Raw genomic sequence first — 56,366 nt, forward strand, 5'->3', positions numbered from 1 at the left:
GCTGCACACCTACAATCACCACCGCGGACACACCGCGCTGAAAGGCCAACCACCCGCCAGCCGCGTCCCCAACCTCACGGGTCAATACACCTAGCTCACTGCGGAAGCAGCACAGCCGATCACCCGGTCTCGACGGCATCGGGATCACGCAAGGGCCGCAGCCAGGCGACGCCCCGATCGCGGACGCCAAAGCCGTCGGCGCGCAGAGCGGACACTGCGGCTCCCGTCCGGAGGGACCGGTGACCGGCCCCTCACCCCCCGGCCCGTCGTGCGTCGCTCGGTATATGAACCCAGCACCCGTGCGGGGCGCTGCTCTCGGAGATCCAGGTGTGCGCCCCGGCCACCGCCCCGGCCTCCAGCTTCGACACGATGTCGTCGGCCTGCTCGTGTCCGATCCCGACGGCGGCCAGGGCCTGGAAGACCGTGAACCGCGCCGCCGTGGCCCCGTGCTGGTGCTTGCTGATGCGGGCCAGCTCCTGGCCGCACGCGTCGGCGTCGTGCTGCTCGCTGCTCACGCGCACACCTTCACCCCTACCGCGCCCGGCCGAGCACCCAGCTTGATCACCTGCTGCCGGGGCTGATGTCCGGCATCCCCGTACGGTGACCGCGTGACTGCCCGCCGCACCTTTGGCACGGGCCCTCAGACCCGCACAGCGTCCGTGCCGCCCAGGCCGACCGGTCCGACGCCCTCCCGGAATCCGTCTGCCCGACGTGGAGGAACTGCGTACCCGTTGCCGGCGAGTCCCGCAGGTCGGCTGCATCATCCATGACAAGGTCCTGCGCCGGCAGAAGCCGGTGTGGGAGCCGGACTCCGGGCCGCCTGCGGGGAAAAGACTCCGCGCTCGTCCAACGCCTCAACGCCGTAAGCCGGATCGAGTTGTCCGAACCGCTGAGCCGGTCCCGGCCGCCGTCTACGAGGACGGACCTGCCCGAGGGGTGGAACGGGTGCTCCTGAGCGCACCGCGCGCACTTCGTGCGCTCTGGTTTCGGGGCCGGGCGCGGGGCCTGTCCCCCGTGAGAGCTACGCGCAGGTGTCCACCGTGAGGTGACGATTCCCGACCACCGTTTCCATAGCGTTCAGTTCAGCCGCGGCGCCCGGGCCGTGGACCGGACAGGGAACCGGAAACGGAACCGAAGAAGGAGTCGTCATGAAACTGGTGTGGCAGATCCTGGCCGTGGTCGCGGTCGGTGCGGTCGGCGGTCAGAGCGTCACCGCGGTGCAGAGCAATCCGTGGCTCTCACTCCTGCTGGCCGGCCTGACGGTCGTGCTCTCCGTGTTCGTCTACCGGTGGGTCGTGGGGCGTACCGAGCGACGACCGGTCACGGAGCTTGCCCGGGAGGGAGCGCAGGGGGCGCTCTTGCGGGGCCTGGCCATCGGTGTCGCGATGTTCGGGTGCGTCATCGCGAACATCTACCTCCTCGGGGACTACAAGGTCCACGGCTTCGGCTCGCTGACCGGAGCGGTCGCGCTGTTCGGCTTCATGGCCGGTGCCGCCGTCACGGAGGAACTGATGTTCCGCGGCCTGCTCTTCCGGCTCGTGGAGCGAGGTCTGGGCACGTACATCGCGCTGGCGCTGTCCGGTGCGGTGTTCGGCGCGGTCCATCTGCTCAACAAGGACGCCACCCTGCTGGGTGGCGTCGCCATCGCGATCGAGGCCGGCGGCATGCTCGCCGCCGCGTATGCCGCCACCCGCTCCCTGTGGCTTCCGATCGGCCTGCACTTCGGCTGGAACTTCGCGGAGTCCGGCATCTTCGGCACCGAGGTCTCGGGCAACGGAGACACGCACGGGCTCCTGGACGCCTCGACGTCCGGCACAAAGCTGATCACGGGCGGCGAGTTCGGCCCGGAGGCCAGTGTCTACTCGGTGCTGTTCGGTGCGTTGCTGATGGTCGCGTTCCTGTGGCTGGCCCACCGGCGCGGCCACATCGTTCCCCGGCAGCGCGCCGAGCGCGTCAACGCCCTCGCTACACTCACCCGGTGATGAGCCTTCAGGGGGTCGGCCGGATGTGGCGCCGGTTCGACGTCACCGTCCGCGACCTTCCGCTCGGGGTACTGTTCCTGGTCGCTTCGTTCCTGCCGGGACTGCGCGGCCACGGGACGGAGGTCGGGGACCTTGCGACCCGCCCGTTCGACGCGCTCGCCGTCGCCGCCCTGGGGCTCGAATGCCTTCCGCTGGTGGTGCGCCGGCGGTGGCCGGCCGTCTGTCTCGCCCTGGTGACCTGCGGCTTCGCGCTCGATCAGCTACGCGGCTATCACTCGACCGCCGGCACCACCCTGCCCATCGTGCTGATCAGCGCGGGATCCCATCTGGAACGCCGTCGGCGCACCACCGCCGTCCTTCTCTCCGTGGCGTACGTGCCGCTGGCGATAGCGCTTTCCCGGCTCGGTTCGGGCGGCGAGACGCCGGAGGAGTTCGTGACGTTCTACCTGGTGCTGGCCCTGGCCTGGGGCGCCGGGGCATGGCTGCGGTCCACTCGCATCGCGGAGGCCGAACGCCGCGAGCGCGTAGCGGCGCAGACCCGTACCGCCGAACGCACCCGGATCGCCCGCGAACTGCACGACGTGGTGACGCACCACGTGACCGCAATGGTCGTCCAGGCCGAGGCCGCCCGCTACCTGACTGCCGCACCCGAGCGGCTCGAGCAGTCCCTGACCGCTGTCAGCGACACCGGCCGTCGCGCCATCACCGACCTGCGCCACCTGCTCGACCTGCTCAACCCCGATCACGGCACCGGCACCGGTATGGCGGAGCACATGGAGCCCAAGGAGCCCAGGACACCGGCCGTCGGCAGGGTCCTCACCCTCGTCGAGCAGACCCGCCGGGCCGGACAGCCGGTGGACTTCACCGAGCAGGGCACACCCCCGGCATCGACCGGCAGCGCCGACCTCGTCGCCTACCGGGTGGTGCAGGAAGCACTGACCAACGCCCTCAAGTACGCTCATGGCAGCCGGACTTCCGTCCAGATACGGCACAGCGACAGGGAGATCACCGTCGAGGTCAGCACGGACGGATCCGGTTCATGCAGCGCGGCGGCCGTCGGCAGCGGGCGGGGCCTGGCCGGCCTGCGTGAACGCGTCGACGTCCTGGGCGGCGACTTCAGCGCCGGCAGCGGCACGGACGGCGGCTTCACCGTACGGGCGCGCATCCCCGCCGGCGGTACCTCGTGAGCGCACCGATCCGGGTCCTGGTCTGCGACGACCAGATGCTGATCCGCACCGGCCTGGTCACCATCATCGACGCCCAGCCCGACATGGAGGTGGCGGGCGAATGCGGAGACGGGCAAACCGGAGTCGAACTCGCCCGCAAGGTACGGCCCGACGTCGTCCTGATGGACATCCGCATGCCGGTCCTCGACGGCCTGGAAGCCACCCGTCTGCTGGCCGGCGCCGGGGTGCCCCACCCCGTCACCGTCCTCGTGGTGACCACGTTCAACCTGGACGAATACGTCTACGAGGCACTGCGCGCCGGCGCCAGCGGCTTCCTCCTCAAGGACGCACCCCCGGACCGGCTGCTCCACGGCATCCGGACCGTGGCCACCGGCGCGGCCCTCCTGGACCCCGACGTGACACGCCGGCTCGTCGGCCGCTACGCCGCCCGCATCCGCCCCGCCGAGCACGCCCCCGGCGACATCCCGCTCACCCCCCGCGAACTGGAAGTCCTCCAGCTCATCGCGGATGGCCTCTCCAACAGCGAGATCGCCGCGGCCCTCGTCATCAGCCCAGAGACTGTCAAGACCTTCGTCTCCCGCATCCTCAGCAAACTCCAGCTCCGCGACCGCGTCCAGGCCGTCATCTACGCCTACCGCCACGGCCTGGCGACCTGACACCGCCGTACGGCGGTGGCCCGGCTCGGTGAGCCCGGTCCGGCCGCAGGCGGGCCCGAGCCGGTGCACCAGTTGCGCGGGTATGGGGAGTGGGACCGGCTGCCGCCGCGGGACACGGGCAAGCGCACCGTGGACCTGGCCCTTCCGGCCGGACGTGATCCAGCACGCCGCCCATGAGAAGCGGCTGCACCGGTGGCGTTCGTGTTCGCGGACACCACCGAGGCGAAGGCCGCCAACACGGTCGCCGTGCCGGAGGAGGCCGTGTCGCCCGCGAGGAAGCCGCCGTCGAAGCCGCCCGTCTACGGGCCGCCGTACCGCCGGATCCGGAGGACGACCCAGAGCCGGTCCGGCGCCGCGGCTGGTTGCACGCCGACGCACCTGTTCAGTTGTTATGTTTCTTGGACAGCTCCGCGTTGGGACCTCGGCGTACTCAGCGCCCGACGCTCACCCTGCCTCGGTGTCCCGCCTTCGTTCGTACTCCTTGATCTGACGGTAGAACGTTTCGAACTCGCTGTCGGCGCGAGACTCTGCTGCACCCTTCATTACGGCGCCGATGAGCCATGACGGTCGATCGCGGCCCACAGAAGAGTCAGTCCCAGTGCGCTGATCAGCACCCCGCAGAGGAAGGTCCACTCGGTCGACACCCACCACTGGAACACGAAGGTGGCGCCCATGGTTCTGCGCTCCTCGCGCACAGCGATCGTGGTCTGCAGCTTCGGGGGAGGTTCTGTGACTCGTCGGCGAGTACTTGCTCTCTGGACCGCTTCTTCAGGTCGTGAAGTTCGACGAACCCCACGACGAGGAATCGCGACGATGGCCGAGGAGACGATCGCCGCGTAATAGTTGTTCATGGCCAGTTTCACGCGACGGGCGGCCCGGTGGGCGCTCGTTCGCGGAGCCGCCAACGCGACAGCGGCCCAAGGCTGTCGATCAGTAGAGGAACGGTGGCCTGGGTAGCTCCGAAGCTCCGGTGACGGCAAGGTCAGCGCCTTCGGCTCGTCCCATCAGCCAGGCCAGGAGTGTGGTCTGCGGGCCGTGGATGATCGGCGCCCGACGGGCGCTGCCGATGTCGTAGCTGATGTCTGTGTCGGTAGGGTGCAGCCGCATCGCAGGGGCGTCGTCGCGAGTGCTGAAGGACGCCGTTACCCGGCCGAGCATGTCCTGGACGAAGCCGGTTGGCCACTGGGCGTACGCGTAGCCGGCGTTCAGGTCGACGTGATGAATCAGCACCTCGCACAACCGGGAGTCGGCAGCACGCACGGCGGCTCGTTCCTGGCCCCGAGTCCAGCGAACCACCTGGTTCCACGCCTCGGGCGGCATCTTGCGGTACTCCGTGGCGAACCGGACGGCGGCACTACGCAGGTCAGCCACGAGTTCGACGGCACTGCGGCCCGCCCCCGCCTCGATCTGTTCGTCCCGGGCGGCCAGGCTCGGATACTCCGGCGTCTCCACTCCGGTCCGGGCCCAGATCAGCAGGTTCCGGCCGCCGTCGGCATTACGGGCCAGGTGAGTCAGCACGTGCCCGCGTGACCAGGCCGGCAACAGGGAAGGCGCACGCACATCGGTGTCAGTGAACCGGGCCGCCGTGTCGAGGAGATGCTCGGTCGCGACATTGATCTGATCGAGGGTGGTCGCGGGGTCGAACCCCGTGTGGTCATCAGCCGTCATGCTGCCTCCTGGAGCCGTTCGACGAGCCGGCCGCGTTCGAAGCGGGCTCCGGCGCGGACGATGGCGACGAGCTGGGGTGCGGTGATGGTACGCCGGCGTTGCCGGACGGACTCGACGAGCTTGAACACCATCGCCAGCGCTGCGGCGGGACTGCCCGCCCCGGTGGTGACCTTGGTCCGAAGTTCGACCGAGCTGAAGGTCGACTCGATGGGCTCGTCCTGAGGTGGACTCAGGGCGGGGCGGAAGTCGTAGAACGCGAGGAGTTCGTCGACCTCGCCGGTCACCTCCGCCACCCGCCAGGCCGGCCGAGGAGCCGAGGAACTGCTCCATCGCGGGCACGAAGTCACCGCTGGACAATCCGTGCAGATAGAGCGGGGGAGGACCTCGCTCATCTTCGGGGACTTCCGGCACCACGGCGGCAGGATCTTCGACGAGAACCTCTTGCGCTCGCCTGTCTGAGTATCGACCCGCTTGTCGTTCACACGCGGCACAGTGACCTCGACGGGACCGGCGGCCGTCGTAACGGTACGGGCCGGTGGTGACCGTTGCGCACGACGTGGCGCAGGCCGTGTTCGTCCTTCTCGGCGGTGAGCACGGGCGTTCCTTCCCGACCCGCGCCGCCAACGCGGGCCTGCTGGACGACCTGACGATCACTCACTCGGGACGGCAGCGGCGCCTCGGTCTCGCCGGAACGACAGACCCGGAACGCGGCGGGTCGCAGGTGACTGTCCGTCGGATGAGCTGACACCGCGCCGGGCGGCAGCAGGCCTATGGGTAGGGCCGGCCGACCGCACAAGAGTGGCACCGTCTCCCACCTGTAGGGCCGGGGTCCCACCGCACACAAGCCGCCCCGACGGGGCGGCTTGTGCCGTATCCGCGCACCTGTGCGCCGCTGCTGTCTGCGCGGTTTCAGCGGCGCCTGCCGTAACCGGATCCGACGTTGCCGTATTCGCCGCCGTGGTCACCGCCCGGCCGGCACGTCACGGTGTTGGTGACGGTCAGGTGCCGGTGCGGTCCGGTCAGGACGGTCGTGTGGGGCAGCGGAAGATGAACAGTGGTGCCGTCGACGCCGGTGACCTCGGAGCGCGCGACGGTGCACTCGGAGGCCGCGGTACGGACGTCTTCGGCCACGGTCACCGCGTCGCCGACGGAGTATCCGGGCCGGGCGACGCCCCAGGGCTGCGGGGTGGCCGGCGTCGCGCCCGGACCGGTGAGGGTCAGTTCGGCGCTGAGGCCGTCCGGCTGGGAGCCGTCCGGGTAGTGGTGGCCGTCGACCTCCCACACCTTGTCCACGGTGACGTCGGCGGGCTCCTCCTCTTCCGCGGCCCGGTTGTAGACGGTGCAACTGACGGCGTCCTGTCGGGGCACGTCGACGGTGAAGCCCGGTCCGGAGGCCGTGGCGGTGTTCTCGACGGGGACGTCCGCGCCGGTGTCGAGGTCGGTGCAGACCGCGTTTCGGCCTCCCTGGGTGACCAGCTCGTAGCCGGAGTGCTGCGCCTCGCCGACGGTCACCGCGGCCTGCTCGTTGGTGCCGAAGCCCGGGGCGAAGGTGACCGTGCCGGTGCCGTCCGCGCCGGTGGTCTCGGAGGCGGGCAGGCCGGTGACGCCCGGGGTGGTGGTGGACGCGCCGAAGGTCCAGCCGGGCCCGGCCGGTTCGGCGCCGGTCACGTCCTCGCCGGTGGTGCCCGGCGGCACGACCTGCTTGATCACGTTGACGGTGCCGGTGCAGTGGCCGAGGGCGAGGGCGCGCAGCTCCTGGCCGGCCTGGCCGTAGTCCGCGGTCTGGAAGTAGTCGGCCGTGGTGGTGTTGCCGCCGTTGAACTCGGTGGGCCCGGAGATGGCCCGCAGGTTGAGGCCGGAGACGCCCTCGACCCCCTTGCCGACACCGAGCGCGATCACCCGGGTGTCCTTCGCCTTCACCGAGTTGGCCGAGAAGATGCCGTTCTCGACATCGATGAAGTGGGTGTTGGTGCCGTCGCCGTGCAGGCTGCCGAAACGCGTCGGGTTGCCGTCGGTGAGCACCACCGCGGCGTCGTAGTGCTCCGGCGCCCGGGCCACCGCCCACAGCGCGCGGTCCCAGTTCGTGCCGCGGCCCAGCGTCCAGTCCGCGTAACCGCTCTTGAACGCGGCGGCCCCGGCCGGCGTCGAGACCGACTGGAGCTCGGGGTGGTTCACGCCGACGCTCGTGGACGGCGACTCCTGGTCGAAGGAGAACAGGGCCAGCCGTGAGGGCGTGCCGGTCAGCGCGTCGGTGAACGCGTCGGCGGCGGCCTTGAGCGCGGGCAGCTGGCTGCCGACCGACGCGGACAGGTCGAGCACCAGGGCCACGTCCAGGCCGCAGGAGGACGGCAGCGGCGGGTTGTCGCGCGAGGTCTGCCACACCCCGCCCGAGCGGGTCGGCAGACCGTTGTCGGTGCTGTACATGAACTCCCGGGTGGACCGGTAGGTGGCCCCGCCCTGGAGCGCCGGGGTGCGGAACCGGTACGGCGAGGCCACGGAGTTCGACCCGCTGCCCGGTCCGGTGCGCAGCACCGGGTTCATGTACCAGCCGGCCGGCGCGCCGGTCTGGCCAACCGTCAGGACCCGGCCGTTGTTGTCCCCGTCCGCGCCGGTGTCCGGGACGACGAACGAGCAGTCGCCGTCGGCGTCCGAGGTGCACCGGGCCCAGTCGGCGTCGACCGGCTGTGTCGCGTCCGGCTCCGCGAAGAGCGCGAGGCGCACCCCGGCGAGCGGCGCGGGCACGTCGGTCGCCGCCCGGTCGCCGCCGGTGCGTACGGTGACGACGGTGCTGTCGGGTCCGGGTACGGGCACGGCCCGGTGGGCGACAGCGCCCGGGGCCGCCGCGCCGGCGGCGGGGACTGCGGCCAGCATGAGGGCGAACGCCCCCGCCGCGGCCAGGCGGATTCTGTGGTTCATCGGGACCTTTCCTCAATGCCGGCGGCAACCCGTCCAGACAGACCGGCCATTTTGCACAATAAGTGCATTTCACGCCGAAATACCCCGAACCGCGCCGCTTTTCAGAACAACCAGCCTGCAGATGCGGTGCGGTCGTCGAGTCTGCGGCTCGGCTGGGGCCGCGCGCCGCCGTCGCGGCGAGCCGAAGACCGTGCGCGGCCTGGAGTCCGGCTACCGCCTCTACATCGCCCGGTGGGCCTTGTCCGACCTCCCCGGCCGGCGACGCCCACCCACCCCCGCACCCGACCTGGACCGGCGGCCCCCGGCCGATCCCGGCGAGTCGGCTGCACTCCGGCCCCCGGGCCAGGACGCGGGGGAGCGGGAGGCACCCCGCATCCCGTTGCGGTACGAGCGAGCTGTCCTCGCCTGCCCGGCGGTGCGGGAGGAACTGCGCGCCACCACCGCCACCGCTGTGCGGGGCCGGGCGTACGACGTCGCCCGGCATCAGCAGGCGGCGATGCCCGAGCAGTTGCTCGCGCCCCCGGCCGTCGAATCCGAGCAAGACGATCAGGAGCCGGAGACCGGACGCCAGGAGGCGATCGGCCTGACGGCGCTGCGGGCCTTGAGAGAGTCTCGGACAGACGTGGAAGCCCTCGATCTCACTGCCGAGCGGCTGTGCCGCCTGAAGGACGCGTTCACCAAGGCGGCCGACGCCACCCGCGCCCGCAAGGACTGCTACGCCGAACAGGACGATGCCAACGCGGTGCATCCGGTGCGCCAGGACGACCAGCAGGCGCACCGCCCGCAGGTACCCCAACTTCCCTCTGCGCGCCGAGATCCTGACGCTGTCGAGGTCTTCAAGTGCGGCCGTCGTGCCTGCTGAGCTTGGTAGTTTGTGGGACATGCCAAAACAGGTGGGAATGCTGGTAGGCAATCGTTACCGGTTGGCTGAACTTGTCGGTCAGGGCGGTATGGGCCGGGTGTGGCGGGCACACGACCAACTCCTCGATCGCGAGGTCGCGGTGAAGGAGGTTCTGCTTCCGGCGGAGCTCACCGACTCCGCGCGTCAGACGCTGATCCAGCGGGCCATCAGTGAGGCGCGGGCGGCGGCCCGGCTGCGGCACGCGGGCATCGTCACCGTGCACGACGTAGTCGAGGACGGAGAAGTGCCCTGGATCGTGATGGAGTTCCTGCCCGGGACGTCTCTGGGCACGATGCTCCGCCGTGCGGGGCGCTTGGAGTGGCAGGCCGCGCTCGCGATCTGCGCACAGGTGGCCGAGGCATTGGCCCATGCGCACGCCACCGGGGTCATCCACCGGGACCTGAAACCCGACAACATCCTCGTCGTGGGGGACCGAGCGGTCATCACCGACTTTGGTATCGCCCGGATCGTAGACGCGACGACGCAACTGACGGCTACTGACGGCGTGGTGGGCACGCCGCAGTACATGTCGCCCGAACAACTCCGGGGAGAGCACCTCACGACTGCCACCGACGTGTGGGCGCTCGGAGCCGTGCTCTACGCGTCGGTCGAGGGCCGTCCGCCGTTCGACGGCCCGTCGCTGATCTCAATCATCACGGCCGTGCTCACCCAGCCGCTCCCGCCGCCGTCGCATGCCGGGCCGCTCGCCGACTTCCTCGCGGCTCTGCTGAACAAGGACGCGGAGCAACGCCCCGCCCCCCAGGCGGTCGCCGAGCAGTTGCGCGCGGTGGCGTGGCAGACGGGCACCGCTGTGCCGGTACGGCAGCCGGCCGTGGACCGGGACATGCCGCGGACCGCCGTCCTGACCGCACCGGCACAGGTGCCGGACCCCGGGACCCCACACGCGGAACCGGCATCCCGGATGCCAAGTCGCCGCTCCCTCCTCCTGGGAGGCGTCGGAATCGCCGTCACCGCGACCGGTGCCACGGTCGCCGCGCTGCTGGCCACCAACGACTCCCACGACGGCGGGCGCAAGCCGAAGGCGGGCAGCAGCGCCACCCCCGCCATCGCCGGTTCCGTGGCCCTTCCCCGGTACACCGGCGCGGTGAACGCCCTGGCCTACAGCCCGGACGGCAAGCGTCTCGCCATAGGCTGCCAGGACAACGCGGTCCGAGTGTGGGACATCACCGGCAAGTCCGCCGTCGCCACCTTCACCGGCCACACCGGCGCCGTGGACACGGTCGTCTTCAGCCCGGACGGCAAAACCCTCGCCAGCGGCGGCAAGGACTCCACCGTCCGGCTCTGGGACGTCGCCAACCGCACCGCCTTCGCCACCCTCACCCCGGAGGTCGAAGTGACCTCGGTGGCCTTCAGCCCGGACGGCAAGACCCTGGCCAGCGAGGGCCAGCTGAGCACCGTCCTGCTGTGGGACGTGTCCGGTCGCGAACTCAGGGCCCACCTGACCAGCTCCAAGGACGTCGCCCCGGGGTCCGTGGCCTTCAGCCCGGACGGAAAGACCATCGCCGCGGGCTTCGTCTCCGGTGGCCTCGTGCTGTGGGACGTCGCCTCCGAGCGCAGCACCGCCACCATCAAGGTCAACATCCTGAGCTCTCCGACGTCGGTCGTCTTCAGCCCGAGCGGCAAGACCCTGGCCGCCGGCTCCGGGAACAATGTCCGGCTCTGGGACGTCGCCACCCACGCCAACTTCGCCACCCTCGGCGGCCACACCGGCCCGGTGAACTCCGTGGCGTTTGGCCCGGACGGCGACTTTGTGGTCAGCGGGAGTGAAGACTCCACCGTTCGCTACTGGGAGGTCACTACGGAGACCATGACTGCCACTTTCCGCCCTCGCGCGGGCGCGGTGCATTCGGTGGCCTTCAGCCCCGACGGCAAGACCATCGCCAGCGGCAGCCGTGGTGCGCGGCTGTGGAAGATCGGTTAGGTGGGCGTTTGACTCTCGATTGTCTGTTTCTTTTGGTCTAGCTGTCGGGCCAGTTGGGGGTGGATTCATGGGAGAGGGTGCGGGGGCACAAGGTCCCCTTCGCCGGGCTTGCGTTGGGCCGTACACGTGCCGTCGCCGTGCTCTGCCGCTCGCTCGCCTCGGTGTCTCGGCCACGAGTTGGATCCTTGCCCGGTGTCGCCGTACCAGGCCCGCTCGCTCCTGTACGGCCTTCGCTCTTCGCCGTCCTGCGTACGTAGCGCGGCCCGACGGCGGGAGGAGCTGTCTGCGTGTCAGCCCGCCGGGGGTGGTGTGCCCGCCTCCGCGTACGGGTACACCGGCCCCCGAACGCCGAGGTCTGCGCGGTGGTGAGGCCGACGTCGCCGGCCGTGGCGGCCTTCAGCGCCTGTTCGGCCGGCCGGCGCGCGACCTGACCGGGACGGACTCGTCCGCGCGCCGTAGAGGGTGTGGCGGTTCGCGTTCCGGTCCGAGACTCAGATGATTTCCAGTACCGCTGCCGCGAAGTTGAACCCGATCCCCGCACCCACCAGCATCACCAGGTCCCCGGAGGCAAGCTTCCCGTTCTCCCGCAGGTGGGCCAGCCCTGCCGCCTGATCACCCGCACCCAGGTGGCCGACGGTACGCCCGTAGCTCCAGAGCGACTGCTCCTCGGTGTACCCCAGGATCTCGAAGTTCTCGGTGAGCCCGCCGCCACGGTGGAGAAACGGAACCACAGCGTGGCGGATGTCCTTAGGGGAGGCCCCGGCCTCGCTCAGCGCTTGGTCGTGGCAGGCGAACAGTCCCTTCTCGTATTGCCCCCACGCGGTCGGCGCCTCGGGCAGGGTGAAGAACTGCTGCGTGCGCTCCGCCACCGGTACCGGCTGGCGCATCCCGGGGGCAGGCGCGAAGTCCGTGGTGCCACGGGTGACCCGCTCCAGCGAGTTGTCCGCTCCGACGGCGAAGGAGACGATCCGGGCGAAGCCGCTCTCTGTCGACAGGACCACAGCCGTGCCGGCGTCCCCGAAGATGATGTTGTCCAGGGTGTTCCACCGGTCGATGCCCGGCGAGGCGTAGTGGTCGCCGGTGGTGACGAGCGCTGCGTGGGCGAAGCCGCTGTGCAGGTAGGCGGAGGCGAGCCGCATGGCACCGAGCCCGCCCAGCGACTGCTGCTGGACGTCCATGGCGAAAGGATGCGCGCCCACCGACTCGTTGGCGACGTAGGCCGCCGACGGCCACAGGTCCAGGCCCTGGAACCAGTGGCTGGCATGCAGCACCAGGCCGATGTCGGAAGAGTCCAGCTCGGACTGCGTGATCGCCGTTCTTGCTGCCTGAGCCGCCATTTCCGGGCCGGCCTGACCGTTCGAGACCGCGATGCGCTCGAAACCGAGCTCCTGGTGCGTGGGCGGCACCAAGCCCTCGGCGATGGCCTCGCTCACGGACACGGTCTCGGCCAGGGACACGGCTGTGGCCGCAATGTAGACAGTGGGCTCGTTCTTCATGATGATCTCCAACTACGGAGGTTGATGGGAGCGGGAGCGACTCTGCGAATACCGGTCCGACCCGTCCTGGGAGCAGCAGATGTTCAAGCCACAGACGAGGCCGATATACCGGCAGCTGGGCTCGCTCGCGGGCACGGACGACACGGGCATGCTGCTGAACGGCTCTGACATGCCTCTGACGCGTGGCTGATATCCGAAGCTCCGCAGCGGACAACACGACGAGGAGGCCATCGTCGACGCCCAACCCGGATCGTTCGCGGCACTCCCATGGGAGGACGGCCAGTGGGTGGTCCGGCATGGCGGTCCTGCCGCGCTCTGGGATGCCGCCGAGGACCATCTCGGCCGCTGGTACGCCGGTCGCGAGTGACGGGGGAGCAGAGCCGTTGGCCGGGAAGCGGAAGAACAAGAAAGTGGCCCCGGCTGATCAGATCCAGTGGATCGGCGCCTCGCACCTGGGCTTTCGGCACACCGACAAGAAGACTCCGTCCAAGCAGCAGACCGCTCGCACCGCCTCGTACACCGGCGCGCTCTCCGACATGCGCAAGTACGGCCTCACCGAGAACGGCGGGTCAACCGAGACGGGGTAGAGTCTGCGGACCCTGACCGCCAAGGGCCCGGGGCCGCCTCCTACGAGCTGCGGCGCCCGGTGACGGAGATGGGCTCCACCGCCCGCGGCGCGGGCTCCTCCGGTGCCTCCCACCCGATGGCCGTCAAAGGCTCGCTTGCGGGCACGAACCGTCTGGCGGTGTCGGTCCGCCCCTACGTTGTCGAGGCTGCTTCCGGCCTCACCCCCAACCCGGGGTTCAGCCTGCCTCCAGCTTCAACCGGTCCCTCCGAGGACCGGTGGCGGGCCTTTCATCCCGGGAGATCCATCAGCGCCTCGTGGCGCACAGCCGAGTTCGTCGATGCAGAGCGGGTCGACGCGGCCGTAGCGGGCGATGGTCTTGTTCAGCTGCTTCTCGTCCGCGGCCTCTGTTCTGGCGGGCCACGATGCCCGGCGTCGACACCTGAACGTACGGCGCGCTGGAGGACCTGGCCCGCAACCGCGTGAACCTGAACAAGGTGATCACGCATTGGCCGGACATGCTGATGGTGGCGGGCTCCCTGGTTACCGACCAGGTCTGCCCTACGACCTGCTGCGCATGTTCGGACGCGAGGGGCGCCCGACCCCGCTGGGCTGAGCGTTCGCGGAGTACGGGCGGATCGCCAACCGAGCACCGGCTGCGGGTGGCGGCACCATTCACCAGGCGTACCGCGACGGCATGGAGGACCAGCTCGGCGCGCTCGGCCTGGTCCTCAACGTCATCGTGTTGTGGCCGACGACGTACATCGACGCCGCCGTCACTCAGCTCCGCACCGAAGGCCACGACGTCCGCGAGGACATGGCCCGGCTCTCGCCGTGGAAGCACCGGGACCTGAACCTGCTCGGCCGTTGCGGCTTCATCGCCGGCGTCCCGCCCGCCGGCGTTCTATGTCTGCTGCGCGACCCGGACCCGCTCACGTTGGGCGGTCGGCCGTCCGGGCGAGCTCCACGATCGCGTCGACGGGCCTTCCGGTGTGCAGGGCGAGGGTCTGCGCGATGAGGTCGGTGAGGTCGGGCCAGGGCATGTTCCCGTGCGCGTTGTACAGGGCGACCAGGCCGTGCAGGGCGGTCCAGAGCAGCAGACCGGCCTGCCACTCCTGCTCGGGGCCGCGACGGTCCTGGTGTTCCGGTTGGTCCTGTCGGGCGTCGGCCAGCGAAGCGACGACGGATCCGAGCAGTTCCTCTCCCGCGCCGTGTGCGTTCGTGGGCACCAGCTCGGCGGGCATCCCGCCGCCGAAGAGCGTGCGGTACTGCCCGGGGTGATCGACTCCCCAGTGCACGTAGGCGGCGCACCGGGCGACCAGGTCGGCCAGGGGCCCCTCGGCGCCGTCCGCGGCCGTGCGCATGACCGCCGCGAGTTCCTCGTAGCGCAGCCGCAGCACGTGCTGGATGAGCGCCCCGAGGTCCGGGAAGTGCGCGTAGATGCTCGCGGGGGCGACGCCGACCTCGCGGGCGACCTGCCGGAGGGTGAGTGTCTCGGGCCGTTCGAGCGTGGCCAGCAGCCGGGCGGCGGCCTCCACCAGTTCGGCCTTGAGGACCTGCCCCTGTCCCCGTGGGTTCCGTCGGCGGGGGACGGCTCCTTCGCTGCTCACAGGCGTACTCCCGGCGGTCGGCAACAGTCGTTCACTGTACCGCCGGCCGCGCGCCCGCCTCCAACTCCCTCGCCTCCAACCCCCCCTGTCTTGACAGCAGTTACCAACACTTGTTCACTTACATAACCAACAGCTGTTCAGTTACTCGGGAGGAAGCATGCGCATCGCCGTACTCGGGGCGACCGGCAGGGTCGGCCGCCTCGTCGTCGAGCAAGCCCTTCAGCGCGGGCACGAGGTCGTCGCGCTGGTTCGCCGACCGGAGACCCGCCCGGTGTCCGGGCAGCCGACCGTCGAGATCCGCCGGGCCGACGTCACCGCCCCCGCCGCGTTCCCGGACCTGACGGACGTCGACGTGGTGGTCTCCGCGCTCGGCATCGGCAAGGGCGATGGCCAGGGAACGCTCGTCGCCGGCGCGAGGGTCCTCGCCGACGTCCCGGTGCGCACGCTGTGGCTCGGCGCGCTCGGTTCCGGCTCCTCCGTCGGCGCCGGCGGCGGGATCTACCAGTGGGTCATGAAGACCTTCGTCGGCGAGGAGCTGGCGGAGAAGGCCGCCGCGGACTCGATCGCCCTCGACGGAGGCGCGACCGTCTTCCACGCCCCCGACCTGTGGGCCGGCGGCGTCAGCACCGGGCGCCGCAACATCCCGCTGGAGGACTACGCGAAGCCCGTCCTGCCGCCGCACGCCTCCCGCGCCACCGTCGCGGCGCTGATGCTCGACGAGGCCGAGCGGCCGACCCGTGCAGCGGGGATCCTCGTCCCGGTGGGACGCGTCTGATGCGCGGGTACGTCGCCGTCGAGGAGGCCATCGCGATCCCGGGTCTGGCGGACCGGCGGCCGCCGTCGCCGATGCCGGACAACATCGAACCGGCCTTCCTCGCGGACATGGCCGCCCGGCTGCCCGACGTCACGCGGTTGCGGCTGCCCGACATGGACGCCAACGGAATCGCCGTACAGGTGCTCTCCCTCACCGTCCCGGGCATCGAAGCGGAAGCCGATCCGGCCCGCGCGGTGGACAACGCCCGGTACGTCAACGACCACCTCGCCGAGATCGTCGACGCCCACCCTGACCGGTTCGCAGCCTTCGCGGCGCTCCCGCTCCAGGACCCGGCCGCCGCCGTCACGGAGCTGCGCCGAACCGTCGAACGCCTCGGCTTCAAGGGAGCGCTCGTCAACGACCACATCCAGGGCCGGTACCTCGACGACCCCGCGTTCGACCGGGTCTGGGCCGCACTGAGCGAACTCGGTGTACCGCTGTACCTGCACCCCGGCATGCCGCCCGCGGACCGCTGGCGCGTCCTCGACGCCCATCCCGAGCTGGACGGCGCGTTGTGGAGCTGGCAGGCCGCCACCGGCGGGCACGCCATGCGCGTGATCATGTCCGGGGTGTTCGACCGGCATCCGGAGGCGACGATGATCCTCGGGCACGCCGGCGAGTTCCTCCCCTTCCAGCTCTCCCGCTTCGACTCGCGCTACGCGACCCTCACCCTGCCGCACCCGCTGCGGCGCAAGCCGTCCGAGTACTTCGGGACGAACGTGCTCGCCACGACCAGCGGTGTGCTGTCCCCGGCCGCGATCGAAGCGCTCGTGCACGTGCTCGGTGCGGACAGCGTGCTGTTCGCCGTCGACTACCCCTACGAGAAGACAGGTGCGGCCGTCACAGCCCTCGAACGGACCCGCCTCCCGGATACCGACAAGCAGAAGATCGCCTCCGGCAACGCCCGTCGGCTCCTACGCCTTTGACCGTCCCTCGGGACCAACTGCCGGCCGGGTCCAACTCCCGGCCGTGCTCCGGTTGTTCTGTCCCGTGAGGCCGGGGCCGACGTCGTCCTGGATGAGGCGGAGGGCCGGCCGTCCGTACCGCTGGAGGGCACCGTGGGCTGCGTCCGGAACCGCGCCCCGCCTCGTCGCGCCCTCTACGAACGAGTGGACCGACTCGAAGTCGCAGTCGCCCGGAGCGGGTTGCCCCGGGTGGCGGCTGAACCGTGGCCGGACGGTGGCGGGCCGGACGGTGGCGGGCCGGCTGGAACACCCGGCCGGGCGGCGTCACAGTATTCGCGCCGTCTCGGCTGACACCGAAGCGGCGACGAGGCCGCAGCGTGGGCCGCCCGTTCATCTATATGAGGCGAGGGTGAGAGGTGCAGGCCGCTGGGCATTACTACTGCCGGATCAACAAGGGGGTAGGCATGCCTGATCAATCAGCGCGCCACAGCCGGTTACGCCTTGCGCGGCAGCGCCCGCCCCCAGACAGACTTCGGCCTCGAAGCCGTGCCCTGCGCGGATGGCAGCGCTTCCCGTGGGCCGCCGCCTTTCGGGGTGGGACCACGTCTTGCCTCGCCAGGGCTTCCCGCTGACGATGCTGATCGGGACCGCGAGTCAGCCTGATTTCACGGGCTCCCTGGACGAACTCCTGCAGGAGCTCTTCGAAGGCCACTGGGACATGATCGGCGGCGATCTCGATGGCGCGCACACCTTCTCGTGGCCCGACGAGGAATGGGACTACGAGGAGACGCCGGAGAGGCGCGAAGCGAACGAGGCACATCGCTGGGAGACGTTCGGCGCCATGCTCACGTCTGCCGGCTACCCGGTGCCCAAGACCGTGCGGGACCTGTCCGAGCTCTACCTGACGTGGGGCCTGGCGCGCTGCGCGGAGACACCGGACGGCACCCGGTGGTCGACGCCCGCAGCGCTGCCGTTGCCCAGTGACCTGCTGTCCCTGGACGCCGTGCAGTCCGGGGACGCCCGCGTGCAGCGTGGCCAGGAGCCGGCGACGCGGAACGCCTGGAGGCGCACCAGCGCTTCCGCCTGGCCATGAACCGGGACCACTTCCATGAGACCCGGGTGAACTGAGCATTAAGGAAGACGACGCGTGACGCAGAGCGTGCCGGGCACGGTGGGAACGGAAGACACGCGCCTCATCGTGATTCGAGGCAACAGCGCCTCGGGGAAGTCGTCCGTCGCGGCCGGCCTGCGCGAGAAGTTCGGCCGCAACCTCGCGATCGTCGGCCAGGACAACCTGCGCCGCATCGTGCTGCGCGAACGTGACCGGCCCGGCGGCGCCAACATCGGCCTGATCGACCTGACTACCCGCTACGCCCTGAACAACGGCTTCCACGTCGTCGTGGAGGGCATCCTGTACGCCGACCGCTACGGCACGATGCTCCAGGACCTGGTGCGCGCCCACCGAGGCGTCACACGTTGCTACTACCTCCACGTGCCCTACAGGGAAACGGTGCTCCGGCACGCGACGAAACCCGATGCCGAGTACCTCAAGCACGTCACCGAAGACCACCTGCGCGACTGGTACCGAGAGAGGGACCTGCTGCCCGACGGCCTGGAGACCGTTATCGACGCGGCAAGCACCCTGAACGACACCATCCAGCAGATCCTGAACGAGAGCGGACTGGACCAGGTGCTCCCGGTCGACCGTTGACGCCCCTCCCGGGCGCCACGCATGCCAGAGCAGTAGCGGCCCGGGAGCCCAGGGTCTACACGCCCGCCCGACAGCGCCAGGATGCCGCCCTCACGGGCGGATTGGATCTGCGCGGCGAAGATCTCGTACCGCTCCACCGGGGCGTCGGGCAGCTCGGGGTAGTTGCCGGTCGCCACGCCGTTGCCGACCGCGAGGGCGTCCAGGTTGGTTCATGGCCACCATCAGGTCGGTCTTCGCGTTGACGAGGCCGTCGCTGAGCTCGGGCTCCGCAGCGGCGGGCGCCTGTCCGGCGCCTTCGATCCCCTCGGCTTTCTCCGGGGCGTCACTGGGCGCGATGGCGTAGGAAACGTGCGAGCTCTTGGAGTTGGTGCCCATCAGGCACCGGTCCGCGGCGGCCGGGCGGGTATGCCTCGCCGAGGAACTCGTCGAGGAGGAGCTCGGCGGCGTGCCGCAGGTCCACGGTTCCCTCGGGTACCGTGGCCGGCGCGGTCTGGCAGGCGCTGGCAGGCGCAGGCCTCGGACTCCCACCGGGCGATCCGCTCCGGGCCGACGCCCTTCCGGTCGGCGAGGAGCACGGCCTTCCGCTGGTCCGGTTCCCGCTGGAGAGACCCGCCGACGCGCACCAGGCGGTGGAGAACGGGACGGTCGGCAAGGTCCTGGTCGACGTCACGTCGTGACATCGGGCACAGCACCGGGAACGCTGTCGACCGGCCGTCGGCGCGGCGATGCCCCTGCGTAGTCGGTGCTCTGTCCGCTGCCGCATTCCCTGCCCCGCCCCGCACCGGACTCCCGTCGGTCGGCGAGGGGCTGCGGCACGTCGGTGGCGGCATCCTCATTCATGTCATGAACTTGTCAAAAGCTGGGCAGGTGACCATGCGGGTCACCTGCCCAGCAGAGCCCGGCCGGCCCGGTGACAGGGTCACCGGCCTCTCGCCGAGGGTGGCGCTGTGTGTGAGACGGGGGCGGACGCTCCCCGGTTCAGCCGAAGTTCACGTCGCTGCACCACATGTAGGTCTGGTCCATGTGCGAGGCCTGCCAGATCACGAACAGGACGTGGTGACCGGTGTAGCCGGAGGTCTGGAGGTCGAACGTGTAGTCCGTCGCCGGGGCGTACTTGCCGGTCTGCGTGATGTAGTCGAGGTTGCCCCAGCCCAGGGTCTGGGTCTCGGGGTTGTAGCCCTGCTTGCTCACGTAGGCCTTGAAGTAGTCGGCACCGTGGGACGCCTGGTCGTGCACGTGGACCGAGAAGTGGCTGCCGACGTTGGTCGCCTTCCACGCCCCGGCCTTGTTCAGGCTGTCGTTGTTCGAGAGGTTGTTGCTGCAGAGCTTCCCGTCGGGAGTCGCCTGCTGGAACTGACCGGCGAGCCCGTTCCGCAGCGCGCTCATCCAGTTCCACATGGTGTCGGCGTTGGCCTGGAATGCCTGGTAACACATGGGGTCTTCGGTCTGCATGGCCGGGTTCATGTGGTCGTTGCCCCACACCGACCAGCAGCGGTACGCGCGGGAGGCGGGGTCGACGACGGAGCCGTGCGCCTGGGCGGGGCCCGTCCAGGTCAGCGCGCCGGCGACCACGGCGACCAGCACGGCGAACACCTGGAGAGGCCGGCGGAGAGCCGACCAGAGGCGTGCGGAGGATGATCTCGACTTGAGCATGGGGGGAACTCCGTTCCAGTCGGAAAACTCGATGGGAGCGCTCCCACTGTATTGCGCCTGAGTGAAATATCAATAAAACAAGCGGAGTTAATGGGCACAGGTGCCACGGTATGTGCTAATGGCTGTCCGAAAACCACGAGGGCCCGACCGGCCCCCGGCTTGTGATCCATACCGAACTCGCCTGGTCGTCGTGGCCGCCGCACCCCTCCCTGCAACCACTCGGAGCACAAGGCGCGGCAAGGAATTTGGCGTCGAATCAACCTTCGACAACAAGCCGACGGTCGACCGAGGACGATCAGCGGCGGCGACGCCCCGGCGCTCAGGACTTAGCCGGTTCCCCGACGTATCCAGCCACCCGGCGACAACCTCCCGTACCCGCGCCCTGGCACGGCCGTCGAGTTCTGTGATGGGGCGTTGGGGTGGCAGCGGGTGGGCGTCAGCGGGCTCGTGGTGTGGATGTCCCGGGGCGGGGGTGTGGGACGGGGTGTGGCCGCTGTCATGGGGTGACCAAGCGGACGCGGGCGCGGCGACCGCGGTGACGGCGATGCCCATCACGACCACCGCAGCCCGATCGCGGACAGCTGCTCCACCCGCTCCGCGGACAGCGTCGCGGTCGTAGACCCGGCCTCCTGGCGGGCGATGCTCGACCAGGGACCGTCGCCATTGATCGTCAGACAGCGGACAAGACGCCTCACGTTGTACGCCGTCAAGTTGGACCGCCTGAGTGGTGAGGTCAGGCGCCTTCGTCGAACATGGCCTCTTCGGTTTCGACGAGCTCGTCGTGGGTCAGTTGCGGCGGGCTCCAGTTCCGGCTTCGGGCATGCTGAATGAACCGCTCGTCCCGGCCGGCGTGGTAGCGCTCGACGTAGTGGGCGGGGTCCGAATATTCGGGAACGTGTGTGGTCTGCAGCAGGATGATGACCGTCGCGCCGAACTTGAAGACGACGGACGACGGACTGCTCGTCTTCGAACAGGATCGGGGCGTCGAAGACGTCCAGATGGAACCGCTTCGAGGCGGCCAGGTCTTCGACGAAGAGGGTGTTGGCGGCGATCCCGTCGGCCCGCGCGCTCGTCACGGCTCCTTGCTCATCGGTAGCGGAGAACGGAGACTACGGCCGACCACTGAGATCCTGGGTCGGTTCCTGCAGGGCCGCCCCGACTCGCGTGACACCGGCTTTCCTCACCACCGCCCGGGTCGACTTCAGCTGAAGTTCGCCGGGCGGTAGCCCCCGTGCTCGTCGCGGTAGGTGCGGGCGAGGTGGTGCTGGAGGCGGAGGTGGCGGAACTGGTGGACCGCGCCGCGTCGGCGTAGGACGCCGCGCCGGTAGGCGTCGTCGAGGAACGCCATCGTGTCCCATGGCAGGCAGCCGGTCAGGGGCAGCCAGATCCGGGACAGCAGGACCCACTGCCCCCACGCGGTGAAGGCCAGAACGTAGGCGGCCGCACCGCCCAGACCGCTCGCGGCGGCGACGGGCAGTGCGTCGAACAGGGACCAGTTCAGCGGCCCGAGCGCGCCGTGCAGCAGGAAGACGAGCACATACCCGCCGACGACGACGGCCAGGGTAAGCATCGGCGCGAGGATGAGGGCCCGGCGTACGGCCGTCACGCGGTTGGAGGAGAGCAGCCCCTCCGGGGTGGCCGCGGTGGTGACATCGAGGGGGGCTTCGAGCGCGACCACGAACCCGAAGACCAGGCAGGAGGAGGGGCCGAAGATCAGCCCGTACAGCAGCATGTTGGTGAGCGTGAGCTGGAGCATGGCCGACGTGGCGAGCGGCGCGTGGAAGAACAGGTGATACTGCAGGCTGGTGACGAGCGCCATGCCGGCGCCCACCACCAGGCCGCCCAGGAAGACAGCCCCCAAGAGGGCGGTGGTCTCCCGGCGCGGTCGGCGGCCCATGCCGCGGTAGGTGCCCGGCAGCCGCAGCCGGACGGCGGTGGGCTCGAAGGCCTTGCTCCCCTTCCAGGTGCCGACGACCGCGTAGGTGACGCCGAAGGCGAGACCGCCGGTCACCCCGACGAGGAGGCCCTCGACCAGGACCTGCGCGGGACTGAGGGCGGTCGGTGAGGATCCCCGGAACGGCAGGGAGGCCAGGCCGACACACCAGGTGGCGAGGGCGACACACAGCGCCGAGGCCAGCACGACCGCCAGGACGCGCGTGGAGCGGCGCAGTGATTCGCCGAGCTGCCACCAGGCGAGGTCTTGGCGCTCGTGGTCGTACCGGACCAGATGGTGGGCGAGGTAGCCCAGCCACCGCTGGGCCCTGTCCGGGGTCGGCGGTGTGCTGCGGGGACCGCTGTCGTCAAGCGCTTCGGGGGCGCGGTGCCGGTAGACCGCGGGGACGAATCCGGCGAGCAGGTGCTCCTCGATGGCGTGTGCGTCCGGGAACGTCGCCGTGTCCAGGAGTTCGTCCGGCCAGTGGTCGGGGGAGTCGCTGTAGAGCGTCCGCGCCAGGGCGATCATCAGCGGGGTGCTCAGGGCCTCGGCGAGGTGCGTGCCGCCCGGCCCCTTCGTGGTCTGTGCGGTGGTGAGTACGGCGTCCCAGGTGACAGCGGGCTCTTCCTCGCCGGAAATGCCGGAGACTCCCGGCCGGCTGGGTGTGCCCGGCAGCGGCGGGTCGGTGCGGGGCAGGTACTCCTTGAGGTCGTCCAGGGTCAGGTCGCACAGTTCGATGCCGACGGCCGAGGCGAGTGGCGTGTGCGCCGCCTTCACGGCCTGGGCGAACTCGCCGCGGCGGCTGGTGAGGACGAGCGGTGTGGGCACGCGGTTGAGCACGTCGAGCGCGTCGCGCCGCAGCCCTTCGGCGATCTCGTCGAATCCGTCGAGGACCGGTAGGACGAGGTCGGCGTCGAGGAGGTCCGCGGCCAGCGTCTTGCCGCTGGGCACCCGGCGCGCGAGGTGCGGGTGGTCGCGCAGCAGCCTTTCGGCCAGCCAGTCGCGGAACTGGACGGCGGTCGGGTCCCAGGAGCCGACCCCGAAGATCACCGGCACCCGCTGAGCTCCCCGCCCGGTGCCCCGTGCCTCCAGCAGGTCCAGGACGAATCGGATCGCCAGGACCGATTTGCCGGATCCGGCCCGGCCGAGGACGACCAGCCGGCCCGTGCCCACTCGCCGGTAAAGATCTGCTACTTCGCCCAGGGAGCCGCTCGTGTCCGTCTCGTGCGGCACGTCTCGGGAAGCATGGCGCCGGCTGTTCTCGACGTGGTCGGCCAGGCCGGTCGGCACCTGCCGCCACCGCACCGGCAGCGGGTAGGGATGGTGGACCCGGCGCTGCGCCTCCTCGTGCCGCCAGCGCTGCCTGATCTCTCTGGCCAGATCGTCCGCCGCGTCGGCGAGCGGGCCATGGACGGCTCCTGGGGCGGGGGCGGTATCGGTCTCGGGCGAACGCGCGGCCGGAACGTCCGCTACCGGCACGTCCTGCGGCGGCATGTCCGCGCCCGGTGTCCCGTCGACGCCGCCGAGCGCCGCGGCGAGGCGCTGGCGGTCTTGGGGGCCGGCCCCGAGCGCGTCCGCCAGTAACGTCACCGTGCCGAGCCGGTGGTCGAACGGTTTGTCGTTCTCCATTCTGCGGATGGTGCTCACGCTCACCCCGGCGCGCTCCTCCAGCTCCTGCTGGGTCAGCCCCGCCTGCTTGCGCAGCCGGCGCAGCAGTTCGCCGACCGTGTCCGCCACACCAACTCCTTCCGCCCTACGACCAGATGGGCCGTGAGCCTACCGCGATGACCGGTCACATATGACCGGTGCCGTGACCTGGGCTTTGTGCGCGCCGAACACCAGCCTCGTTGTCGCGGGGCACCGCGTCCGGCGGACGTGGGGCCCACCCACCACATGAGCGAACGAGTGCGAGGGACGGATTGCGATGGCGGAAACGAGGGGCGTGCTGCTGCCGGCCTACGTCGTGGCCGACGAGTCGGCGTCGATGAGGCCGTACCTGAACGATTTGCAGGGCGGGGTGACTTCACTGTGTGAAGGGCTGCGGGCGGAGCCGATGATCGCGGCGAAGCTGAGGCTCGCCGTCCTCGGGTTCTCCGACGACGTACAGGTCAGGCTCGCGGTGGCCGACATGCGAACCGAGACCTCCGTACCGCGGGTGGCCATCCGCGGGATGACCAGCTACCGGGCCGTGTTCGACGACCTGCTGCAGCGCATTCCCGCCGACGTGCAGTGGCTGCGCGGCGAGGGCTACAAGGTGCACCGCCCGGTGGTGTTCTTCCTCAGCGACGGTCAGCCGTCGGACGAACACGACTGGCGGTCCCCGCAGGCCGCCCTGGTCGACCGGGATCGGACCCCCACCGCGCCGAACATCATCGCCTGCGGCATCGGCGACGCCCAGGCGCAGACCATGGTCGACGTCGCGACCCGCCCCGAGTTCGCCTTCGTCGCCAAGCCGGGTACGGACATCGGCAAGGCGGTCGCGGAGTTCTTCCATTCCCTCACCGCGAGCCTGGTCGCGACCGGCCAGGCACTGAACTCGGCGAGTCCGCAACTGGTGGTCAGCAAGCCGGACCAGTTCAGCCTGGCGATCGACGAGGTCGGCCTGTGACGACCGGACACGGGGCAAGCCCCGCGCGGCAGTCCCCGCCGCCCCCGTCGGCGGGCGCGCCGGGAGCCACACGCCCGCCTGCCGTGCCCGACCCTGCGTTCCCGCCCTCGGCAACCCTTGCCCCGCAGCCGTGGCAGCGGGTCGCGGTAGACATCCCTGGGGTGGAGTTCGAGGCCCGGCCCCCTGGCCGCTACGCCTTCGACTTCCCGGACAGCGAGTGCGACGGCTGGTCCACCGACCACCTCGCCCTTCGCTTTGCTTCGGTCCGCGGTGCGAAGCACCGTTACTACCGGCAGCCTCGCCAGGACACCGCCCGGGCAGCGGCGCACGAGAACACCGGCAGCGTGGTGTTCGCCGTCGCCGACGGAGTCTCCAGCGCCACGGAATCGCACCAGGGCGCCGTCGAGGCGTGCCGCGCGTCCGTCGAGCGGATCCTGGACCTGCTCGATCAGGGGCCCGGACCGCTGGATCTGGCCGATGTCGCCGCCTTCGCCGCGTCGCGCCTCGGCGAGTTGGCGCGATGGCGGCTCGGGACCGCCGGCCCCGGGGCCGAGGAGGTGGCACGGCTGTACGCGACCACGCTGGTGGCCGGCGCGGTCCGCCCCACCGCCGACGGTCCGCGCGTCGAACTCTTCCGGATCGGGGACTCGGGCGCCTGGCTGCTGGACCGGGCGAGCGGCCACTACCACCAGGTGTTCGTCTCGAAGACCGGGACGGACGCCGTGGTGGTCAGGAACGAGGTGGCGCCGCTGCCGCGGATCCCCGACAGCTTGGAGCAGGCCGCCTTCCACTTGTCCCACCACATGGTGCTGTTGTCGGGCACCGACGGGTTCGGTGATCCGCTCGGCGACGGTGACGGCGCCGTCGGCGCGCTCTTCGCCCGCCACCTGGCCGAGCCTCCGCCGCCGTTGTGGCTCGGACACGTCCTGGACTTCTCTCGTGAGACGTTCGATGACGACCGCACCTTGCTCGCCGTCTGGCCTCAGGCGGCCGCGGGGCCGGCGCCGAAAGCCGGACCACGATGAGCGTCGATCGCCCCATGTCCATCGATTTCACGACGCTGGCTCTCGGGGACCGTCTCGGCCAGGGCGGCCAGGGCACCGTCCACCAGGTACGGAACAAGCGCATCAACAAAGGAGTCGCGGACGGCGACTGGGCGGTCGTCTACAAGGAGTACAGCGCCGCCGTCCTGCCGGCTCTCGACACTGCGGCACTCGAATCCGCCGTGGCGCTGCTCAGCCGCCTCTCCGACAGCGAGGCGCGCTGGCTGTGCGACAAAACCGCGTGGCCGGCCGCTGTGGTCCACCGTCAGGGCCGGGCGTGCGGGTTCCTGATGCGCGCGGTCCCTGACCGTTTCCGCTTCACGCTCCGGTCGCTGACCGCAGGGAGCCCGGCGCAACCGCGGCTGGCCACCGTGGAGTATCTCCTCAACGACGACTCCTACGTCACCGGGATCGGCCTGACCGTGGGCGACCGCGACCGGCTCCTGCTGCTGGCCGATCTGGCCGCGACCCTGCACCGCCTGCACGGGTTCAACGTCACGGTCGGCGACGTCTCCCCGAAGAACCTGCTGTTCGCCCTCACCCCTCGGCCCGAGTGCTTCCTCATCGACAGCGACGCCATGCGCCTGCGAGGCGCGAGTGTGCTGCCGCAGGCCGAAACCCCCGACTGGCAGGTCCCGCCGGGTGAAAAGCGCGCCACCCCGGCAAGCGACGTCTACAAACTAGGCCTCCTCGCCGTCCGGCTCTTCGCCCGCGACCAGACCACGACAGACCCGGCAGCCCTCGCCCAGACCGGTTCGGGCCTCGGTGACCTCGCCCGCGCCTCCCTCGACCTGGACCCGGCCCGCCGCCCGAACCCAGCAGCCTGGGCGGAAGAACTGGCTGCGGCCGCCGCCACCGCGACCAACCAGCCGAAGAAGAACCAGCAGAAGCAGAAACCCAAGCCCGCCCGCCAGCACAGCGGGCCGGCAGTCACCGGCCGCGGCTCCGGCCGGCCCGGCAGCATCGGAGCGGGAAGCACCGCGCGGCCGGGGAGCTCCACCGGCACCACGGCGGCCGGCCTCAAGCGAGCCCTTGGCACCCTCGCCGCGATCGCGGCCCTCGTGGCACTCATAGCGGGCGGCCACCAACTCCATTCCCGGGCCGAAGCCGTCAGGGCTGCCCATGAACCCGCCCGGAGCAGCCCGTCGTTACCTGACCCGTTCACCACACCTCCGGACTCCGCCGACGACACCGCGGGCAACCTCGGCGACCCGTACGACGATCCAGGCGACGACACCTCCACGGACCCCGCCGATTCGGATCCGGGCACGCCGTCAGCCACTCCCACCGATCCCATCGGTACCGCCGAGGTCGGGGACTGCTTCGATGACCACGGTGGCGGCAAGCAGGCCGACCTGAGTCCCGCCGACTGCGCTGCAGGCACGTTCAAGGTCGCCCGGATCAGAACCGGGACCACCGACCTGGACAGCTGCGACGGCGTCACCGACAGCGACGAGAGCGTCTCCTCCGCTGTCTACGACCGCGTGCTCTGCCTCAGCTACCAGAGCTCAGGGGGAAGCGCGTTCCACGCCCATCAGGGCGACTGTGTCTTCGGGGCCCCCGGCGACGAGGAGTGGTCGACGCAGTCCTGCCGGACCGGCACGTTCAAGGTCCTCGCCGCCTACCGCGGCACCACCTCCCATGCCAAGTGCGAAAGCTGGCCCCACTACAACTACTGGCGCTCCATGAAGGTCGCCGGCAACTCGGCCCTCGACGTGATGCTGTGCCTCTCCATGAACTACCCGGACGACGCCGGCTACGCGATCCGGAACGAGTGCCTGGTCAAGTCGGGCAACACCTTCACCAACGTGGGTGACTGCGGGAAATCCAACGTCTACGTCACCGGACGCACCAGCACCTACAACGATGCCTCGTTCTGCGGCAGCGACGGCTCCACCACGTGGCCCTCAACCGACTACCCCGCCTTCGCCTACACCGTGTGCTGGCGCTGGCGCTGACCCCCCCGGGCCCAGGCAGGTACCAGGCCCCGCAGCACCCCATCCCGCCCTATTTGTCACACATCGTTCAGGAGTCGACATGGCGTACCGCTACTGGTGCGGCGAGTGCAGCTTCAAGTCGTCCTGGGGCACCGAGTCCCAGGGCGAGAAGGAGCAACTCGAGCACTACCGAGTCAACCACCCCGGCCTCGTTCCCGGCGGCCAGGTCGAAACCAACCGCAAAAACCCGGAAGGCGGCGGCGGGTGCCTCGCGATCATCGCCATCGCGGTCCTCCTCGTGTTCCTCGCCGCTTCGTGCCACCGCTGAAACCCTTCCCAGGAGCTCGAGTTGTCCTCTTCGCAACCGCCCCACGGGTCCGCCGACCACCCCCGCCCCACCTGGCAGGGCACCCCCCGGGCCACCCCGCCTCCGCTGGGCCGCCCCCCCACTGCTGATACCCCGCCCCCTCCGCCACCCCGTCCTTCCCAGCCGCCCACGGTGCCCCCGCCGCCCAGGCCGGCGCAGCCGCCCGCTGCGCCTCCGCTGCCGACCCGATCTCCCACGGCAGGGGCGCCGACCGGGTCCCCGCGAGCGGTTGCCGGATGGTTCCGGCAGACGCGTGCCCGGCCCCTCACGGCCGCAGGCGTCGCGCTGGCCGTGCTGGCGAGCCTGTTGTACCTGCTGTGGCCGAATGGGTCGAGCGGCTCGGGCAGATCCGGCGATGCCAAGCACGAGGCATCGGCCCCCCGAATATCACCGGCCAAGCAGGGCGCCACGGCGGCACAGACGTTAAGCGCCCTGCCCGCGGTGAACCTGTCGATGGTCTACGCCCCGGTCGAGCACCAATCCATAACCCGGGCGACCCTGACGGTCACCAGCACAGGACAGGCGTCGGGAACCCTCAGCGAACCGGTAGCCGGAAAGTCCTCTCTCGCGTGGTCCGGCGACCAGCTCTACCTGAAGGGCGACTCGGCCTTCTGGGCGCAGCAGGATCCCCAGTTCGGCCACGACCTGACCAGCACCGGCCACTGGGTCGCCCCAGAGAAGCGCTCCGGCTACTACATGCTCGACAGCTTCGCGGTGAACGCCGGCTCGCTGACGCCGGCCTCGCTCGCCACGCTGGTCCGGCAGGTCACCTCTGACCCCGAGGCGGTGCGCGAGGACGGCGCAACGTTCCAGGGTCGCAAGGCAGTCTCGTACACCTCTGGGGGCTGGACGGTCGTCCTCGCCGCCGAGTCGCCCTACCCGGTCCTCGCCATCGGCGGCGACCCCGGCCACGACGACCCCGTCAAGTCCGCCGTCTGGCACCCAGCCCAGCGCACCGGGCCCGTGATGAAACCGGCGGACCACCGTACGAACGCCGTGCCGGCCGACGACAGCGACTACAGCAGCTACCTCCTGCTGGAGCCGAAGCCGGCCACCACCGAGCAGGCCGCCGCGGTCCGCACCACCACCGCCACAGCCGTGGCGACCGCCGTCCCGCCCGCCACGTCGACCGAAGCGGTCTCCAAGACCATGGGGCCCGCCTTCACCATCACCAGCGACGACCCTTACCTGTGCACGACCAACCCGTGCTCGTACTCCATCACGGTCACCAACAGCGGCGACCAGGCGGGCGACGCCACCCTTTACCTGAACATGCCGCAAGTGCCCACCGGCCCCCACCCGCTGGGCAACCTGAAACCCAAGCAGTCCAAGACGGTCAGCGGCACCCGCCCCAACATCGCACCGCCCGGCAAGACGGTGACCTTCACCGACTACGCGTGGGTGTACTCGACCGCTGAGTACGGCCCCGACCCCAAGGTCGGCAGCCGGCTGAACGCCCGCAACCTGCGACCGGGCGACCTCTCATTCGGCACCCCTTTGCGGCCCACCGTGGCAGGGCTGCTCGACGCGATGACCAGGGACCGGCCGACCAGCGACACCGAGGCGGGCAGCAAGGCGACCGACGCGATCGAAGCGGCCAACGAACAGGGCGAACTACCCGATCTGGGGGCGATCGTCGGCTCCGGTCGGCTGGACAACCCGCAGGATCTGCGCGAGATCCTCCCCACCACCGACAAGACCAAAAACCGGCGCGTCCTCCAGCAGATCGCGTTGATGCTCCGGACCGACCCTCACGCGCACGTCACCTGGACCGCCCCGTCCACCGCCGCGGGAGCAACACCCCCAGCGGACTACCTCTACACCACCACCGAGCAAGGCCGGCAGGTCAAACGTGCCGTCAAGGCCGAAACCGTGCGGAGCCCCGCGGAACTCGGTTCGCAGGCTCGCCTCGGCGCCGCACAACTCAACGGCGAGCAACCGGACTCCGGGACCGCCGGCGGCCAGAAGGCGCGGTCGGGATACGAACGGGTGCTGCGGCTCGACCTCGAACCGTTCGTGGGCCCGCTACTGGAACTGGCCACCACGCAGGACCTGGAGCACTCCCTGTCCACGGGACAGCAGTTCCAGCCGCTGCGAGACGGCCTGTGCGAGGCGAACGGCAGCCCCCGCGTCGACCGCCTCGTCATCGTCAACGCGTCCGGCACCCACCAGTGGACGGACCTGCACGGGCTCGGCGTGCGGTGCGCCGGCACCGGCGAGGCTCCAGCTTCTCCCGGCCCCTCGGGCAGCAGCAGGCCCGACGGTAAGCCGACCTGTCCGCCGCAGCGCCTGGTGAACGGTGGCGCCGGGGCCAGCGGCGCAGGCTGGTTCCACGGCATCTCGACCGAGGCAGTCGTCGCGTCTTCTTGCCCCGACCCCACCTGGGGCGGCCGCGTCAAATTCCTCCGGGACGAACAGGGTCGCTTGCACGAGATGAACGCCGTACTCACTCGGGACATGCTCGACAAGGGAACCGAGGCTAATCAGAGGCTGCGTCCACCGGGCTTCTCCGGCGGCGATCACAACCAGGCCCGCGGCCATCTTCTCGCTAAAAGGCTGGGAGGTTCCGGAGACACCCTGGATAACTTGTTCACCATCACACAGAATCCGACCAACAGTCCGAAGATGAGGGACGACGAGGGGGAGATATACGACGCGGTCGCGGCAGGGGAGAAGGTGATCTACAACGTGTATTTGGAGTACGCGAATAGAAGTGCGAAGATTCCGAAGTACATTCAGCTGGAAGCCGTCGGAGACCGTAGGTTCCATCTGGATGTCGTGCTGAAAAACCCCGCCTACAAACAGGAGTGACACTCGGTGACCGACCTCTCCGCCCTCACCCGACTGTGTCCGCCTCCCACTTCCCCGCCGCCGACTGACTGGGAGAGCGTCGAGGGGGCCCTCGGGCGGACACTGCCAATCGACTACAAGCGCATCATCGATGCCTACGGTTCCGGCAGCTTCTGCGGCTTCCTCCGCCTCTATCAGCCCCACGCCTCCACCGAATGGGTCGACATCGCCGGGCCCATGCCCACCGTAATCCGCCGCCAACTGGAGGAGGACCGGGCGCAGCAGAAGAACCCTGTCCCATACGACCCTCAGCTTTTGATCGCGATAGGTGTCACAGACAACGGTGAATACCTCTTCTGGGTAACCGATCCCGAGGACAGCCCCGACCAGTGGACTATCGCTGTCAACGAAGCTCGCGGCCCCCGTTGGTTCACCTACGACGGGACCCTCACCCAGTTCCTCATCGCGCTGCTGGCCAAGGCCGTCAATGTTCCGATGTTCCCCGAAAGCCTCCAGGCGCTGGACCCGTTCTTCCAGCCGGACCTCTGAGCCGGGGCGAGGACGACTTCGTGATCCTGGACGGCACCCTGATCCCCACCGACGAACCGTACTACTCCCAGAAACACAAGAAGTACGGCATGAACGTACAGGTCATCGCCGCACCCGGCGACACACCCCTGTGGTTCTCCCGGGCCCTGCCCGGACGCACGCACGACCTGACCGCCGCCCGCGCTCACGGCGTGATCGAGAACTGCCTCACCCGGCAGATCCTCGTCCCGGCCGACCGCGCCTACCAGGGCGCCGGCGCCACCGTCCGCACCCCCCTACTACCGCCACCACGAACTACCCGAGCACTACCAGCAGTACAACCGGGACCACGCCCGACTCCGAGCCCCCGGCGAACGGGCCTTCGCCCTGCTGAAGACCTGGCGCCTACTCCGCCGAGCCCGCTGCTCGACCAACCGCATCGGACGCATCATCGCCGCGGTCCACACCCTCCTGATCTGCGAATACAGAGTATGAAAGAGGTTCACTGGAGTATTACTGCCCCTCGTCGGCTCGGCGCGCTGTGCTGAAGCGTCGCTGATAGGCGGCGGGGCTGAGCGACAATTCCCTCACGAAAACGGATCGCGACCCGGTGCGTGGCGGAGCGCACGATCCCGCTGCCCGCCTGTCCGGATTCGGGTGACTCATGGCCGGACCGAGGGAGCGCCGGACACCGGGTGGTTGGCAGTGTGGAAGACGGACGCACCGTCCATTCGTAACACACCGATATCGGAAGGAGCAGAGGTCATGAGCGAGATCATCGCGGGGGTGGAGATTCCTGAAACGGCAGCGGTCGCGGAGGCCACCCGCCTCATGCAGGAGATGACCAGCCCCCTCCTCTACCACCACTCCCGGCGCGTTTTCGTCTTCGGCGCCATGCATGCTCACAGGCTCGGCCTGGAGCCCGACCCGGAGCTTCTCTACCTGGCCGCCATGTTTCACGACACCGGCCTGTTGACGCCGTTTTCCGACGTGGAGCAGCGCTTCGAGGTCGATGGAGCCGACCACGCGCGCAAGTTCATGCGCGACCACGGCTTCCCGGCCGCGGCCGCGGACGTGGTGTGGACGGCGATCGCGCTGCACACGACCCCGGGAATTCCCGGGCGGATGGGCCCGGAGATCGCCATCACGAACCTGGGGGTTCTGACCGACGTGCTCGGCCTGGGACTGAACGAGCTGGATCGCAGCCAGGTGGACGAGATCACCATCATCCATCCGCGGGGTGACTTCAAGAACGAGTTTTTGCAGGCCTTTGTCGACGGACTCAAGCACCGCCCGGAGACCACGAACGGAACCGTGAACTCGGATGTGCTGGAGCACTTCATTCCCGGCTTCCAGCGCACAACCATGGTCGAGCGCATCATGGGCGCTCCCTGGCCGAGCTGATCAAGGTGCCATAAAGGCAACGTGATGAAACGTGCGAGTCGCCCTCGCGGCGGGCGTCGTCTCGGGCGAGGCGCGGCCTTCGCCGTGCTGGCCAGCGCCAATGTGATGATGGCCACGGCAAGCGCACCGTCACCGATCTTCGCGGTGTATGTCGTGGGTCTGCTCGGCGCCCTGTCGACGGTCGGATCGCTGAGCGCTGGGCACGAGTATCGGCATGGCCACCGGCGCGGGAGTGGTGGGGCTGCTGGTTCAGTTGACCTGACGCCCCGATCGTATCTCTTTCCCGTCCTGACGCTGACCTTCGTCGTTCTGGCCGCGGTCGTCCTCACGATCCCTGGGACACTCGTCCCGCGAGCGATGGGACTGGCGTCGTTGCGACCGAGAGGCCGCGGTCCTCGGGAAGTCCGGCCGTTCCTCGCGCTCACTCCGTCCCTGGTGAGCAATGTCCTGCATGTGCGGTCCGGCGCTGCGGGCGGGCTCAGCATCGCGGCGCTGTTCCTGTCCAACAGCGTGGGCGGGTTGTGGTCCGTTCGGCATACGGCACGGCTCGCCGCCTTGCTGGGGGCGGTTCTCCTGACTCTGGGTGCGTCCGGACTGGCGGTGGCCATCGCTGTTGCGTTGCCGGCCGTATACGTGGGCGGATCGGTCGTCGCGGGGCTGGGCGTCTGCCTGACGTTCAGCGGCAACCTCCGCTCCATCAGCGCGGTCACCACCGCGAACGACACGGTCCAGATCACGGACGGCCTGATCACCGCGTACCGCAGGGTCCTCAATCCCGACAAACCCGTGCGCGGCTGAGCTGTCACACCCGGAGGGCGGAGGGGCTGCCTCGTCTCCCTGATGAGAACGCACAACGGGTGACGAAGGAAGACGCCAGAGCAGGTGAGATCGATCATGCAGAACGGCATACATCCACCTGCAGCCGCTACGAGCCCTGCGCGCGAGCGCTGTGCGCTCGGGTCGCCCCTTCGCCCCTCCGCAGTAAGGACCTGTATGCAAGCCATCACTGTGCGAAACCGTGACGCCGGTCTTGCCGGGATGTCCCTGACGGACATGCCCTACCCCCACGCGGCCGAGAACGACGTCATCGTGCGGGTGCACGCCGCCGGCTTCACCCCTGGCGAGCTGGACTGGCCCGCCACGTGGACCGATCGCGCCGGCCGCGACCGGACGCCGAGCGTGCCCGGGCATGAGCTGTCCGGTGTCGTCGTGGAGCTGGGGTACGGCACCACCGGCCTGAGCGTCGGACAGCGGGTGTTCGGCCTGGCCGACTGGACCCGTGACGGCACGCTCGCCGAGTACACCGCGGTGGAGGCCCGCAACCTCGCCCCGCTGCCGGCGGACATCGACCACACCGTGGCCGCCGCGCTGCCGATCTCCGGGCTGACCGCCTGGCAGGGCCTGTTCGACCACGGCCGCCTCACCACAGGCCAGACCGTCCTGATCCATGGTGCCGCGGGCGGCGTCGGCTCGATCGCGGTACAGCTCGCCCGCGAGGCCGGCGCCCGCGTCATCGGCACCGGCCGGGCCTCCGGCCGGGACAGGGCACTTGCCCTCGGCGTCGACACCTTCATCGACCTGCAGACCGACAAGCTGGAGGGCGCCGGCGACGTCGACGTCGTGTTCGACGTGATCGGCGGCGACATCCTCGACCGCTCGGCCGCCCTGGTCCGCCCCGGTGGCACGCTGGTCACCATCGTCATGCCGCCCAAGGTCCAGCCCAAGGACGGGCGTGCAATCTTCTTCGTCGTCGAACCCGACCGCGCCCGGCTCGCCGATCTCGCCACGCGGCTGAGGGACGGCCGGCTCAAGCCGCTCGTCGGCGCTGTGCGGCCGCTCGCCGAAGCGCCCTCCGCCTTCGCCCCCGGCCAGCGCACCCCTGGCAAGACGATCATCCGCGTCACGGAAGACTGAATCAGGAGACTCATCGTGATCGGAATGCGAATCGCCGTCGGCCTCCTGACCGTCGCCACGCTGACGGCGGCCACGGCCTGCTCGACCTCCAACCAGCCCACCCACGCCAGGGGCTCGACCACGGCCGTGGCATCACCTGCGGCCATGGCATCGACACGCCCCACCGAAACTCTCAAACCGCTGCTTCAGCAGGCCCTTCCGAATGTGAAGGGCAAGACGTTCACCTCGTTGATCGTCGACTTCCCGCCCGACGCACGTGCGATGCCGCACCGGCACGGCCAGGCGTTCGGCTACGCCTACGTCCTGGAAGGCACCGTTCGCAGCCAGCTCGCCGGAAAGTCCGTGAGTACCTACCACCAGGGCGACTACTGGGTCGAGCCGCCGGGTGCCCACCACCTCCTCACCGAGAACACCAGCCCGACCGAACGGGCCAGGCTCCTGGTCGTCTTCGTCTCCAACACCGGAGAAAAACTCAAGGTCGACGACCCGGCGTCGTAGCCCGGGGCACGTAGCGGGCGGCACCGCCCCGCCCGCCACTCGGCCCCTGCCACACACATCCGACCGGCCACCCCATGCACGCCAAGTGCGCGGCGCAGGCCGCCCCGAACGAATCGAAGGAATCATGACCGACCCCCAGCGCGTCAACATCGGCAAGCAGCACCCGGCCGCCTACAAGACCCTCATCGCCGGCGGGTCCCAAAGCCCTTGGCGAAGCGAAGACGATCGTTCTGATGAGTCCAGGTAGAGGGCGTGCGCTGCAAGCGCACGATCAGTTCATGGATGCTGTCGAGTAGAACGGCGACCACGCTGAACGATGAGGTAGTCCCTCGTTCACGCAGTCGTCAGTCCGCCGCCGAGGCGGCGGACCCTGAAAGCGGACAAGAAGAGGTCAGCTGGCTTTGACCGACTCCTCGGCTCGGGCTCGGGTGGAGGCAAGGCGGTAGGAGTCGGTGCCGGTTTCGATGATGGTGCCGTTGAAGGTGAGGCGGTCGACGTCGACGCGTCCGTAGCGGTCGATGATCTTGTTCAGCTGCTTCTCGTCCGCGGTCTTGACCAACTCGTTCACCAGCTTCGTGGCCAGCGTGTAGCGGACGCGGTAGCCCTTCATCGCAGCCTCGGTGCCAAGGGCGATAAGCATGTGGGACTTGCCGGTGCCGGAGTCGCCGATCAGGCAGAGGGGCTGGCTCTTCTTGATCCACTCACAGCTGGCGGGGGTGTGGATGGTGGCCGGGTCGATGTTCGGGTTGGCGTCGAAGTCGAAGGACTCGATTTATCCGGGGTTGGAAGTCCATGAAACGGTGAAGTGGCTCTTTACGACGCTGCGGACGCCGTCGGCAAGGTGATATGGGGTGGATAGCAGCGTGGATCCGGGCGAAGATCCTCGCATGGAGCGCGTTATTGACCTTGATCAAGCCGCAGCTGAGATCGCCGAACGCCGCCTCGGCTGGGAGCGCATTTGTCTGGTCATTGAATCTGTGACGTGGAGGGATGCGGCTGCGCCATGGCCGCAAGCTCTGGAGACGGACCGAGGTTGTGTCACTGCTCCAGACTCGATGGGCCTGGTGCTGTCGGGGCGGGAGGAGGCTGCACTCGGGGTCGTGCTGTTCTGCGGGGGTTGGGCAGACGTGGACGCTCTCACCCTGGCGGGAGATCTGGTGACGGAAGCTCCTGCTGTTGAGTCGCCGAGGGCATTTGGGGTGTTGCTCGACAGTTGCGTGACGCGCGTGTTCGGTGTTTCGGAACGGTAGGCAGTTCAACGGCTCTCGAGCCCGTGCTCCCGGAGTTGCCGTTGAAGGCGGAGGATCTCGCCGTGGGCGGCGGCCAGCCGTTGTTCGAGCTCTTGGACGCGCGCTCGGTGGGCGGTGCGTTCGCGGCGGAGGGCCTCGGTGAGGGTATGGATGACCGATCCCTCGTTGGCTGAGGGCTCCTGCCGGAGAGGCCGGCTCTTAGTGCGTTGCTGCCCTCGGAGGGTCTCGATGCGTTTGCGCAGGTCGGTGTGGGCGTAGAGGAAGTCCAAGCTGACGCCCGCCGCGCGGGCGACATCCCGGAAGTTGATCTCCTTGCCTGCTTTGACCAGTCGCCGGATGCCTGTCTCTGCTCGTTGGACGGCCTGTTCGTGCTTGTCCTGGGCTGCCTGCCGCAGGGCGGCGATGTGCCGGTTCTCGGCAGGGGCAGCGACCTCCGTGGCCGCTCCAGCGAGCGAAGCCGTTTCCTGGGCTGCCGCCCAGTCGAGTCCGAGTTCGGCGAGCGCCTGGAGTTTGTCTGTGCTCAGCTTGGCGCGTCGACGCACCATCCTGCGCCAGGACGCCCTCTGGCAGCGCGCCTACGCCAATATGGTTTGCGGCCTCGCCGAGACCGAACACGGCGGGAAAATCCGAGCCGCTCGCCAACTCGGCGTGACCGACGTCCAGGTCGGACGAATCGGTCGAGAAGACGACCAACGCCGGAACCTGTTGGCCGAAGCCGTCAAGGCTGAGCAGAAAGCCGGGTACCGCAAGAGTGACCAGTGATTCATCGCCCTGACAACCCGCCCCCGGGTAGGGCATCCTGACCACATGTCTGGAGACCAGCCCTGCGGTGCCTGCGGCGGTAGCGGACTGACCGAGCACACCGAGCACACCGTCGAAATCGACAAGGACGGCAACCAGGTACCCGCCACCCGCTCGTGGACCGGGGCCTGCGGAGCCTGTCACGGCAGCGGCCAGGGCTGACAGAGGAGAGCACCATGCGACCGATCTTCCTGTGCATCGGATGCGGGGCCACCTACCTCCCGCCTGAGAACCCGATGCCCGGTCATCCCGTATCGCCTGCGCACTGTTCACGCCCCGAGTGCGGAGCCGTTGTTCGTGAGGCCGTGGAGATGTCCGGGTTGCCGGAGGAAAAGCTGGGGGAGCTGGCCCGGCGAGCCGCCGGGCTGGACGGCGAACCCCGCCGGCCCCGGATGGGACGCAGGCCCGTGCACGGGAAGCGTGCCGCCGCAGCGCCCGGAGGCGGACGCGGCAAACTCCGGTAACCACCTACCGCACGACGAAGGCCCCGCCCGGATGTGGTCCGGTTCGGCGCCAGGCGCCGGTCGTAGCGCGGCGGCCAGAAGCGAGCACGCTGCTGGGTGTAGGCGCGGCCGACACGGAGGCGGTGGACCTCGACAAGACCGCCGGCCTCCAAGCGGCGCACCGCCCGCCGTACGGCGGCACGCTGGGCGTCGCTCGGCTCTTCGCTCTTCTCGTCATGGACTACCAGCCCGCGATCCTGGCCTTCGTGCCCGAAGGCGAGGACCAAAACGCGCTGCTCGGTCGTGTGGAAGGGGCCATCGCCGACGTTCGCGCAAATGGCGGCACCATCGCCTACGTACGCGTCGGCTTCACCGATGCCGACTGGGACGCGATCCCAGCCTCAAACAAGTCCTTCGCCCCGCTGGCCCAACACCGCGTCATGCACCATGAGGACCCTGCCACCGCCATCCACGAGCGCCTGGCTCCCCAGGACGGCGACATCGGCGTGCGCAAAATCCGATACGGCGGCATGTCCACCACCGACCTCGTCCAGCAGCTACGCGAGCGCGGCATCACCACTCTGGTCGTCTCCGGCGTCAGCACAACCCGACGGCACCGCGCGGCTCCGCCTGTCTGCCGCAAGACCTACAAGGAACGCGTCGTCCCAATCTCCTCGCCGGTGCGCTCGTCGGTGAACGGCCGCTCCGGTGCGATCTTGCGCTGGTCGATGACCTTCTGCAGGGCCTCGGCGGCGTCCTCGTGCAGGACCTCCTGCTGACGTTATCGGCTGGTTCCTATGGGCCATAGCACGCGCACGGGGACGCCGGTGCGTTCGGCGTATGCCACTACGTCGGCGGTGCCTCCGTAACCTCGTGCGGGTTTGCCGTCCCATACGGCGATCAGTTCGTTGGAGAGCCCGACGAGGATCTCGGAGCCGGTCTGGTGTGCTTGGGGGGTCGACTGGGTCAGTCCGGTGTGGTGGACGTCGGCCGCGTGGGAGATGAGCCGGTCGTAGTCGGGGTGGTGCCAGTCGGGCAGGCCTTGGCGGTATTCGGTGGCCGGGATGACCACTTCGAGGCGGCCACCGTGCTGCAGGACGGTTTCGGCGAACCAGGAGTCGGGGCCGTCGGCGATGCAGGAGACGCCGACGAGTTCGGCCGGGTCGTACTGCTGGATCTGGTCGGCCAGGAGCGCCCGTACATGTTCCTCGACGTGCGGGCTCAGTCCGCGGTGGCCGGTGATTCCCACCCTCATGCCGTGATCATCCTCCCTACAGGTAGACGCCGTGGAGGCGTTCGTCGAAGTCCCGCACCACCTTGGGCGGTGAGCTGGTGGTGAGGCTACGGCGACCGCGGGCGCGTTCCACGATCCGGCCGGACCGGTAGCGCAGACCGGTGTCGAGCGCGCGGGAGGCGAGGGCGAACGCGGCCTCCACCCGCCCGCCGGCGAGATGGCCTGCGGCGATGTCGAGCACCAGCAGAGCGCGCTGCTTCGAATGCCCGGTGGTCAGGGCCTCCACGTCCTCACCAAGTACCCACTCGGGCAGTCCGAGGCGGGCGCCGCAGGTGACGCGGCAGGCGGCGACCTTGTCCGGGGTGAAGGAGAACATCCACGGCCACGGCACAGGCTCCTGCTCGGCCGCCAACGGCTCCGCCGCCGCGCGGGACGCGGTCAGTGCCTGGTCGGCCCGGCGCCGCTCCCCGGCTGCCGCGTGCCCGAGGGCTTCGACGCTGGACAGCCAGGCGTCGGCGACGGCCGGACGCTTCTCGCCGAGCACCCGCCGGGCACGGCGGGCGAGATTGAGGGCTTCCACACCGTTGCCGGCGTGTGCCTCGAACTGGGCGAGTGTGCCTGTCTGGTAGGCCGTCAGCAGGGCGTTGCAGGAGGCGCGTGCGGCTTTGACGGCCCCGCCGTACCAGGAGCGGGCCGACGCGTAATCGCCCTTGTCCCAGGCGAGCCAGCCCGCGAAGGAGGCTGCCTCGCTGCCCACGGCGGCCAGCCGCGCGCGGTCCGCGTCTGAGGCCGCGGTGCGGGTGATGGCCTGGATGAGCCGGATATGGCCGTCGACAGCGTCGGCGAGGTCACGAGAGGGGGTGGTGCCGTCGAGTCTGCGGTAGGCGCTCGTGGTCAGCCGCAGGGCGGCGGCCTGTCCGCCGGCCGTGTCGTGTGCGTCTGGTGCGGCGGCCAGGATGGGCGCTGCCATCGCGGCGACCGCGCCGCCGAGGACGGGCGTCGGTGCATGGGATCGTCGTCTCTCGCCTGGACCTGGGTTGTGCGCCCGTCTGCCAGACCCACCAGCGCCGGCGGAATCTGAAGATGGGCAGCCGCCGCGGCCGGGACGTCGGTGCTGTAGGAGGCTTGGCCGCGTTTCTCCAGACGGGACACGGCCGACTGCGACAGGCCCAGGGCCTGCTCGTGAGGCGTCCCGGATCGTCCCTGCCTGGAAGTCCACGACGTCCCCCACGCTACGAGTCCCTGCGGCTTTCGGCGCCTGCCCGTACCCGCTGAACGCGTACCCGTATGCACATGCCGCATGGGTGATGGTCCCACAGCGGACAGTGATCATTGACTGTATGTCAGCCCAACCGGCCCCGCACCAGAGCGGGTCACGGCCCGGTGGTCGTCCCCGCCACCCCCGTCGGGGACGACCACGCCGAACCAACCGCGAGCGCGAGGGGACTGCTCACGACGACGCGCAGCACGACGGGCCACCTGCCACCGCTGGTGGACGCCCCGACGATCAACCTGGACACCCTGACCAACCGGCAGCGCGCGGGCACCTCATGCGCGTGGTGCGCCGGGACCGCATCACCCCGCTACCCCGTGCGCGGCCTGCGTGCCCGCGCAGCACTCGCACGCAATGGCTCCCACCGGCGCTGACAGTCGGCGCCGAGGGCGTGCCGGTCCCGTACGCCGCGCAGGTCGGCGCGCCCGACGAGGCCGGTCTGCTGTTCGCAGCGGTCGCCGCCGGGATGTTCGCCGGCAACCTGATCGTCGGCCGCTTGGTGCGCCCAGCGGGCCGGGAACGGCTGGCCAGCCCTCTCGCGCTCGCGCTCGGATTGCCGCTGCTGGGATTCGCGCTGCACCCGCACCGGCATACGCCGCCATCCTGCTGACCGTGTCCGGTTTCGGCGTCGCCTATCAGCTCGCACTGGCCCACAGGTTTCTCGACGCGGTGCCCGAGACGCAGCGCGGTCAGGCGTTCGGCCTGCTGCTGACCGGCACGATGACGCTGCAGGGCGTGGCCGCCGCAGCCGGAGGCGCGCTGGGCGAAGTTGCCGCCCCCGCGCTGGTCGTCACACTGGCCGGCGCTGCCTCGGCCATCGCCGCTCTGATGTCCTGGCGGACGCTGTCGGCTCTGGCAGGCGCGCTCCGCACCCGCGAACCTCTCCGGCAGGTTCAGGTCAGGGAGCCGAGCCGGTTGCGATGGCAGAGCCGATCGCGGCGGCCGCGTCGGCAATGCCCGCCAGGGATGCCTTGCCGTTCAAAACGGTGACCACGTCCTGGGTCAGTGGGCGAAGGGCATATACGTGGCGCACCGCGTGGATGTCGACCGGGATCTCGTAGTAGTCCTCCGCGAACTTCTGAAATGCCTCCGGCGATGGGTCGACCAGCAGATGGAACAGCCAACCTGAGCCGTCAGGGTCCGCGTTGTCTTCAGGGAAGTCGATCTCTCCTGCCTGCCAATGATCGCTTCCCGCCTCACGCCACATGCAGGCCGTCACCCTGGGCATTCCGTCGTCTGTGAAGGCCGGCTCTTCGAGGCAACTACGGAACACCTCGGGGACCGAGTCCACTACGCCTGGCCAGGGCGCGTCGTCGACATACGGGCTCATCGCCGACTCGTGGTCGAAGCCTCGGACATACGCGCCCGCCGGAGAGAAGATGACGTCGAACTCGTCCCCCGAGCCGTTGCGCATGGAGGCGATCTCCTCCGTCTCTGACCAGGCCCGGCTGAATGAGTAGTAGCGCTCACCGTCAGGGTTCAGCACAGTTTCCAGCATGGCCATCGACCGACACCGGTCCCGCAGCGTCGGGATATCAGGAAGAGCCTCGGCAACGTCGTGAACAGTCATGCGGCCTATCCAAGCGCACGCCACTGACGGCAGATCGGGCGTTCGCTGAGCCGTCCAACGTCGATGGCAAACGATCCAACTTCGGTGTCAGAGGACAGGGTTGATCACGATGCGGTCACGGCGGAGGGATTGTCCCGTCTCAGGCGATCTGGTCCATGTCTCAGATGATCTGGACCGACTCGCTCGGCGTCTCAGATGATCTTGTAAGGCCGGCTGCCCGGCCCGCTGGTTTCACCTGCAGCCTGACTATGGTGTCGATCTCATCGACGAGGTTGCGCACAGCGGCGAGGAGCGATTCTCACCAGTCGTGATCACCCCATCAACCGAGGGATGAACCTTGATCGTCGGGGCGTGGTGCGGGCTTCCCTATCTGACGCGCAGCGACCTCGTCACGGACCTGTGCCAACAGCTGAGCTCGGAATTCGGACGAGGTCAGGCCTCCTTCCACAGCGAGCAGAACGACGGCGAGGCGTGGTTGATCGCCGAAGGCGGCGCCGTCATCAGGTGGTGGATCTCCGAATACCCTGAGCTGGCGCTGGGCGAGCCTTTTGGCGTCGAGCGCCGCCTTCTGGATGCGTTCGGCATCTCAGGCAAGCCCGAAGACCTCGACCCCGAAGACGACCTGGCCAGCAGTTGGGCGGCGACTTGGGGTGACTGCGACGTACCGACCGTCGCTGCGGAATCGAGTCTTGATCCCCGGCAGATCAGGCCGGGCACCAGTGCATCCGGAATCTTCCTCGTCGCCGACACGGTTTGAGGCGAGTTGTCACCCTTTCGCGTGACGTGTCCGGCTCTCGGCCATGACACCCCCCAGCGTGCTCCACCCTCGCAGTGACGGGGCTCGCGGCAGGCGGAGGTGTTCGTGGACGGGGCCGCAGCAGTGGCCGTTGCCTGGGAGTACGCCTCGGGCGTCGAGGTCGGGTTCGTCGACGCTGACGGCGTCGAGCGTTCTGGCCCGTTGGCGTGCTGGTGGGCGGAGCCCTTCGAACTGGCACTGCCAGTACGGCCGTTCGCCTCGTTCAAGGGGCAGGAGAACTTCACCGGCGAGAAGAGAAGACCACGCGGAAGCCGTGTGGGAGCAGGCCTTCCGCGAAGGCCCCCTCACCCGAGAACAACCCGCGCAGCGTCACCAACACCGTAGGGTTCCCACCGCCGCCCGCGAGCCTGCAACGTTCGATACCGGCCGCCACTGTGAGGCAGCCGAGCGCGTACGCGAGACGCAGGCCGACGCGAACCTGAGCAGCGAGGAGAGGGCGATTCAGAAGCAGGTGCTTGAGTGGCTGGTGCGGGACTTGCAGGAGGCCGAGGAGAGGCAGTGAACGATGTGCTGCAGCCCGACATAGTTCGGAGGTCGCTGTCGATGTCGCCCAAGACAGCGTCAGGCGGCCCTCGACCCGCCCACACCACGTGTGCACGGAAGATGAGCTGCCGAAGGACCCATAGCCAGCAGGAGCGCCGCGAAGAGAGATCGGCGCGATAGCCTCGCTGTTCCTCCATCCAGTTGTCACGCTCGTCTGACGGCAGCAGCCGGACAGTGCATTGCAGCAGGCCGTACAGTCACCCCGCCGCCTCACCTGCCTCGGAAGGCCGGACGGGCACGATGTCGGCCTCCAGTTGCTTCCTCTCCAGCAGTCCCTTTCACTCCTGCGAGTGACCGAAACCAACCCGCCTACAACGTAAGGATCGACTGCGCCGCCTGACGGGACGCCATCGTGGGAATCTCACGTCCGCCGCGCTCGAAGGCTGTCCGCACCCACCAAGTACCTTCTGGCACAGGCATGTTGGAATTCCCTTATGGCCACTTCCGCTGACGGAACCACCAGCCTGAGTCCGGACGAGCCCGCGCACCGCCTGCGTGCCGAGATCGAGCGGCTGAGAGACGAGGCGACGCGCCAGAGGACACTCGCCCACCGCCGGGCCGAGTTCTGGACGAAGGCGGACATCGCCCTCGGTTTCCCCGCGGCCCTGCTCGCGGGCGCGGCGGGCGCGGCAGGACTGGCATCGGCGGACGTGCGCGTTCCCGCCGCCCTCGCGGCTCTGGCCTCCGCCGGGTTCGCGGCGGGAGCGGGCTTCCTGCGCAGCGACTCCAGGCGCCGCGCCAACAAGCGCGCCCGGCATGCATGGGCCTCGCTCGAGGCCAGGGCGACGGTGGTACTGGCCCAGGAGCTCGTGACCCCCGAGGCCCTCGGCGACCTGCTGGAATGCCGCCAGGCTGCGCTGGCGGCCTACGACGGCGAGGAACCCCAGCCGGGGGCGCGGTGATCCGCAGGCCTTCGGCTGCCGCCTCCGTCCAAGGACTCGGAGTGGGTGACCTGGCAGGCGTAGCTGCCGGCGCGTAATCGCGGCAGGCGTTGTCCTTCTTCCCCGATCAGGTCCTCGACGCGCTCTGCCAAGCCTTGGCGGAGGCTGGTCATAAGCAGCCGGATCTGCTTCCTCGATGGGCACACCTGGTGGACGTCCGTATCGTGTAGGGCCATGAACACGACTGCCGAGTTGCCTTGCTGGCGCGGTCGTCTCGCAGAGGTGGCGGAGGGCCATCGGAATACCGGACTGGCAGCGGAAACGCTCTCCGGGACCACACGTTGCTTCGCCGACCGGGGGGACCGATCGACCTGCGTGCTGGTCGGCGACACACCACACCGCGGTGGACCGGATATGTCACCGAAAGGAGGTGAGTAGCCATGGCCGCAACGATGCGACGCATCTTCAGCAACAAGCCCGCCCGCCGCTGGTACTGGTACTGACAGCCGGCGGCATGGGTGACCCGGTGGTCCGAAGTCGGGCCGCCGGGCCCGGCCGGCGAAGCATCACAGGTCGCAGGAAGTGTCCGCTGTGCGGTGCCGCCGGCAGCTCATAAGTCGTCCCTCGCGGACACCTCGGCCGGGGCGCCCGTACACCGCAGCGCCGCCGTGCGAACCTCTTGGCCGTACGCCTCCACGACGTGCTGACCAGTGCCCATGCTGTGGCTCCCTCCTGTGGCCGGGTGCGGTGGGCGGCGAGGCGCGTACGGGCCTCGCCGCCCGCGTCGCGGATGCCGTGACGAGGCGGGCCGGGACGACGACGGTCGGTCGCACGGTGCGTGATCGAGCCGCTCATCCCTCGTCGTAGCATAGACAGAAGGGGTGGCCGGCGGGGTCGAAGAGCACTCGGACGTTCTCCTGTGGCTGGACCTCCGCAAGCGTGGCGCCCAGGGCGACCGCCTCAGCGACCGCCGAGTCCAGATCGCTGACCTGGAAGTCGAAGTGCATCATCGGACGCTGCTGCCCGTCGGCCGGAGGCCAGACCGGAGCCTGGTAGTCGTCTGCCTGCTGGAATACGAAGAAGGGGCCTTGCGGTGAGGCGGCGACGATGGCTGTGCCCGGCTCCTCGTGTCCGATGTGCCAGCCGAGCAGTTCGGCGTAGAACCTGGCCAAGCCGCTCGGGTCTGGCGCCTCGATCGCCGTTCCCCACCACATTTCATCAGTCCGAGATTTCATTCCGGCAGCCTCCCTTATGATCGCTTGTTTGTCGTGTGTGAGGTGTGATCAGGCGGCGGTGGCTCCTTCGCGCTCGACCAGGGCGCCGTTCTTGGAGAGGGCTCCGGCGCGGACCAGGGGCACCAGGTGGGCGCCGGTGATGGCCCGCCGGCGTTCCTGGGCGCGGAGTGCGCCCGGTCCTCGGTGTGGTGGCTCTCCTCGCGCCGGGCCGGTCGAGGTCCGGGCGCCGCGGGGCAACGACCGCGCGTCGATGAGAGACGGGTCAACGGCAGCGGTTCTCGTCGATGACCCGAGCTGTGCGGAGAACCCGCCAACGCAGTGCGAGTACCGAAGCCCGCCCAGGCTCAGGCCCGCGACGCGAGGTTCAGCGGATCAGCTTGTGTGGGACGCCACGGCAGCCCGTCGGCGCCGGTCTCCGATGCCGCACGGCATCGGCACGCCGCTCACCGGGACTTCCCTGGTGGGCGGCGTGCCGCATGAGGCGGAGAGGGCAGGATTCGAACCTGCGTGGACCCTTGCGGATCCGACCTCGAGGCGTGCTCGCTGGTCCCCGATCAACCACTCCGGGCACCTCTCCTTGTTCCCGACCCCGGTGGTGTCCGAGCCGTTCACATGAAAGAGAGTCGCACGGGCCCCTGACAGGGGACTGACATGACAAAGTCCGGGGCGAGGGTGCCAGCGAGCCTGCCCCAGGAGACTTCGAGATCACCTGGGCACCGGACGGGGCGCGACGTGGTCGTACGGACGGGTAGGACGACGTCGGCCCCCGGTGGTCAGCCGATCTTGCTGGTAGCCGGCGCAGTTGATGGCTCCGCCGGGCACGGGGCGTCCGTACGCCAGGGGACGAGCACGCCTCGCCCCCGTATCCGCCCCTGCCGGAGCCGGTCGATGGCGTCCAACGCGGCGGACAGGGGAAATTCCTCGGTCTCCACGCGCAGTGTCCCGGCGCGGGCCAGTGCGACGACCTCGGCGAGTTCGTCGCGGGTGCCCCAGAACGGCAGGGAGAGCCGGAAACCCGGCGGAAGGAAGCCTGGCTTGCGCACCATCAGCTGACCGCCGCCGCTGCCGACCACCGCGAGTTCCCCGCCAGGACGCAGGACCTCGGTGGCGAACGCCAGCGTAGCGTCGGTGCCGGCGAAGTCGAGCACGGCGTCCACGCCCACCCCACCGGTCTCCTTGCGCAGTTTCCCGGCGGCGCCGTCCACCATCGGGAGGCTCAGATGTGCGCCCGACCGGGTCGCGAGGGCCAGCGCCTCCTCCCGGATGTCGACGGCGAGGACCCGGCTCGGCGTGATCGCCCGCAGGATCTGCACCGCCAGATGCCCGAGCCCGCCGACACCGATGACCAGCGCGGTCGTGCCGTCGCCGAGCGCGCGCCGCACACCGCAGACCGCGTGGTACGAGGTCAGCCCGGCGTCGGACAACGGCGCAGCCTGATCGGCGGGCAGATCCCCGATCGGCACCAGATGGCGCGCGGAGGGCAGGAGCACGTACTCGGCCATGCCGCCGTCCACCCCGAGCCCGACACCGTGCCGGTCGAGGTCACCCCGCCGGTCGCAGTAGTTGTCCTGGCCCGCCGCGCAGCGGCCGCAGGAGCCGCAGCCCCAGGGGCCATGGACCACCACGCGCTCGCCCGGCGCCGGACCGTCGAAGCCGGCCCCGACAGCGACGATGCGCCCCGCGACCTCATGTCCGAGCGTGAACGGCGCCCGGTAGGGCAGCTCGCCCGGCTCGGCGTCCAGTACATGGATGTCCGAGTGGCAGAGTCCGGCGGCCTCCACCCGCACCAGCGCCTCCGCCGGGCCGGGCACCGGCCGCTCGACGTCGACGAGTTCGGGGGCGCGTCCCCACCCTGTCAGCCGTAGTGCCTTCATGCTTCACCGTCCCGGGTCTTGTCAGTTGACCAGTCGTGACGGTAACAGAGGTGAAGTCAGTTCAGTAACTGTTGTGGGAGAGGAAGTCGGACGATGAGCGAGGGTGTGCAGCAGGGCCGGTTCGCGGGCAAGGTCGCGTTCGTGACGGGTGCCGGTTCCGGCATGGGTGCGGCGGTCGCCCGGCAACTGGCCGCCGAAGGTGCGCGATCCGTGGTGCTGGCCGACCTGAACGGCGAGGCGGTCAAGGCCGTCGCCGCCGAACTGCCCGCCGGCCGAGCGGTTGCGCTCGACGTGGCCGACGCGGACGCGGTCGACGCCGCGATCGCCGAGGTACTGCGCGAGGAGGGGGGCCTCGACGTGCTCGTCCACGCCGCCGGCGTGGACGACCCGAAGGCCAAGCAACTGATCGCGGACGCACTGGTCGGGGGGCGGCTGCCGGAGGTCACCGACCACCTTGACGACGCGGACTGGCGGCGCGTCATGCGGGTCAACCTGGACGGCACGTTCCATGTGCTGCGCGCCGGCGTACGGACGATGCGACCGGCCGAAGCCGGTGCCATCGTCGTCATCGGCTCTTCGTCGGTCTTCGACAGCCCGGTCGGCTACCCGCACTACGCGGCGTCCAAGGCCGGTGTGCACGCGATGAGCCAGGCTGTGGCCAAGGAGGTCATCTCGTCCGGGATCCGGGTGAACGTGGTCGCGCCGGGGCCGACGGACACCGGCATGGCGGCGCGCACCCCGCAGGCGCTGCGCAGCGATCTGGCCGATCCGCGGGTGCGCCCCTATGCGACCCCGGAGGAGATCGCCGACATCGCGCTCTTCCTGGCCAGCGACGCCGCGGCGAACCTGGTCGGCGCGGTGCTGCTCGCCAACGGCGGCCGCTTCACGGTCTGATCGACATCGAGTCCGCCCGCGACGGCCCCGTCCGCCGGGGCCGTCGCCCCTCGCGTCGGAATCAAGTCGTGCACGGGTATTGCCCGACGGGAATCGCCACCCCTACGGTTCGTGAATTGAGTTCAGTTTGTAGACGTCTGGTGGTGCTGAGCGCCGCTGGACACGGGCGGTTGGCGCGAGGAGTCGGTCGACGTGGATCAGTTCCTGCTCGTCCTGGTGAGTGGTCTCGCCAGTGGTGCGGTGTACGGCCTGATGGGCCTCGGGCTGGTGATCATCTATCGGGCCACGGATGTGGTGAATTTCGCGCTCGCCAGCCTGACCACCATCGGGCTGTACGCGGCGCTGACGCTGTACGACAGAGGCTGGCCGGTGCTGCCGACCGCGGTGGTCGCGATCGGGGTGACCGTCGTGGTCGGCCTCACCGCCCGCGAGACGGTCATCAGGCCGCTGGCCCAGGGTGAGTTGCTCTCGGCGCTGGTGATGACGATGGGGCTCTCCATCATCGCGGAGAACCTCATCAGCACCATCTGGGACGACCAGCCGAGACTCTTCCCGAGCCTGATCGACGGGTCGGTCTCGATCGGCGACGCGGCGATCCCGACGCAGAGCCTGCTGACGATCGGCGTGGCGGCCGTCGCCATGGCCCTGGTGGCCTATCTCTTCGGACGCACCACCATCGGCTCGGCCATGCGCGCCGTCGCCGAGTCCGCCGACACGGCGCAGATCCTCGGCCTCGGCTCGCAGCGCATCGCCCGTATCGCCTGGGCGCTCGGGCTCGCACTCGCCACGCTCGCAGCCGTCTTGTACGCACCCCGGGCCGGACTGGTGCCGACGGTGCTCAGCGCACCGCTGTTCCGCGCCTTCGCCGGGATCTTCCTCGGGGGCCTGACCAGCATGTACGGCGCTGTCATCGGTGGGCTGACGATCGGGGTACTCGACAATCTCGCCGCGAGCTACGTGTCGGCCAGCTACCGGGACACGTTCGTGTTCACGTTCACCATCGCCGTGTTGCTGATCCGCCCGCAGGGGCTGTTCGGCGTGCGTGCCTTCCAGCGGGTCTGAGGGAGCGGTCCATTGTCCGTCATCAGCCGGTCCGTCATCAGTCGTTCGCGCCTCGCCAGAGCGGTGCTCGGACCGCTTGCAGCAGCCGTGCTCATCCTCGTCGTGCACGCCGGGGCCATCCCGCCCTACCAGGCCTATTCCGTGGGGGTCGCGGGCGTCTACACGGTGCTCGTGCTGTCGGTCAGTCTGCTCGCCGGCTGGTCCGGCATCTGGTCGATCGCCCATCCCGCCTTCTTCGCCGTGGGGGCCTACTTCGCCGCGTATGGCAGCACCCACGGGTGGCCGGTGGAACTCGTCGTCCTCGGTGCGGTCGGATGCGCCGCTGTCCTGGGTGCGCTCCTCGGGTGGGCGGGTGCGCGCTTCTCCATGCTGTACCTGGCGCTGCTGACCCTCGCGTTCACCATGGTGTCGCTGGAGGTGATGGGCCAGTGGACCAGCGTCACCGGCGGTGACCAGGGCATACCAGTGGAGAAGCTCGACAGCGCCCTGGGACTCGGCACGGTCGCCAGCGCGGGCGCACAGGCTCAGTACCTCGCCGTGGGCGCCGCGGGAGTCGTGCTCGCGCTGGCCGCCCTGGCCCGGCCGACCGCCTTGCGGATGCGGCTGGTCGCCGCCAAGTCCCACCCGCTTGCCGCGCGATCGATCGGCATCGCGCCCGAGGCGCAGTCGGCGCTGGCCCTCGCCGTCAGCGGCGCGTGCGCCGCGCTGGCGGGCGTCCTGCTGGCCCTGGTCGTCGGATTCGTGAGCCCGGATCCGTTCTCGCTGACCCTGGCGATCTCCCTGATCGCCGCCTGCGTCCTCGGCGGCGCGGGGACCCTGCTCGGCGCGGTGGTCGGCGGCGCGTATCTCACCTGGGCGCCGACGGCTGCCGAGAGCGTCCACGTGGCGCAGCCGATCCTGCAGGGCATCGTGCTAGTTGCGGCACTGCTGTTCCTGCCTGGTGGGGTCGTGCCCTTCCTCGGCCGCAGGCTGCGCCGACTGTACCGGCGCACCACCGCCCGGCCACCGGCGCTCGCGGAGGCGGCCGGCGAGGCGCCGCAGCCGGTGCCCGCACCCACGGCAACCGCTCCCGAACTGCTGCGCCTCGACGGCGTAGGCGTCACCTTCGGCGGCCTCAAGGCACTCGAAGGCGCGTCGATGTCCGTCCGCGCCGGTGAAACCGTCGCGATCATCGGGCCCAACGGTGCCGGCAAGACGACCCTGCTGAACGTCCTGTCCGGGCTCATCGGCGGCGGACGCGTGACGGGCACCGCCCAGTACGCCGGAAGGCCCCTGCTCAAGACCCGGCCCACCGCGCGGCGCGGCCTCGGTATCGGGCGCACGTTCCAGCACGCCGAGACGTTCCCCGAGCTGACCGTCGCCGAGAACATCCTCTGCACGCACCGTCGCGTCACCGTGCGGCACCGGGCGCGGGCCACCGAACTCCTGGAGAGCGTCGGCCTCGCCCCCTTCGCCGACCGCTACCCCGCCGAGCTGCCGTTCGGCCTGCACAAGCGCCTCGACCTCGCCCGGGCCCTCGCCGAGGAACCCGAACTCCTCATCCTGGACGAACCGTTCGGCGGCCTCGACGCCGGCGAGCGCACCCTGCTGTCCCGTGAGATCGTGCGCCAGCAGAAGCGAGGCACGGCCGTCGTGATCATCGACCATGTCCTCGACGACCTGTTCGCCGTCGCCCACCGGGTGGTCGCCTTCGACTTCGGCCGGCCTGTCGGCGAGGGCGACCCCGGCACGATCCTCGACGACCCGCGCGTGCGCTCTTCCTACCTGGGCGAGGTCGGCGACCGCGTCGAACTCCCGAGCCACCCGGGCGCCGAGCACGTGGCCGTCACCCTCGATGGTGTCGACCACGCCTACGGCGGCGTCACCGCGCTGCGCGGGATCGACCTCACCGTCGCCCGGGGCGGTGTGCTCGGCGTCGTCGGAGCCAACGGCGCGGGCAAGAGCACCCTCGGCCGCATCCTGCACGGCACGCTCACGCCCAGCCGCGGTCGGCGGGAGGCCGACGGCGACCTGCGCAGCGCCCTGGTGCCCGAAGGTCGCGCTCTGTTCAAGACGCTCTCGCTGCGGGAGAACCTGGAGGTCGCCGCGTACGCCGCCGGGGTCAAGAGCGCCGAGCTACGGACGCGGCTCGCGGAGACCATCGACTGGCTGCCACCGCGACTGCGTGAGCGCATGGGCGTGCCCGCCGCCGGGCTGTCCGGCGGCGAACAGCAGATCCTGGCCATCGCCCGTGCCCTGATGTCCCGTCCCGACCTTTTGATCGTCGACGAGCCGACGCTCGGTCTGTCGCCGGCGATGGTCGCCGAGGTGTACGACCGCCTCGGCCGGCTGGCGCGGAAGGGCATGACGGTCGTCCTGCTGGAGCAGTCGCTCGCCCGGGCCGCGTCCACCTGCCACGAGGTGGTCGTGCTGTACGACGGCCGCGTCGCGGCCCACGGTGCGGCACCCGACCCCGACTTCCTCGCCCTGGCCGAACGCGCCTACTTCGACGGCGGGGAGGACTCACCGATGGCCGTCGGCCAGGGCTGAGCTCCTCGACGCCGTACGCGAACACCTACGTGCCCGTCCAACGGCCCTGCGAAGCAATTTGAACCGGACTCAACAGATCCATCAGCACAGAATCAGACGGTAATCCATTCTGGGCTGTTATGCATTGAAAACGATTCGCTTTTGCTGGCCGGCAGTTTGGCGAGCTGCCGGCATGCCCGACCGGGCAACCGAACCTCGCCGGAGGAGAACGACCCGTGCACACTGAAGGTGTTGATCTGCTCGTCATCGGTGCCGGCATGGCCGGACTCACCGCCGGTGCCCGAGCCGTCCGCGACGGCCTGTCCGTCGCCGTCGTCGAACGCTCTGCGGACGTGGGCGGCTCCGCGCGCTTCGCGGGCTACGCCTGGACCGCGCCCGACCACGCCACCATGGACCGCCACAACCCGGACGGCGACCAGGCCCTCAAGCGTGCCCTGGTCGACCGGTTCGCGGACGGCGTCGAGTGGATTCGCTCCACCGGCGTCGAGGCCAAGGACGCCCAGCCCGTTCTCAGCTTCGGCCGCGGCCACCAGTTCGACACCAACCACTACGTCGACACCTGCCGCCGGCTGATCGTCGAGGGCGGCGGCGAACTGCTCCTGGAGACCGAGACCGAGCGGCTTGTGACCGAGGACGGTGCCGTAACCGGTGGCGACGTGCGCGGCGCCGACGGGGAGCGCCGCCGCATCCGCGCCACGACCACCCTCATCGCCACCGGCGGCTTCCAGGGCGATACCGCCCTGCGCAACACCCACGTGCACCCGCACGCCGACCGGATGCAGCTGCGCTCCAACCCGCACAGCCAGGGCGCCGGCTACCGGCTCGCCACCGCCGCCGGCGCGGCCGTCAGCGGCGACAACGCCGGGTTCTACGGACACCTGATCCCCAGCGGCATCCCCTTCGCTGACCCGGCGGACTTCGTCGACATGTCGCTCTACTACAGCGAGCATGCGCTGCTGTTCAATCTGCGCAGCGAGCGGTTCGTCGACGAGACGCTGGGCGACCACCTCACCGCCATGGCCCTCCTGGAGCAGCCGGAGAGCCGAGGTCTGCTCATCGCCGACGCCCGCGTGTTCCGGGACTGGATCGTCGGCAGTTACGTCAAGGGCGCCGTCGCGGTCGACAAGTACGCCCTCGCCAGCCGACGCGGCGGACGCGTCGGACTCGCCGAGGACCTCGACGAACTCGCCTACCTGCCCGCAGAGTGGGGCTACGACGGCGAGGCGATCCGTGACGCCGTGAAGCTGTTCAACGATCAGGCCCCGACCGGGCAGGACCTGACGCCGGGCCGCGAACTGGACCGCCTCCCGCTTGACGAAGGGCCGTACTACGTCATCGAGACCGTGCCCGCCATCACGTTTCCGTTCCACGGCATACGCATCGACGACCGCGCCCGCGTCCTCACCAAGGACGGCAAGCCGCTGCCCGGCCTCCTCGCCGCGGGATCCGACACCGGCGGCCTGTGGCACCGCGCCTACGCGGGAGGACTCGCCTCGGCGCTGGTCTACGGACTGACGGCTGCCGAGACCGCCGCCTGCGCGCAGCGCCCTCGCCTCCAGACGAAGACGATCTCCATCGACCCGGGCACGGAGTCCCGGCCGAGGTGACCGCCAGCAGCTTCCCTCCGCCCCACAAGCACGTTGGAGACCCCATGCACGTCCGTCACCCCGAGATCGACCCCCAGTTGCTGTCCGAAACCGAGGAACAGCGCGAACTACGCACCGTGCTGCGGGACTTCCTCACCGAGGCGAGCGGCCCCGAGGACGTCCGCACGCATCTGGCCACTCCGCGCGGATACGACGAGGCGCTCTGGGCGCGGCTCGCGGGCGAGATCGGCGTGCACGGGCTGGCCATACCGGAGGAGTACGGCGGCTCGGGCTTCACCTTCGCCGAACTCGCCGTGGCCCTGGAGGAGGCCGGGCGCGTCCTGTACTGCGCGCCGCTGCTGTCGACCGTCGTGCTCGCGGCGCAGGCCCTGCTCGGCAGCGGAGACCGGCAGGCGTGCGAGCGCCATCTGCCGCGGATCGCGGACGGCACGCTCACCGCGACCGTGGCCGGTTTCCAGCAGGAACCTTCCGGCATCGCCGCCGAGCCGTCCGGCAGCGGCACCGTCCTGCGCGGCGCGGCGGACTTCGTGCTCGACGGTGCGGGCGCCGACCTGATCCTCGTACGCGCTCACACCGCCGAGGGGCCACGGCTGTTCGCCGTCGAACCGGCCGACGACACCTGCGTGCGTACCCCGCACCACGTCCTTGACGAGACCCGCCGCCAGGCCCGGGTCGAGTTCCACAGCGCGCCCGCCATACCCGTGGGGGAGTCGGGTGACGTGGCGACCGCCCTTGACGCGGGCCGGGCGGCCCTCGCCGCCGAACAGGTCGGCGGCAGCGGCCACGCCCTCGACGCGACCGTCGAGTTCGTCGCGCAGCGCCACCAATTCGGCCGTTCCATCGGCTCGTTCCAGGCCGTCAAGCACCGGCTGGCCGATGTGCTGGTCGCGGTGGAGGCGGCGCGCTCGGCGTCCTCGTACGCGACCGCCTGTGTCGCGCTCGGCTCGCCGCAGTTGCCCGTCGCGGCGAGCGCCGCCGCCTCGGTCTGCTCCGAGACCTTCCGCCTGGCCACGGCCGAGTACGTGCAGCTCCACGGGGGGATCGGCTTCACCTGGGAACACCCGGCGCACCTGTACGTGCGCCGCGCGCGCAGCAGCGCGGTGCTGTTCGGCACGGCGGACCAGCACCGCGCCCGGCTCGCCCGACTCATCGGCCTCGACGCCCGCGCCGCCGCCTGAGCAGACAGAAAGACACACATGACTGATCACGGAAAACTCGCCCTCGCCGCGCCGTTCGCGCTCGGCGGGCACACCCTCCGCAACCGCCTCGTCGCCACCGCGCACGCCACCGCGGCCGTCGCCGCCGGCGCCCCCACCGATGCCGACGCGGCCTACTGGCGGCGCCTGGCCCAGGGCGGCGCCGGCATGGTCATCACCGGCGGTACCGCCGTGGCCCTGGACTCGACCGTGCCGCAGCGCTACCTGACCGAGGCCTGGCGCCCCGAGATCAAGGACGCCGTGCGCCGCCGCGCCGAGGCCATCACCGACGGCGGCGCCGTGGCCATCGCCCAGCTCGTCCACCTGGGCCGCGAAACCCTCGGTGCGGGCACCTACTACCCGCCGGTCTCCGCCGCGGCCGTCCGCTCCCCACGCGAAGCGAGCGCACCCCACCCGCTGAGCGTCGAAGAAGTACGCCGCGTCGTCGACGCGTTCCGCATCTCCGCTGCCAACAGCGTGCAGGCCGGCTTCGACGGCGTCGAGCTGCACGCCGGACACGGCTATCTGCTCGCCCAGTTCCTCTCCCGCGTCAACAACACCCGCGACGACGAGTACGGCGACCGGATCGCCCTGCTCGCCCAGGTCATCGAGGCCATCCGCGGCGAGATCGGCGGCCACCCGATCGGCGTACGGGTGTCGGTCGAGCCCGGGGACAACTCCGGGCTCGGCCTCGACGACCTGATCGAGTTGCTGCCGCGCCTTGCGGCCGCGTCCCCGTTCACGTACGTCAATGTCACCACCGGCGTCCGCAACACCTACGTCCCCGGCATGGCCACCACGCGCCCGCCGCTCCTCGGGTCCGTGGCCCGGCTGCGGGCGGCCGTCGGACTGCCGCTGCTGATCAGCCAGGGCTTCCGGTCGACGGCCGACATCGAGCGGGCGCTGAGCTCGGGCGCCGATCTGGTCGGCATGGCCAGGCCGTTCATGGCCGACCCCGACTTCGCCCGCAAGACCGTCGCGGGGGACGAGCGCGCCATACGCCCCTGCACAGGCTGCAACGAGGGCTGCCGCACCTTCGAGCCCACCGGGTCGTGCTCGGTCAACCCCGAGCTCGGCCCGCCGGGATCCCCTACCCGCCCGGCCATCCCCCTGCAACTCGCCCGGCCCGGCTCGCGCGGCGGCCCTGTCGCCGTGCTCGGCGCGGGCCCGGCCGGCATGGAGTGCGCGATGACGCTGGGCCGTGCCGGCACCGAGGTCGTCGTCTTCGACCCCGCCCCGGAGGTCGGTGGCCAGGCGCGGCTGGCCGCCCTCGGCGCGCACCGCGCAGGCTGGCAGAAGATCATCGACCACCAGCGTGACCAGCTCGCCGACCTCGGCGTCCGCGTCGTGCTCGGGACGGCACCGACCGCCGCCGAACTCGCCGCGTATCCCCGGATCGTGCTCGCCACCGGCGCCCGCGAGGCCGTCGTGTCCGTACCCGGCGAGCTGCACACCCTCACCAGCACCGACTTCCTTCACCAGTACACCGACGCGGTGCCGCACACTCCCCGGGTCGCCGTCCTCGACGACGGCTTCGGCTGGTGGCAGGGCATCAGCGCGGTGGAGAGCGCGCTGGCGGCCGGCGCGAGCGAGGTCACCCTCATCACGCCCGGCAACGGGTTCGCGACCGGCCTGTCCCCGGAGAACCGTACCCAGCTGATGAACCGGCTCCCCGGAGCGCCGCTGCGGATCGTCCCGCTGACCACCGTCACGGCCACGACCTCCGACGGACTGCGGCTGCGCCACGTCCTGGACGGCCGCGAGTCGACGCTGGCCGCCGACGTTCTGGTGACCGTCGGCGAACGCCTCCCGCACCGCCCCGAACTCACTCCCGCCCAGGGCCAGAGCATTCACGCGGTCGGCGACTGCGTCGTACCGCGCCGCATGGCCCACGCCATCGCCGAAGGGAGGGCGGCGGCGGAGACCGTCGGGGTCACTCCCCTGTGACCGGGCGCATCCACACCAACGGGTCCCTCACCAGCACGTTCCCGGAGGTGCTCGCGCCGCTCGGCTCAGTGAGGACCCGGGCGGCATCGTCACGCTCATCGAGGCCGGCCCCGGCCGGCGAAAGGGCCGGCGACGCCGGAAAGGTTCATGGGGGCCCGCCCCAACCCGTGGGGGGCGCAGCA

At 70.0% G+C, this 56,366-nt stretch carries 51 protein-coding genes and 6 pseudogenes; 38 read left to right on the forward strand and 19 right to left on the reverse strand.

Annotated elements, in window-relative coordinates; translation table 11 throughout:
• Positions 1-251: 251 nt before the first annotated feature.
• Entirely contained in the window at positions 252-515 is a 264-nt protein-coding gene (locus AB0927_RS36435) for a hypothetical protein (protein WP_366672123.1), read from the reverse strand.
• Positions 516-1,148: 633 nt separating this feature from the next.
• Here AB0927_RS36435 and AB0927_RS36440 point away from each other — a divergent pair.
• The 3 genes from AB0927_RS36440 to AB0927_RS36450 are packed head-to-tail and all read left to right on the forward strand — an operon-like array spanning position 1,149 to position 3,825.
• Positions 1,149-1,982 (forward strand): CPBP family intramembrane glutamic endopeptidase, encoded by an 834-nt coding sequence (locus AB0927_RS36440; protein WP_366672124.1) that lies wholly within the window; start codon positions 1,149-1,151, stop codon positions 1,980-1,982.
• Positions 1,982-3,169, forward strand: a complete 1,188-nt coding sequence (locus AB0927_RS36445; RefSeq protein ID WP_366672125.1) for a histidine kinase — start codon at positions 1,982-1,984, stop codon at positions 3,167-3,169. The genes AB0927_RS36440 and AB0927_RS36445 overlap by 1 nt, the downstream gene beginning before the upstream one ends.
• Positions 3,166-3,825 (forward strand): response regulator transcription factor, encoded by a 660-nt coding sequence (locus AB0927_RS36450; protein ID WP_366672126.1) that lies wholly within the window; start codon positions 3,166-3,168, stop codon positions 3,823-3,825. Before AB0927_RS36445 ends, AB0927_RS36450 begins: the two co-directional genes overlap by 4 nt.
• 542 nt (positions 3,826-4,367) lie before the next feature.
• On the opposite strand, the gene AB0927_RS36455 is transcribed toward AB0927_RS36450, so the two are convergent.
• The 3 genes and pseudogenes from AB0927_RS36455 to AB0927_RS36465 form a co-directional block, all read right to left on the reverse strand.
• On the reverse strand, positions 4,368-4,676 hold the full coding sequence (locus tag AB0927_RS36455) for a hypothetical protein (protein ID WP_366672127.1): 309 nt from the start codon (positions 4,674-4,676) through the stop codon (positions 4,368-4,370).
• Positions 4,677-4,755: 79 nt separating this feature from the next.
• Positions 4,756-5,493, reverse strand: a complete 738-nt coding sequence (locus AB0927_RS36460; protein ID WP_366672128.1) for a maleylpyruvate isomerase family mycothiol-dependent enzyme — start codon at positions 5,491-5,493, stop codon at positions 4,756-4,758.
• A pseudogene (locus tag AB0927_RS36465) lies at positions 5,490-6,076 on the reverse strand (transposase); the annotation flags it as partial. The pseudogene AB0927_RS36465 and the gene AB0927_RS36460, both read right to left, overlap by 4 nt.
• Here AB0927_RS36465 and AB0927_RS36470 point away from each other — a divergent pair.
• Positions 6,032-6,238 (forward strand): hypothetical protein, encoded by a 207-nt coding sequence (locus AB0927_RS36470; RefSeq protein ID WP_366672174.1) that lies wholly within the window; start codon positions 6,032-6,034, stop codon positions 6,236-6,238. The pseudogene AB0927_RS36465 and the gene AB0927_RS36470 overlap by 45 nt on opposite strands.
• A 164-nt stretch (positions 6,239-6,402) precedes the next feature.
• Here the strand turns inward: AB0927_RS36470 and AB0927_RS36475 are convergent, their stop codons facing one another.
• Positions 6,403-8,409, reverse strand: coding sequence for a vWA domain-containing protein (locus AB0927_RS36475; protein ID WP_366672129.1), 2,007 nt, complete (start codon positions 8,407-8,409; stop codon positions 6,403-6,405).
• A gap of 190 nt (positions 8,410-8,599) precedes the next feature.
• On the opposite strand from AB0927_RS36475, the gene AB0927_RS36480 reads away from it, so the two are divergent.
• Positions 8,600-9,271, forward strand: coding sequence for a hypothetical protein (locus tag AB0927_RS36480; RefSeq protein WP_366672130.1), 672 nt, complete (start codon positions 8,600-8,602; stop codon positions 9,269-9,271).
• A complete protein-coding gene (locus tag AB0927_RS36485) occupies positions 9,261-11,252 on the forward strand; it encodes a serine/threonine-protein kinase (RefSeq protein ID WP_366672131.1) in 1,992 nt (663 codons plus the stop codon). Before AB0927_RS36480 ends, AB0927_RS36485 begins: the two co-directional genes overlap by 11 nt.
• Before the next feature lie 491 nt (positions 11,253-11,743).
• Here AB0927_RS36485 and AB0927_RS36490 read toward each other — a convergent pair whose 3' ends face one another.
• On the reverse strand, positions 11,744-12,760 hold the full coding sequence (locus tag AB0927_RS36490; RefSeq protein ID WP_366672132.1) for a ketoacyl-ACP synthase III family protein: 1,017 nt from the start codon (positions 12,758-12,760) through the stop codon (positions 11,744-11,746).
• Positions 12,761-13,158: 398 nt separating this feature from the next.
• Here AB0927_RS36490 and AB0927_RS36495 point away from each other — a divergent pair, with 398 nt between their 5' ends.
• Positions 13,159-13,335: a hypothetical protein gene (locus AB0927_RS36495; RefSeq protein WP_366672133.1), complete on the forward strand. Its 177-nt coding sequence runs from the start codon at positions 13,159-13,161 to the stop codon at positions 13,333-13,335.
• Positions 13,336-13,640: 305 nt separating this feature from the next.
• On the opposite strand, the pseudogene AB0927_RS36500 reads toward AB0927_RS36495, so the two are convergent.
• Positions 13,641-13,721 (reverse strand): annotated as a pseudogene (locus AB0927_RS36500) (AAA family ATPase); the annotation flags it as partial.
• 2 nt (positions 13,722-13,723) lie between these two features.
• On the opposite strand from AB0927_RS36500, the pseudogene AB0927_RS36505 reads away from it, so the two are divergent.
• Positions 13,724-14,331: pseudogene (locus AB0927_RS36505) on the forward strand (Tn3 family transposase); the annotation flags it as partial.
• Here the strand turns inward: AB0927_RS36505 and AB0927_RS36510 are convergent.
• Complete coding sequence (locus tag AB0927_RS36510) at positions 14,246-14,923, reverse strand: TetR/AcrR family transcriptional regulator (RefSeq protein ID WP_366672134.1); 678 nt, start codon at positions 14,921-14,923, stop codon at positions 14,246-14,248. The pseudogene AB0927_RS36505 and the gene AB0927_RS36510 sit on opposite strands and share 86 nt — an antisense overlap.
• A gap of 157 nt (positions 14,924-15,080) precedes the next feature.
• On the opposite strand from AB0927_RS36510, the gene AB0927_RS36515 reads away from it, so the two are divergent.
• The 5 genes from AB0927_RS36515 to AB0927_RS36535 all read left to right on the forward strand — a co-directional run bounded on the left by AB0927_RS36515 (position 15,081) and on the right by AB0927_RS36535 (position 19,030).
• Positions 15,081-15,698 carry an NAD(P)H-binding protein gene (locus AB0927_RS36515; protein WP_366672135.1) on the forward strand — a complete coding sequence of 206 codons (618 nt, stop codon included), beginning with the start codon at positions 15,081-15,083 and terminating at the stop codon, positions 15,696-15,698.
• Positions 15,698-16,663: an amidohydrolase family protein gene (locus tag AB0927_RS36520; protein ID WP_366672136.1), complete on the forward strand. Its 966-nt coding sequence runs from the start codon at positions 15,698-15,700 to the stop codon at positions 16,661-16,663. Before AB0927_RS36515 ends, AB0927_RS36520 begins: the two co-directional genes overlap by 1 nt.
• Positions 16,664-17,201: 538 nt before the next feature.
• Positions 17,202-17,735, forward strand: coding sequence for a DUF6042 family protein (locus AB0927_RS36525; RefSeq protein WP_366672137.1), 534 nt, complete (start codon positions 17,202-17,204; stop codon positions 17,733-17,735).
• Between the two features lie 54 nt (positions 17,736-17,789).
• A complete protein-coding gene (locus AB0927_RS36530) occupies positions 17,790-18,353 on the forward strand; it encodes an AAA family ATPase (protein ID WP_366672138.1) in 564 nt (187 codons plus the stop codon).
• Between the two features lie 476 nt (positions 18,354-18,829).
• A complete protein-coding gene (locus tag AB0927_RS36535; RefSeq protein ID WP_366672139.1) occupies positions 18,830-19,030 on the forward strand; it encodes a hypothetical protein in 201 nt (66 codons plus the stop codon).
• Positions 19,031-19,331: 301 nt separating this feature from the next.
• Here AB0927_RS36535 and AB0927_RS36540 read toward each other — a convergent pair whose 3' ends face one another.
• The 3 genes from AB0927_RS36540 to AB0927_RS36550 form a co-directional block, all read right to left on the reverse strand.
• Positions 19,332-19,937: a lytic polysaccharide monooxygenase gene (locus AB0927_RS36540; RefSeq protein ID WP_366672172.1), complete on the reverse strand. Its 606-nt coding sequence runs from the start codon at positions 19,935-19,937 to the stop codon at positions 19,332-19,334.
• Between the two features lie 620 nt (positions 19,938-20,557).
• Positions 20,558-20,701 carry a hypothetical protein gene (locus AB0927_RS36545; protein WP_366672140.1) on the reverse strand — a complete coding sequence of 48 codons (144 nt, stop codon included), beginning with the start codon at positions 20,699-20,701 and terminating at the stop codon, positions 20,558-20,560.
• A gap of 506 nt (positions 20,702-21,207) precedes the next feature.
• Positions 21,208-23,676, reverse strand: a complete 2,469-nt coding sequence (locus AB0927_RS36550) for a helix-turn-helix domain-containing protein (protein WP_366672141.1) — start codon at positions 23,674-23,676, stop codon at positions 21,208-21,210.
• A 187-nt stretch (positions 23,677-23,863) separates the two neighbouring features.
• On the opposite strand from AB0927_RS36550, the gene AB0927_RS36555 reads away from it, so the two are divergent.
• From AB0927_RS36555 to AB0927_RS36605, 11 genes and pseudogenes are all read left to right on the forward strand, one after another.
• On the forward strand, positions 23,864-24,547 hold the full coding sequence (locus AB0927_RS36555) for a hypothetical protein (protein WP_366672142.1): 684 nt from the start codon (positions 23,864-23,866) through the stop codon (positions 24,545-24,547).
• Between the two features lie 161 nt (positions 24,548-24,708).
• Positions 24,709-25,572 carry a protein phosphatase 2C domain-containing protein gene (locus AB0927_RS36560; protein WP_366672143.1) on the forward strand — a complete coding sequence of 288 codons (864 nt, stop codon included), beginning with the start codon at positions 24,709-24,711 and terminating at the stop codon, positions 25,570-25,572.
• Between the two features lie 14 nt (positions 25,573-25,586).
• Positions 25,587-27,548, forward strand: a complete 1,962-nt coding sequence (locus tag AB0927_RS36565) for a hypothetical protein (RefSeq protein ID WP_366672144.1) — start codon at positions 25,587-25,589, stop codon at positions 27,546-27,548.
• 79 nt (positions 27,549-27,627) lie between these two features.
• Positions 27,628-27,855: a hypothetical protein gene (locus AB0927_RS36570; RefSeq protein WP_366672145.1), complete on the forward strand. Its 228-nt coding sequence runs from the start codon at positions 27,628-27,630 to the stop codon at positions 27,853-27,855.
• Between the two features lie 330 nt (positions 27,856-28,185).
• Positions 28,186-30,705, forward strand: coding sequence for a DNA/RNA non-specific endonuclease (locus AB0927_RS36575; RefSeq protein WP_366672146.1), 2,520 nt, complete (start codon positions 28,186-28,188; stop codon positions 30,703-30,705).
• A 6-nt stretch (positions 30,706-30,711) separates the two neighbouring features.
• Positions 30,712-31,233: a hypothetical protein gene (locus tag AB0927_RS36580; RefSeq protein WP_366672147.1), complete on the forward strand. Its 522-nt coding sequence runs from the start codon at positions 30,712-30,714 to the stop codon at positions 31,231-31,233.
• A gap of 5 nt (positions 31,234-31,238) precedes the next feature.
• Positions 31,239-31,707 (forward strand): annotated as a pseudogene (locus AB0927_RS36585) (transposase family protein); the annotation flags it as partial.
• 270 nt (positions 31,708-31,977) lie between these two features.
• A complete protein-coding gene (locus tag AB0927_RS36590) occupies positions 31,978-32,616 on the forward strand; it encodes an HD domain-containing protein (protein ID WP_366672148.1) in 639 nt (212 codons plus the stop codon).
• An 84-nt stretch (positions 32,617-32,700) separates the two neighbouring features.
• A complete protein-coding gene (locus tag AB0927_RS36595) occupies positions 32,701-33,414 on the forward strand; it encodes a hypothetical protein (RefSeq protein WP_366672149.1) in 714 nt (237 codons plus the stop codon).
• Between the two features lie 195 nt (positions 33,415-33,609).
• The gene (locus AB0927_RS36600) at positions 33,610-34,530 is read left to right on the forward strand and encodes an NADP-dependent oxidoreductase (RefSeq protein ID WP_366672150.1); all 921 of its coding nucleotides are present in this window, start codon (positions 33,610-33,612) and stop codon (positions 34,528-34,530) included.
• Between the two features lie 24 nt (positions 34,531-34,554).
• On the forward strand, positions 34,555-35,028 hold the full coding sequence (locus AB0927_RS36605) for a cupin domain-containing protein (protein WP_366672173.1): 474 nt from the start codon (positions 34,555-34,557) through the stop codon (positions 35,026-35,028).
• A gap of 391 nt (positions 35,029-35,419) precedes the next feature.
• On the opposite strand, the pseudogene AB0927_RS36610 reads toward AB0927_RS36605, so the two are convergent.
• A pseudogene (locus tag AB0927_RS36610) lies at positions 35,420-35,794 on the reverse strand (ATP-binding protein); the annotation flags it as partial.
• Positions 35,795-35,879: 85 nt separating this feature from the next.
• On the opposite strand from AB0927_RS36610, the gene AB0927_RS36615 reads away from it, so the two are divergent.
• A complete protein-coding gene (locus AB0927_RS36615) occupies positions 35,880-36,278 on the forward strand; it encodes a hypothetical protein (protein WP_366672151.1) in 399 nt (132 codons plus the stop codon).
• A gap of 5 nt (positions 36,279-36,283) precedes the next feature.
• On the opposite strand, the gene AB0927_RS36620 is transcribed toward AB0927_RS36615, so the two are convergent.
• Positions 36,284-36,823: a DUF6262 family protein gene (locus AB0927_RS36620; protein WP_366672152.1), complete on the reverse strand. Its 540-nt coding sequence runs from the start codon at positions 36,821-36,823 to the stop codon at positions 36,284-36,286.
• On the opposite strand from AB0927_RS36620, the gene AB0927_RS36625 reads away from it, so the two are divergent.
• The 3 genes from AB0927_RS36625 (at position 36,795) to AB0927_RS36635 (ending at position 38,301) form a co-directional block, all read left to right on the forward strand.
• On the forward strand, positions 36,795-37,040 hold the full coding sequence (locus tag AB0927_RS36625) for a hypothetical protein (RefSeq protein WP_366672153.1): 246 nt from the start codon (positions 36,795-36,797) through the stop codon (positions 37,038-37,040). The genes AB0927_RS36620 and AB0927_RS36625 overlap by 29 nt on opposite strands.
• Positions 37,041-37,085: 45 nt before the next feature.
• Positions 37,086-37,241, forward strand: a complete 156-nt coding sequence (locus AB0927_RS36630; RefSeq protein WP_366672154.1) for a hypothetical protein — start codon at positions 37,086-37,088, stop codon at positions 37,239-37,241.
• Between the two features lie 424 nt (positions 37,242-37,665).
• The gene (locus AB0927_RS36635; RefSeq protein WP_366672155.1) at positions 37,666-38,301 is read left to right on the forward strand and encodes an isochorismatase family protein; all 636 of its coding nucleotides are present in this window, start codon (positions 37,666-37,668) and stop codon (positions 38,299-38,301) included.
• A 2-nt stretch (positions 38,302-38,303) separates the two neighbouring features.
• Here AB0927_RS36635 and AB0927_RS36640 read toward each other — a convergent pair whose 3' ends face one another.
• Positions 38,304-38,777, reverse strand: coding sequence for a hypothetical protein (locus AB0927_RS36640; RefSeq protein ID WP_366672157.1), 474 nt, complete (start codon positions 38,775-38,777; stop codon positions 38,304-38,306).
• 16 nt (positions 38,778-38,793) lie between these two features.
• Complete coding sequence (locus tag AB0927_RS36645) at positions 38,794-39,726, reverse strand: DNA-binding protein (protein WP_366672158.1); 933 nt, start codon at positions 39,724-39,726, stop codon at positions 38,794-38,796.
• A 694-nt stretch (positions 39,727-40,420) separates the two neighbouring features.
• Between AB0927_RS36645 and AB0927_RS36650 the strand changes: the two genes are divergently transcribed.
• Positions 40,421-40,639, forward strand: coding sequence for a hypothetical protein (locus tag AB0927_RS36650; protein ID WP_366672159.1), 219 nt, complete (start codon positions 40,421-40,423; stop codon positions 40,637-40,639).
• A 288-nt stretch (positions 40,640-40,927) separates the two neighbouring features.
• Here AB0927_RS36650 and AB0927_RS36655 read toward each other — a convergent pair whose 3' ends face one another.
• A complete protein-coding gene (locus AB0927_RS36655) occupies positions 40,928-41,599 on the reverse strand; it encodes a hypothetical protein (protein WP_366672160.1) in 672 nt (223 codons plus the stop codon).
• A 337-nt stretch (positions 41,600-41,936) separates the two neighbouring features.
• On the opposite strand from AB0927_RS36655, the gene AB0927_RS36660 reads away from it, so the two are divergent.
• The 3 genes from AB0927_RS36660 (at position 41,937) to AB0927_RS36670 (ending at position 43,861) form a co-directional block, all read left to right on the forward strand.
• Entirely contained in the window at positions 41,937-42,356 is a 420-nt protein-coding gene (locus AB0927_RS36660) for a hypothetical protein (protein WP_366672161.1), read from the forward strand.
• A gap of 313 nt (positions 42,357-42,669) precedes the next feature.
• The gene (locus AB0927_RS36665) at positions 42,670-42,918 is read left to right on the forward strand and encodes a hypothetical protein (protein WP_366672162.1); all 249 of its coding nucleotides are present in this window, start codon (positions 42,670-42,672) and stop codon (positions 42,916-42,918) included.
• Positions 42,919-43,393: 475 nt separating this feature from the next.
• Positions 43,394-43,861, forward strand: a complete 468-nt coding sequence (locus tag AB0927_RS36670; protein ID WP_366672163.1) for a hypothetical protein — start codon at positions 43,394-43,396, stop codon at positions 43,859-43,861.
• An 830-nt stretch (positions 43,862-44,691) separates the two neighbouring features.
• On the opposite strand, the gene AB0927_RS36675 is transcribed toward AB0927_RS36670, so the two are convergent.
• The 3 genes and pseudogenes from AB0927_RS36675 to AB0927_RS36685 all read right to left on the reverse strand — a co-directional run bounded on the left by AB0927_RS36675 (position 44,692) and on the right by AB0927_RS36685 (position 46,949).
• Positions 44,692-45,075, reverse strand: coding sequence for a VOC family protein (locus AB0927_RS36675; protein WP_366672164.1), 384 nt, complete (start codon positions 45,073-45,075; stop codon positions 44,692-44,694).
• Positions 45,076-45,557: 482 nt separating this feature from the next.
• Positions 45,558-45,652: pseudogene (locus tag AB0927_RS36680) on the reverse strand.
• 196 nt (positions 45,653-45,848) lie between these two features.
• Positions 45,849-46,949, reverse strand: a complete 1,101-nt coding sequence (locus AB0927_RS36685; protein ID WP_366672165.1) for an NAD(P)-dependent alcohol dehydrogenase — start codon at positions 46,947-46,949, stop codon at positions 45,849-45,851.
• Positions 46,950-47,042: 93 nt separating this feature from the next.
• On the opposite strand from AB0927_RS36685, the gene AB0927_RS36690 reads away from it, so the two are divergent.
• The 6 genes from AB0927_RS36690 to AB0927_RS36715 all read left to right on the forward strand — a co-directional run bounded on the left by AB0927_RS36690 (position 47,043) and on the right by AB0927_RS36715 (position 56,184).
• Positions 47,043-47,843 carry an SDR family NAD(P)-dependent oxidoreductase gene (locus tag AB0927_RS36690; RefSeq protein WP_366672166.1) on the forward strand — a complete coding sequence of 267 codons (801 nt, stop codon included), beginning with the start codon at positions 47,043-47,045 and terminating at the stop codon, positions 47,841-47,843.
• A gap of 192 nt (positions 47,844-48,035) precedes the next feature.
• Positions 48,036-48,905 carry a branched-chain amino acid ABC transporter permease gene (locus AB0927_RS36695; protein WP_366672167.1) on the forward strand — a complete coding sequence of 290 codons (870 nt, stop codon included), beginning with the start codon at positions 48,036-48,038 and terminating at the stop codon, positions 48,903-48,905.
• Between the two features lie 12 nt (positions 48,906-48,917).
• On the forward strand, positions 48,918-51,434 hold the full coding sequence (locus AB0927_RS36700) for an ATP-binding cassette domain-containing protein (protein WP_366672168.1): 2,517 nt from the start codon (positions 48,918-48,920) through the stop codon (positions 51,432-51,434).
• Between the two features lie 215 nt (positions 51,435-51,649).
• Complete coding sequence (locus AB0927_RS36705; protein ID WP_366672169.1) at positions 51,650-53,041, forward strand: FAD-binding protein; 1,392 nt, start codon at positions 51,650-51,652, stop codon at positions 53,039-53,041.
• A 44-nt stretch (positions 53,042-53,085) separates the two neighbouring features.
• Positions 53,086-54,219 (forward strand): acyl-CoA dehydrogenase family protein, encoded by a 1,134-nt coding sequence (locus AB0927_RS36710; protein ID WP_366672170.1) that lies wholly within the window; start codon positions 53,086-53,088, stop codon positions 54,217-54,219.
• A gap of 18 nt (positions 54,220-54,237) precedes the next feature.
• Positions 54,238-56,184, forward strand: coding sequence for an FAD-dependent oxidoreductase (locus tag AB0927_RS36715; RefSeq protein WP_366672171.1), 1,947 nt, complete (start codon positions 54,238-54,240; stop codon positions 56,182-56,184).
• The last annotated feature ends 182 nt before the right edge of the window (positions 56,185-56,366 follow it).

Origin of the sequence: Streptomyces sp. NPDC048106 (genome assembly GCF_040706415.1) — a bacterium.
Taxonomy (GTDB): domain Bacteria; phylum Actinomycetota; class Actinomycetes; order Streptomycetales; family Streptomycetaceae; genus Streptomyces.

Bases quoted from the DNA above. Each gene is read 5' to 3' on its own strand.
- AB0927_RS36440 (WP_366672124.1), top strand. From the start codon at position 1,149: ATGAAACTGGTGTGGCAGATCCTGGCCGTGGTCGCGGTCGGTGCGGTC.
- AB0927_RS36445 (WP_366672125.1), top strand. From the start codon at position 1,982: ATGAGCCTTCAGGGGGTCGGCCGGATGTGGCGCCGGTTCGACGTCACC.
- AB0927_RS36455 (WP_366672127.1), bottom strand. From the start codon at position 4,676: ATGAACAACTATTACGCGGCGATCGTCTCCTCGGCCATCGTCGCGATT.
- AB0927_RS36460 (WP_366672128.1), bottom strand. From the start codon at position 5,493: ATGACGGCTGATGACCACACGGGGTTCGACCCCGCGACCACCCTCGAT.
- AB0927_RS36475 (WP_366672129.1), bottom strand. From the start codon at position 8,409: ATGAACCACAGAATCCGCCTGGCCGCGGCGGGGGCGTTCGCCCTCATG.
- AB0927_RS36515 (WP_366672135.1), top strand. From the start codon at position 15,081: ATGCGCATCGCCGTACTCGGGGCGACCGGCAGGGTCGGCCGCCTCGTC.
- AB0927_RS36520 (WP_366672136.1), top strand. From the start codon at position 15,698: ATGCGCGGGTACGTCGCCGTCGAGGAGGCCATCGCGATCCCGGGTCTG.
- AB0927_RS36525 (WP_366672137.1), top strand. From the start codon at position 17,202: ATGGCAGCGCTTCCCGTGGGCCGCCGCCTTTCGGGGTGGGACCACGTC.
- AB0927_RS36555 (WP_366672142.1), top strand. From the start codon at position 23,864: ATGGCGGAAACGAGGGGCGTGCTGCTGCCGGCCTACGTCGTGGCCGAC.
- AB0927_RS36565 (WP_366672144.1), top strand. From the start codon at position 25,587: ATGTCCATCGATTTCACGACGCTGGCTCTCGGGGACCGTCTCGGCCAG.
- AB0927_RS36570 (WP_366672145.1), top strand. From the start codon at position 27,628: ATGGCGTACCGCTACTGGTGCGGCGAGTGCAGCTTCAAGTCGTCCTGG.
- AB0927_RS36590 (WP_366672148.1), top strand. From the start codon at position 31,978: ATGAGCGAGATCATCGCGGGGGTGGAGATTCCTGAAACGGCAGCGGTC.
- AB0927_RS36600 (WP_366672150.1), top strand. From the start codon at position 33,610: ATGCAAGCCATCACTGTGCGAAACCGTGACGCCGGTCTTGCCGGGATG.
- AB0927_RS36605 (WP_366672173.1), top strand. From the start codon at position 34,555: ATGCGAATCGCCGTCGGCCTCCTGACCGTCGCCACGCTGACGGCGGCC.
- AB0927_RS36620 (WP_366672152.1), bottom strand. From the start codon at position 36,823: ATGGTGCGTCGACGCGCCAAGCTGAGCACAGACAAACTCCAGGCGCTC.
- AB0927_RS36630 (WP_366672154.1), top strand. From the start codon at position 37,086: ATGTCTGGAGACCAGCCCTGCGGTGCCTGCGGCGGTAGCGGACTGACC.
- AB0927_RS36640 (WP_366672157.1), bottom strand. From the start codon at position 38,777: ATGAGGGTGGGAATCACCGGCCACCGCGGACTGAGCCCGCACGTCGAG.
- AB0927_RS36645 (WP_366672158.1), bottom strand. From the start codon at position 39,726: ATGGCAGCGCCCATCCTGGCCGCCGCACCAGACGCACACGACACGGCC.
- AB0927_RS36655 (WP_366672160.1), bottom strand. From the start codon at position 41,599: ATGACTGTTCACGACGTTGCCGAGGCTCTTCCTGATATCCCGACGCTG.
- AB0927_RS36670 (WP_366672163.1), top strand. From the start codon at position 43,394: ATGGCCACTTCCGCTGACGGAACCACCAGCCTGAGTCCGGACGAGCCC.
- AB0927_RS36675 (WP_366672164.1), bottom strand. From the start codon at position 45,075: ATGAAATCTCGGACTGATGAAATGTGGTGGGGAACGGCGATCGAGGCG.
- AB0927_RS36685 (WP_366672165.1), bottom strand. From the start codon at position 46,949: ATGAAGGCACTACGGCTGACAGGGTGGGGACGCGCCCCCGAACTCGTC.
- AB0927_RS36690 (WP_366672166.1), top strand. From the start codon at position 47,043: ATGAGCGAGGGTGTGCAGCAGGGCCGGTTCGCGGGCAAGGTCGCGTTC.
- AB0927_RS36710 (WP_366672170.1), top strand. From the start codon at position 53,086: ATGCACGTCCGTCACCCCGAGATCGACCCCCAGTTGCTGTCCGAAACC.
- AB0927_RS36715 (WP_366672171.1), top strand. From the start codon at position 54,238: ATGACTGATCACGGAAAACTCGCCCTCGCCGCGCCGTTCGCGCTCGGC.